This window comes from Sphingomonas sp. (assembly GCF_036387595.1).
GTDB lineage: Bacteria > Pseudomonadota > Alphaproteobacteria > Sphingomonadales > Sphingomonadaceae > Sphingomonas.
This window is the reverse complement of sequence record NZ_DASVTL010000030.1, coordinates 1-56745: the sequence shown is the minus strand read 5'-3', so window position 1 is coordinate 56745 and position 56745 is coordinate 1. Positions and strand designations below refer to the sequence as shown.

Annotated in this window: 53 protein-coding genes, 1 tRNA gene and 1 pseudogene (1 of these 55 only partly in view); 23 read left to right on the top strand and 32 right to left on the bottom strand. The window is 66.1% G+C overall.

All coding sequences use genetic code 11. The features are described from left to right. On the top strand, positions 1–2609 hold the 3' portion of the coding sequence (locus tag VF643_RS02510) for a valine--tRNA ligase (protein ID WP_331041786.1). The gene continues 328 nt to the left of window position 1, outside the view; the window shows 2609 of its 2937 coding nt (coding positions 329–2937); its start codon lies off the left edge, out of view; it ends in the stop codon at positions 2607–2609. A gap of 138 nt (positions 2610–2747) precedes the next feature. Continuing rightward, positions 2748–4181: an MATE family efflux transporter gene (locus tag VF643_RS02505; protein ID WP_331041785.1), complete on the top strand. Its 1434-nt coding sequence runs from the start codon at positions 2748–2750 to the stop codon at positions 4179–4181. Here the strand turns inward: VF643_RS02505 and VF643_RS02500 are convergent. Next, positions 4171–5052, bottom strand: coding sequence for a diacylglycerol/lipid kinase family protein (locus tag VF643_RS02500; protein ID WP_331041784.1), 882 nt, complete (start codon positions 5050–5052; stop codon positions 4171–4173). The genes VF643_RS02505 and VF643_RS02500 overlap by 11 nt on opposite strands. 67 nt (positions 5053–5119) lie before the next feature. Between VF643_RS02500 and hemB the strand changes: the two genes are divergently transcribed. From hemB to VF643_RS02485, 3 genes are all read left to right on the top strand, one after another. Beyond that, complete coding sequence (gene hemB, locus VF643_RS02495) at positions 5120–6112, top strand: porphobilinogen synthase (protein WP_331041783.1); 993 nt, start codon at positions 5120–5122, stop codon at positions 6110–6112. Further along, positions 6109–6645: a GNAT family N-acetyltransferase gene (locus VF643_RS02490; protein ID WP_331041782.1), complete on the top strand. Its 537-nt coding sequence runs from the start codon at positions 6109–6111 to the stop codon at positions 6643–6645. Before hemB ends, VF643_RS02490 begins: the two co-directional genes overlap by 4 nt. 397 nt (positions 6646–7042) lie before the next feature. Next, positions 7043–9220, top strand: a complete 2178-nt coding sequence (locus VF643_RS02485; RefSeq protein ID WP_331041781.1) for a fused MFS/spermidine synthase — start codon at positions 7043–7045, stop codon at positions 9218–9220. Here the strand turns inward: VF643_RS02485 and VF643_RS02480 are convergent. After that, positions 9217–9714 (bottom strand): hypothetical protein, encoded by a 498-nt coding sequence (locus VF643_RS02480; protein ID WP_331041780.1) that lies wholly within the window; start codon positions 9712–9714, stop codon positions 9217–9219. The two genes, VF643_RS02485 and VF643_RS02480, sit on opposite strands and share 4 nt — an antisense overlap. A 108-nt stretch (positions 9715–9822) precedes the next feature. Between VF643_RS02480 and VF643_RS02475 the strand changes: the two genes are divergently transcribed. After that, positions 9823–9899 (top strand) — tRNA-Arg (locus tag VF643_RS02475). A 43-nt stretch (positions 9900–9942) separates the two neighbouring features. On the opposite strand, the gene VF643_RS02470 is transcribed toward VF643_RS02475, so the two are convergent. The 4 genes from VF643_RS02470 to VF643_RS02455 are packed head-to-tail and all read right to left on the bottom strand — an operon-like array spanning position 9943 to position 13766. Beyond that, positions 9943–10680 (bottom strand): 3'(2'),5'-bisphosphate nucleotidase CysQ, encoded by a 738-nt coding sequence (locus tag VF643_RS02470; protein WP_331041779.1) that lies wholly within the window; start codon positions 10678–10680, stop codon positions 9943–9945. Further along, complete coding sequence (gene cysN, locus VF643_RS02465) at positions 10677–12590, bottom strand: sulfate adenylyltransferase subunit CysN (RefSeq protein ID WP_331041778.1); 1914 nt, start codon at positions 12588–12590, stop codon at positions 10677–10679. The genes VF643_RS02470 and cysN overlap by 4 nt, the downstream gene beginning before the upstream one ends. Beyond that, positions 12590–13489 (bottom strand): sulfate adenylyltransferase subunit CysD, encoded by a 900-nt coding sequence (gene cysD, locus VF643_RS02460; protein ID WP_331041777.1) that lies wholly within the window; start codon positions 13487–13489, stop codon positions 12590–12592. Before cysD ends, cysN begins: the two co-directional genes overlap by 1 nt. Before the next feature lie 49 nt (positions 13490–13538). After that, positions 13539–13766 (bottom strand): hypothetical protein, encoded by a 228-nt coding sequence (locus VF643_RS02455; RefSeq protein WP_331041776.1) that lies wholly within the window; start codon positions 13764–13766, stop codon positions 13539–13541. Between the two features lie 145 nt (positions 13767–13911). Here VF643_RS02455 and VF643_RS02450 point away from each other — a divergent pair, with 145 nt between their 5' ends. Continuing rightward, positions 13912–14253 carry a hypothetical protein gene (locus VF643_RS02450; protein WP_331041775.1) on the top strand — a complete coding sequence of 114 codons (342 nt, stop codon included), beginning with the start codon at positions 13912–13914 and terminating at the stop codon, positions 14251–14253. On the opposite strand, the gene VF643_RS02445 is transcribed toward VF643_RS02450, so the two are convergent. From VF643_RS02445 to VF643_RS02420, 6 genes are read right to left on the bottom strand one after another with little or no spacing between them, the layout of a single operon-like run. Continuing rightward, positions 14254–15504, bottom strand: coding sequence for an N-succinylarginine dihydrolase (locus tag VF643_RS02445; RefSeq protein ID WP_331041774.1), 1251 nt, complete (start codon positions 15502–15504; stop codon positions 14254–14256). Then, the gene (locus VF643_RS02440) at positions 15501–16523 is read right to left on the bottom strand and encodes an arginine N-succinyltransferase (protein ID WP_331041773.1); all 1023 of its coding nucleotides are present in this window, start codon (positions 16521–16523) and stop codon (positions 15501–15503) included. Before VF643_RS02440 ends, VF643_RS02445 begins: the two co-directional genes overlap by 4 nt. After that, positions 16520–17728, bottom strand: a complete 1209-nt coding sequence (locus VF643_RS02435; RefSeq protein WP_331041772.1) for a hydrolase — start codon at positions 17726–17728, stop codon at positions 16520–16522. The genes VF643_RS02440 and VF643_RS02435 overlap by 4 nt, the downstream gene beginning before the upstream one ends. A gap of 39 nt (positions 17729–17767) precedes the next feature. Next, positions 17768–18658, bottom strand: a complete 891-nt coding sequence (locus VF643_RS02430) for a DUF481 domain-containing protein (protein ID WP_331041771.1) — start codon at positions 18656–18658, stop codon at positions 17768–17770. Positions 18659–18698: 40 nt separating this feature from the next. After that, a complete protein-coding gene (locus tag VF643_RS02425; protein ID WP_331041770.1) occupies positions 18699–19184 on the bottom strand; it encodes an RNA pyrophosphohydrolase in 486 nt (161 codons plus the stop codon). Beyond that, positions 19181–20161 (bottom strand): alpha/beta hydrolase, encoded by a 981-nt coding sequence (locus tag VF643_RS02420; protein WP_331041769.1) that lies wholly within the window; start codon positions 20159–20161, stop codon positions 19181–19183. Before VF643_RS02420 ends, VF643_RS02425 begins: the two co-directional genes overlap by 4 nt. A gap of 45 nt (positions 20162–20206) precedes the next feature. Between VF643_RS02420 and VF643_RS02415 the strand changes: the two are divergent. The 3 genes and pseudogenes from VF643_RS02415 to VF643_RS02405 all read left to right on the top strand — a co-directional run bounded on the left by VF643_RS02415 (position 20207) and on the right by VF643_RS02405 (position 23778). After that, positions 20207–21108: pseudogene (locus VF643_RS02415) on the top strand (histone deacetylase). 37 nt (positions 21109–21145) lie between these two features. Continuing rightward, positions 21146–22510, top strand: coding sequence for a deoxyribodipyrimidine photo-lyase (locus VF643_RS02410; RefSeq protein WP_331041768.1), 1365 nt, complete (start codon positions 21146–21148; stop codon positions 22508–22510). A gap of 41 nt (positions 22511–22551) precedes the next feature. After that, the gene (locus tag VF643_RS02405) at positions 22552–23778 is read left to right on the top strand and encodes a class I SAM-dependent methyltransferase (RefSeq protein ID WP_414713775.1); all 1227 of its coding nucleotides are present in this window, start codon (positions 22552–22554) and stop codon (positions 23776–23778) included. Here VF643_RS02405 and VF643_RS02400 read toward each other — a convergent pair. The 3 genes from VF643_RS02400 to VF643_RS02390 form a co-directional block, all read right to left on the bottom strand. Next, positions 23775–24485 (bottom strand): SDR family NAD(P)-dependent oxidoreductase, encoded by a 711-nt coding sequence (locus VF643_RS02400; RefSeq protein ID WP_331041767.1) that lies wholly within the window; start codon positions 24483–24485, stop codon positions 23775–23777. The two genes, VF643_RS02405 and VF643_RS02400, sit on opposite strands and share 4 nt — an antisense overlap. Further along, positions 24485–25942, bottom strand: a complete 1458-nt coding sequence (gene purF / locus VF643_RS02395) for an amidophosphoribosyltransferase (RefSeq protein WP_331041799.1) — start codon at positions 25940–25942, stop codon at positions 24485–24487. The genes VF643_RS02400 and purF overlap by 1 nt, the downstream gene beginning before the upstream one ends. A gap of 153 nt (positions 25943–26095) precedes the next feature. Then, a complete protein-coding gene (locus tag VF643_RS02390; protein WP_331041766.1) occupies positions 26096–27262 on the bottom strand; it encodes an aspartyl/asparaginyl beta-hydroxylase domain-containing protein in 1167 nt (388 codons plus the stop codon). A gap of 74 nt (positions 27263–27336) precedes the next feature. Here VF643_RS02390 and hisI point away from each other — a divergent pair, with 74 nt between their 5' ends. From hisI to VF643_RS02370, 4 genes are all read left to right on the top strand, one after another. Beyond that, the gene (gene hisI / locus VF643_RS02385) at positions 27337–27696 is read left to right on the top strand and encodes a phosphoribosyl-AMP cyclohydrolase (RefSeq protein ID WP_331041765.1); all 360 of its coding nucleotides are present in this window, start codon (positions 27337–27339) and stop codon (positions 27694–27696) included. An 8-nt stretch (positions 27697–27704) separates the two neighbouring features. Then, positions 27705–28178, top strand: coding sequence for a hypothetical protein (locus tag VF643_RS02380; protein ID WP_331041764.1), 474 nt, complete (start codon positions 27705–27707; stop codon positions 28176–28178). Positions 28179–28320: 142 nt separating this feature from the next. Continuing rightward, positions 28321–28743, top strand: coding sequence for a MerR family DNA-binding transcriptional regulator (locus VF643_RS02375; RefSeq protein ID WP_331041763.1), 423 nt, complete (start codon positions 28321–28323; stop codon positions 28741–28743). A 3-nt stretch (positions 28744–28746) separates the two neighbouring features. After that, positions 28747–30549, top strand: coding sequence for an acyl-CoA dehydrogenase C-terminal domain-containing protein (locus VF643_RS02370; protein ID WP_331041762.1), 1803 nt, complete (start codon positions 28747–28749; stop codon positions 30547–30549). A gap of 1 nt (position 30550) precedes the next feature. Here VF643_RS02370 and VF643_RS02365 read toward each other — a convergent pair whose 3' ends face one another. From VF643_RS02365 to VF643_RS02355, 3 genes are all read right to left on the bottom strand, one after another. Further along, positions 30551–31858, bottom strand: a complete 1308-nt coding sequence (locus VF643_RS02365) for a cell wall hydrolase (protein WP_331041761.1) — start codon at positions 31856–31858, stop codon at positions 30551–30553. Positions 31859–31998: 140 nt separating this feature from the next. Next, positions 31999–32919, bottom strand: a complete 921-nt coding sequence (gene cysK, locus VF643_RS02360) for a cysteine synthase A (RefSeq protein WP_331041760.1) — start codon at positions 32917–32919, stop codon at positions 31999–32001. Further along, positions 32916–34187 (bottom strand): MFS transporter, encoded by a 1272-nt coding sequence (locus tag VF643_RS02355; protein WP_331041759.1) that lies wholly within the window; start codon positions 34185–34187, stop codon positions 32916–32918. The genes cysK and VF643_RS02355 overlap by 4 nt, the downstream gene beginning before the upstream one ends. A gap of 130 nt (positions 34188–34317) precedes the next feature. Between VF643_RS02355 and pdhA the strand changes: the two genes are divergently transcribed. Both pdhA and VF643_RS02345 read left to right on the top strand, forming a co-directional pair. Beyond that, positions 34318–35364, top strand: coding sequence for a pyruvate dehydrogenase (acetyl-transferring) E1 component subunit alpha (gene pdhA / locus VF643_RS02350; RefSeq protein WP_331041758.1), 1047 nt, complete (start codon positions 34318–34320; stop codon positions 35362–35364). Then, complete coding sequence (locus tag VF643_RS02345; protein WP_331041757.1) at positions 35364–36770, top strand: pyruvate dehydrogenase complex E1 component subunit beta; 1407 nt, start codon at positions 35364–35366, stop codon at positions 36768–36770. The genes pdhA and VF643_RS02345 overlap by 1 nt, the downstream gene beginning before the upstream one ends. A 134-nt stretch (positions 36771–36904) precedes the next feature. On the opposite strand, the gene VF643_RS02340 is transcribed toward VF643_RS02345, so the two are convergent. The 3 genes from VF643_RS02340 to VF643_RS02330 form a co-directional block, all read right to left on the bottom strand. Continuing rightward, positions 36905–38200: a hypothetical protein gene (locus VF643_RS02340; protein WP_331041798.1), complete on the bottom strand. Its 1296-nt coding sequence runs from the start codon at positions 38198–38200 to the stop codon at positions 36905–36907. A 98-nt stretch (positions 38201–38298) separates the two neighbouring features. Next, a complete protein-coding gene (locus VF643_RS02335; protein ID WP_331041756.1) occupies positions 38299–38823 on the bottom strand; it encodes a TadE/TadG family type IV pilus assembly protein in 525 nt (174 codons plus the stop codon). Continuing rightward, on the bottom strand, positions 38820–39386 hold the full coding sequence (locus tag VF643_RS02330; RefSeq protein ID WP_331041755.1) for a TadE/TadG family type IV pilus assembly protein: 567 nt from the start codon (positions 39384–39386) through the stop codon (positions 38820–38822). The genes VF643_RS02335 and VF643_RS02330 overlap by 4 nt, the downstream gene beginning before the upstream one ends. 119 nt (positions 39387–39505) lie before the next feature. On the opposite strand from VF643_RS02330, the gene VF643_RS02325 reads away from it, so the two are divergent. Continuing rightward, positions 39506–40138, top strand: a complete 633-nt coding sequence (locus tag VF643_RS02325) for a squalene/phytoene synthase family protein (protein WP_331041754.1) — start codon at positions 39506–39508, stop codon at positions 40136–40138. A 50-nt stretch (positions 40139–40188) separates the two neighbouring features. Continuing rightward, positions 40189–40644: an EF-hand domain-containing protein gene (locus VF643_RS02320; protein ID WP_331041753.1), complete on the top strand. Its 456-nt coding sequence runs from the start codon at positions 40189–40191 to the stop codon at positions 40642–40644. Here the strand turns inward: VF643_RS02320 and trmFO are convergent. The 4 genes from trmFO to VF643_RS02300 all read right to left on the bottom strand — a co-directional run bounded on the left by trmFO (position 40589) and on the right by VF643_RS02300 (position 43544). Continuing rightward, complete coding sequence (gene trmFO, locus VF643_RS02315) at positions 40589–41953, bottom strand: methylenetetrahydrofolate--tRNA-(uracil(54)-C(5))-methyltransferase (FADH(2)-oxidizing) TrmFO (RefSeq protein ID WP_331041752.1); 1365 nt, start codon at positions 41951–41953, stop codon at positions 40589–40591. The genes VF643_RS02320 and trmFO overlap by 56 nt on opposite strands. A 7-nt stretch (positions 41954–41960) precedes the next feature. Beyond that, complete coding sequence (locus VF643_RS02310; protein ID WP_331041751.1) at positions 41961–42491, bottom strand: hypothetical protein; 531 nt, start codon at positions 42489–42491, stop codon at positions 41961–41963. Positions 42492–42551: 60 nt separating this feature from the next. Further along, positions 42552–42929, bottom strand: a complete 378-nt coding sequence (locus tag VF643_RS02305) for a hypothetical protein (RefSeq protein WP_331041750.1) — start codon at positions 42927–42929, stop codon at positions 42552–42554. Between the two features lie 72 nt (positions 42930–43001). Next, positions 43002–43544 carry a GbsR/MarR family transcriptional regulator gene (locus VF643_RS02300; RefSeq protein WP_331041749.1) on the bottom strand — a complete coding sequence of 181 codons (543 nt, stop codon included), beginning with the start codon at positions 43542–43544 and terminating at the stop codon, positions 43002–43004. Positions 43545–43638: 94 nt separating this feature from the next. On the opposite strand from VF643_RS02300, the gene VF643_RS02295 reads away from it, so the two are divergent. Together VF643_RS02295 and VF643_RS02290 are read left to right on the top strand one after the other, a co-directional pair. Continuing rightward, positions 43639–44070: a DUF488 domain-containing protein gene (locus tag VF643_RS02295; RefSeq protein WP_331041748.1), complete on the top strand. Its 432-nt coding sequence runs from the start codon at positions 43639–43641 to the stop codon at positions 44068–44070. 55 nt (positions 44071–44125) lie between these two features. Beyond that, positions 44126–44431 carry a 5'-nucleotidase gene (locus tag VF643_RS02290; protein ID WP_331041747.1) on the top strand — a complete coding sequence of 102 codons (306 nt, stop codon included), beginning with the start codon at positions 44126–44128 and terminating at the stop codon, positions 44429–44431. Between the two features lie 84 nt (positions 44432–44515). On the opposite strand, the gene VF643_RS02285 is transcribed toward VF643_RS02290, so the two are convergent. The 5 genes from VF643_RS02285 to yaaA all read right to left on the bottom strand — a co-directional run bounded on the left by VF643_RS02285 (position 44516) and on the right by yaaA (position 49635). Continuing rightward, on the bottom strand, positions 44516–44800 hold the full coding sequence (locus VF643_RS02285; RefSeq protein ID WP_331041746.1) for a hypothetical protein: 285 nt from the start codon (positions 44798–44800) through the stop codon (positions 44516–44518). Between the two features lie 38 nt (positions 44801–44838). Next, complete coding sequence (locus VF643_RS02280) at positions 44839–45195, bottom strand: DUF952 domain-containing protein (protein WP_331041745.1); 357 nt, start codon at positions 45193–45195, stop codon at positions 44839–44841. Further along, the gene (gene gyrA, locus VF643_RS02275) at positions 45195–47999 is read right to left on the bottom strand and encodes a DNA gyrase subunit A (RefSeq protein WP_331041744.1); all 2805 of its coding nucleotides are present in this window, start codon (positions 47997–47999) and stop codon (positions 45195–45197) included. Before gyrA ends, VF643_RS02280 begins: the two co-directional genes overlap by 1 nt. A 203-nt stretch (positions 48000–48202) precedes the next feature. Further along, the gene (locus VF643_RS02270) at positions 48203–48889 is read right to left on the bottom strand and encodes an SDR family NAD(P)-dependent oxidoreductase (protein ID WP_331041743.1); all 687 of its coding nucleotides are present in this window, start codon (positions 48887–48889) and stop codon (positions 48203–48205) included. Next, positions 48886–49635: a peroxide stress protein YaaA gene (yaaA, locus tag VF643_RS02265; RefSeq protein WP_331041742.1), complete on the bottom strand. Its 750-nt coding sequence runs from the start codon at positions 49633–49635 to the stop codon at positions 48886–48888. The genes VF643_RS02270 and yaaA overlap by 4 nt, the downstream gene beginning before the upstream one ends. Before the next feature lie 157 nt (positions 49636–49792). Here yaaA and VF643_RS02260 point away from each other — a divergent pair, with 157 nt between their 5' ends. Continuing rightward, entirely contained in the window at positions 49793–51088 is a 1296-nt protein-coding gene (locus tag VF643_RS02260; RefSeq protein ID WP_331041741.1) for a hypothetical protein, read from the top strand. A 126-nt stretch (positions 51089–51214) separates the two neighbouring features. Here VF643_RS02260 and VF643_RS02255 read toward each other — a convergent pair whose 3' ends face one another. Then, positions 51215–51682 carry an Lrp/AsnC family transcriptional regulator gene (locus VF643_RS02255; protein ID WP_331041740.1) on the bottom strand — a complete coding sequence of 156 codons (468 nt, stop codon included), beginning with the start codon at positions 51680–51682 and terminating at the stop codon, positions 51215–51217. A 189-nt stretch (positions 51683–51871) separates the two neighbouring features. Between VF643_RS02255 and VF643_RS02250 the strand changes: the two genes are divergently transcribed. Beyond that, positions 51872–53587, top strand: a complete 1716-nt coding sequence (locus tag VF643_RS02250) for a sensor histidine kinase (RefSeq protein ID WP_331041739.1) — start codon at positions 51872–51874, stop codon at positions 53585–53587. Position 53588: 1 nt separating this feature from the next. Then, complete coding sequence (locus VF643_RS02245) at positions 53589–54587, top strand: polysaccharide deacetylase family protein (RefSeq protein WP_331041738.1); 999 nt, start codon at positions 53589–53591, stop codon at positions 54585–54587. Between the two features lie 4 nt (positions 54588–54591). Here VF643_RS02245 and VF643_RS02240 read toward each other — a convergent pair whose 3' ends face one another. Beyond that, complete coding sequence (locus VF643_RS02240) at positions 54592–56514, bottom strand: methyl-accepting chemotaxis protein (protein ID WP_331041737.1); 1923 nt, start codon at positions 56512–56514, stop codon at positions 54592–54594. Between the last annotated feature and the right edge of the window lie 231 nt (positions 56515–56745).

Here is a 56745-nt window from a genome sequence, read left to right as displayed (position 1 = left end):
CGTTCGTCGAGAAGGTGTGGGACTGGAAACACGAGAGCGGTGGCGAGATCACCCGCCAGCTGCGGCGGCTCGGCTGTTCGATGGACTGGGCCAACGAACAGTTCACGATGGACCCGCATTTCAGCCGCGCGGTGCTGAAAGTGTTCGTAGACCTGCACCGCGAGGGCCTGCTGTATCGCGACAAACGGCTGGTGAACTGGGATCCAGGCCTGGGCACCGCGATCAGCGACCTGGAGGTCGAGACGCGCGAGATCGCGGGCAAGTTCTGGCACCTGCGCTATCCGCTGGCCGACGGGTCAGGCCACATCTCGGTCGCGACGACCCGGCCGGAGACGATGCTGGCCGACATGGCGGTCGCGGTGAATCCGACGGACGAACGCTATACCGCGCTCGTCGGCAAGATGGTCCGCCTCCCGATCACTGGCCGCGAAATCCCGATCATCGCGGACGATCATGCCGATCCCGAACTTGGCAGCGGTGCGGTGAAGATCACGCCGGGCCACGATTTCAACGACTTCGAGGTAGGCCGCCGCGCGGGGATCGAGGCGCGCGACATGCTCAACATGCTCGATGCCAAGGCCCAGATCGTCGATTGCGGCGGCGTGCCGCAGGCGCTGGTCGGCCTCGACCGCTTCGCCGCGCGCACCGCGGTGATCGCGATGCTCGAGGCCGAAGGCGCACTGGAACGCGTCGAGGACCGCACGATCCAGACGCCTTATGGCGACCGCTCTGGCGTGGTGATCGAGCCGTGGCTGACCGACCAATGGTATGTCGACGCCAAGACGCTCGCCCAGCCCGCGATCGAGGCGGTGCGTTCAGGCGCGATCCGGATCGTGCCGAAGACGTGGGAGAAGACGTTCTTCAACTGGATGGAGAACATCCAGCCGTGGTGTGTCAGCCGGCAATTGTGGTGGGGGCATAGGATACCGGCTTGGTTTGGGCCGAACTTGGACGAACAAGGGGAAGGTCATCTTTCTTTAACGGGGAGACACGAGATTTTCGTGGCTGAAACCGAGGCAGAAGCACTGGCGCAAGCTCGGAAGCGGTATGACGAGGATGTTTTAGTCCTGGAGCATTTTGAGGATGCGATGGACGAACTACTCAATGCAGCGTCGGAAAAGCGACCGGCGCGCTTCTGCATTTGGCGCGATCCTGACGTCCTCGACACCTGGTTCTCCTCCGCGCTCTGGCCCTTTGCGACTTTGGGCTGGCCCGAGCAACAGGCACGCCCCTCCCCTTCAGGGGAGGGGATGGGGGTGGGGCGTGTCAGTCTCACCGAGACCGACGTGCCCGTGGACACCCCCCACCCCAACCCAGTTTCAGGTCGATCAGGCTCCCAGCCTGACCTGAACCGCGCGGGGCGCGGTTCACCTGAAACTCCTGAAGGGGAGGGGCTGAAGAATCTCCACGGCCGCTACCCCAACGACGTGCTCATCTCGGGCTTCGACATCCTGTTCTTCTGGAACGCGCGGATGATGATGCAGGGTTTGCACTTCATGGGAGATGTGCCCTTCAAGACATTGTATCTCCACGGCCTCGTCCGCGCGGCGGACGGCGCGAAGATGTCGAAGTCCAAGGGCAACACCGTCGATCCGCTCGGGTTGATCGACAAATACGGGGCCGATGCGCTGCGCTTCTTCATGGCGGCGATGGAGAGCCAGGGCCGCGACATCAAGATGGATGAGAAAAGGGTCGAGGGCTATCGCAACTTCGCGACCAAGCTGTGGAACGCGGCGCGCTTCGCGCAGGGCTATGGCATCGGCGGCAGCGATACGCTGGAGCCGCCCGCCGCGACGCTGGCGGTGAACAAGTGGATCGTCGCCGAGACGGTGGCGACCATCCAGGCGGTCGACCTGGCGCTGGCCGACTATCGCTTCGACGGTGCGGCGAACGCGATCTATCAATTCGTCTGGAGCCGCTTCTGCGACTGGTATCTCGAACTCATCAAGCCTCAGATGGTCGGCGACGAGCGAGGCGTACTTGACGACGAGACCAAGGCCGTCGCCGGCTGGGTGCTCGACCAGATCCTCGTCCTGCTCCACCCCTTCATGCCCTTCATCACCGAAGAACTCTGGCACGCGCTCAGCCCCCGCCAGCACGACCTGATCGTCGGCCGCTGGCCGATGGCGGACGCGCGCGCGATCGACCCGGAGGCGAGCCGCGAGATCGACTGGCTGATCCGGCTGGTGAGCGAAGTCCGCACCGCACGTACCGAACTTAACGTGCCGCCGAGCGCGCGGGTGCCGTTCGCGGTCGGCGATGCGTCGGAGACGACACACGCCCGCCTCCGCACCCATGCCGCGACGATCGCGCGTCTCGCCCGGATCGAGCAGAGTGCAGCCGTAGGCGGCGAAGCGCAGGTCGTCGTCGACGAAGCGACCTATGTCCTCGCGCTCGGCGACGTGATCGACCTCACCGCCGAACGCGCGCGCTTGGGCAAGGCGATAGCGGCCGCCGAAAAGGAACGCGACGCGCTCGCCGGTCGCCTCTCCAACGCCACCTTCGTCGAGCGTGCCAAGCCCGAGGCGGTTGAAAAGGCCAAGGCGGACCATGCGGACAAGGCAGCGGAGGCCGAACGCCTGTCGGCGGCGTTGGCGCGGCTGGGGTAGGGCTGTCCTCCACCGCGACCACCTGTCACAGGGCGCCTCGCTCGGTCTTGCCCGCACCGCGCGGCCGGGCCGGCCACGGGGAAAACACATGCCCCTATGCGCGACCTTGATGAAGTTTGCGAAGAACGGACGGTCGGTATGAAGCCCCAGCACGATCTCACCGCCGGGCCGATCGGGCAGACCCTGCTCGCCTTCGCGCTGCCGACGCTGGGATCGAACATCCTCCAGTCGCTCAACGGCTCGATCAATTCGATCTGGGTGGGGCGGTATCTGGGGGAGGGTGCGCTGGCAGCGACGTCGAACGCCAACATCATCATGTTCCTGATGTTCGGCGCGGTGTTCGGCTTCGGCATGGCGGCGACGATCCTGGTCGGGCAGAACTTCGGGCGGCGCGACGTCGATGCGGCGCGGCGCGCGTTTGGCTCCGCGGTCGGGCTGGTGCTCGGCGTTGCGACGGTGATCGCGGCGCTGGGCTGGGTATTCGCGCCGCAGATCCTGCAGCTGCTCGCAACGCCGGGTGACGCGCTGCCGCTGGCGCTATCGTACCTGCGCGTCATCTTCCTGGGCCTGCCGGCGTCGATGCTGATGGTGCTGATGATGATGGGCCTGCGCGGCACCGGCGATTCGATGACGCCGCTCTGGTTCATGGCGATGAGCGTCGTGCTCGACAGCGGGCTGAACCCGCTGCTGATCGCCGGCATCGGGCCGTTCCCGCGCATGGGGATCGCCGGATCGGCCACCGCGACGCTGATCGCCAATCACGTCTCGCTGCTCGGCCTCGTCCTCTACGTCCATGTCAAGGATCTGCCGATCCGACTGAAGGGCGCCGAAATCCGCTACATCCTGCCCACCCGCGCGCTCAGCGGCACGATCGTGCGCAAGGGCCTGCCGATGGGCGCGCAGATGCTGGTGATGTCCACCGCCGCGCTGGCGATGATCGGGCTGGTCAACCGCGAGGGCGTCGATACCGCGGCCGCCTATGCCGTGTCGCAGCAATTATGGACCTATATTCAGATGCCCGCGCTGGCGATCGGCGCGGCGGTCAGCTCGATGGCGGCGCAGAACATCGGCGCCGGCCGCTGGGACCGGGTGGGCGCGATCACCGGCTATGGGCTGCTTTTCAACCTGGTGCTGACGGGCGTCATGGTGGCCGTCGTGATCCTGTTCGATCGCCCGGTTATGACCCTGTTTGTGCCGGAGAACAGCGCCGCGCTGCCGATCGCACGGCATATTCAGCTCATCGCGAGCTGGAACTTCATCGTCTTCGGCGCGACGATGGTGTTATTCTCGACGGTGCGCGCGAACGGCGCGGTGCTGGCGCCGCTGATCGCGCTGTTGATCTCGCTCTATCCGGTGCGGATCGGCTTCGCGCTGCTGGCGCGGCCGTGGCTGGGTGCGGATGCCTTGTGGTGGAGTTTTCCCCTCGGGTCGTGCGTCACTCTGGCGATGGCGGCGCTCTACTACCGCTTCGGCAACTGGCGCAGCGGATCGCTGGACGTGCCGCAGGACGAAGCGGGCGAGCAGGCGCATGCGATGACCGAACCCGGCGGTCGTTCTCAGCCTACGGGATAGGTGCCATCACCCGGATGATCCCGGCGGCCACCCGCGCGGTGACGGGCGTGTGTGCCAGCACCTCGCCGTCGATCGAGATCGGCAGCGAGGGGATGGTGTCGACCCGCATCGCCTTGCCGCGGAACTCGCGGACCTCCTCGTGCCGGGTCTCGTGCTTTATGGCGTTCGATACCCAATTGCGGATCAGCCGCCGCTTCACATGGCCGCACACCGCCTGGACGACGATCTCGCCCGAATCGACCTCCGCCGATTCGATCAGTTCGACGCCGCCGTGATAGGGGCCGTTGGAGATGCGCACCTCGACCACCCGCATCCGCTGGCGGTTTTCGCCCTCGCCGACGATCAGCGTGAACGGGCGGAACCGGAGGAACTGATACCCCGCCCAGCCGAGATAGCCGGCGCGCCCGAACACCTTCTTCAGGCCGTGCGGCACCGTCTCGGCGATCTTGGGGCTCAGGCCCATCGCCGCGCAATTGGCGAAATAATCGCCGTCGATCATCCCCAGGTCGATCCGCCGCGGCGCCCCCGTCCGCAGCACCTCGACCGCCCCTGCGATGTCGAGGGGAATACCCAGCGTGCGCGCAAAGCTGTTCGCGGTGCCCAGCGGCAGCACCCCAAGGATGACGTCATGGCCCACCATCAGGTCGACCAGCCCGCTGACCGTGCCGTCGCCGCCGCCCAGGATCAGCAGGTCGGGCTTTTTTGCCAGCGCCCGGCGGACGGTCGCCTCCAGATCCTCCGGGTTCTCCACCGCATGCGCATCGACCGGATAGGGGAGGGCGTCCATCGCCGAACACGCCTGTTCGAACAGCCGCCTCCCTTTGCGCGACATGGCGTTGACGACCAGCGCCGCGGACGTGATTTCGGTCATGGACACTCCATTCGGTTCGTGGGCGTAACGCTTGCCGACGCGCGTCCGATCCCGCAAAGCGCAGGCCATGACCGCCCGCTACCCCGCGCTCCGTCTTCGCCGCACCCGCGCGAGCGGTTGGAGCCGCCGCCTCCACGCCGAGACGGTGCTGACCCCCGCCGACCTGATCTGGCCGATGTTCATCGCGCAAGGGCAGGGGGTGGAGGAGCCGATCGCCGCGCTGCCCGGCGTGTCGCGCTGGTCGGTCGACGGCATCGTCGCGCGGGGGCGCGAAGCACGCGATCTCGGCATCCCCTGCGTGGCGCTGTTCCCCAACACACCCGCGCATCTGCGCTCCGACGATGGCGCGGAGGCGCAGAACCCGGACAATCTCATGTGCCGGGCGATCCGCGCGCTGAAGGATGCGGCGCCCGAAATCGGCGTGCTGACCGACGTGGCGCTCGATCCCTATACCACGCACGGCCATGACGGGCTGGTCGATGATGCGGGCTATGTCATCAACGACGCCACCGCCGATGCGCTCGTCCGCCAGGCGCTGACCCAGGCAGAGGCGGGCGCCGACATCATCGCACCCAGCGACATGATGGACGGCCGCATCGGCATGATCCGCGATGCGCTCGAGGCGGGCGGGCACCACAATGTCCAGATCATGAGCTATGCCGCCAAATACGCCTCGGCCTTTTACGGCCCGTTCCGCGCTGCGGTCGGCAGCCGCGGGCTGCTGAAGGGCGACAAGAAGACCTATCAGATGGACTCCGCCAATGCCGAGGAAGCGCTGCGCGAGGTCGCGCTCGATCTGGCCGAGGGCGCGGACAGCGTGATGGTGAAGCCGGGCCTGCCCTATCTCGACATCGTCGCCAGCGTGAAACAGCGGTTCGAGGTGCCGGTGTTCGCATACCAGGTGTCCGGCGAATATGCGATGATCGAGGCGGCGGTCGCGGCGGGGGCGGGGGATCGCGACGCACTGGTGCTGGAGACGCTGATGGCGTTCAAGCGCGCGGGCTGTTCGGGGGTGCTCACCTATCACGCGGCGCACGCTGCCCGGCTGCTGGGCGCATGATCGAAACCGCGCGGCTGATCCTGCGGGGGTGGCGCGAGGAGGATGTCGCGCCGTTCGAAGCGATGGGCCGCGATCCGCGCGTCATGGCACATTTCCCCGCGCTGCTCATGCCCGGAGAGGCGCGGGCGATGATCGGGCGGCAGGAGGCGATCCGCGCCGCGCTGGGCCACTGCTTCTGGGCGATCGAGCGCCGCAGCGACCGCGCGTTCCTCGGCTTCTGCGGTGTCAAACCGGGGCCAGAGGGGACGCCCATCGACGGCGAGCTGGAGATCGGCTGGCGTCTCGCCCGCAACCATTGGAGCCAGGGCTATGCGCGCGAGGCAGCGGCGGCCACGCTGGACTGGACCTGGGCCAACACCGACCGGGCGAAGGTCTGCGCGATCACCGTTCACGCCAATGAAGCGAGTTGGGGATTGATGATCCGGTTGGGCATGACGCGGGTCGAAGACGGCGACTTCGATCACCCCGCGCTGCCGCCGGGCCATCGGCTTCGTCGGCACGTCTTCTACGCGATCGGTCGCCCGGCGGGTTGAAGTCTCGAGCGTGACGCCTTGCGTTGAAACCGTTCGTCCCGAGACGCTGGCCCGAATGTATTCCGTTCGTCCTGAGGAGCCGCTGAGCGAAGTCGAAGCGGCGTCTTGAAGGACAGGTGAGACCCACTGCCCTCCGAGACCGGCCTTTCGCCTGCGTTTGAGGCTCGTCAAGACTAAGGGAAGTAAATCATCCAACGTCACCATGCCTAGATCGGCCGATCGGGCGACAAGCGGCTGTCCTACCGCGTCGCGCATGGCTAACGTCGGCGGCGATGACCATTTGCACCTGCATCACGCCTCTCCGTTCCGGCTGCACGAAAACCGCGTTGGGGAAAGCATTTTGCGCGGGACGTAGTGGCCGGTGTGTCCGGTTCCGCGCCCAATTTCCGAGTCGCGCATGATCGCCCGAAACGCCGGCCGCGCGCTGTTCGTCGCGACGATTCTCTGTGGATCGTTTCTGCTTTTCCTCGTCCAGCCGATGATCGCGCGCATGGCGCTGCCGCGGCTCGGCGGCGCGCCGGCGGTGTGGAACTCCGCCATGCTGGTGTATCAGGCGCTTCTGCTCGGCGGCTATGCCTATGCGCATTGGCTCGGCCGGGTGCGCCCGCGCACGCAGGCGGCGATCCACGTCGCGGTGCTGGCGCTTGCCGCCTTGTGGCTGCCGATCGGCCTGGCGGCGACCGATCCTCCCGCCGATGCCTCGCCCGCCTTCTGGGTGCCGTGGTTGCTCGGGCTGTCGATCGGGCCGCTCTTCTTCGCGGTGTCGGCACAGGCGCCGCTCATCCAGCGCTGGTTCGCGGTGGCCAGTGGCGGGCGCGATCCCTATGCGCTCTACGCCGCCTCCAATCTGGGCAGTTTCGCCGGGCTGATCGCCTATCCGCTGATCGTCGAGCCGACGATGGCGCTGCACGCCCAAAGCCTGCTCTGGAGCGGCGGCTATGTCGTCCTCGCCGCGTTGGTGATCGCGTGCGCAACCCTGTTGCCGGCGGCCGCCAAGGCCGAACATGTCGTCTATACCAGCGCGCCTGCGGCGCGGCGCAGGATTGTCCACTGGATCGCGCTGGCGCTGGTGCCGTCGGGGCTGATGCTCGCGACCTCGACCTATCTGACGACGGACATCGTCGCGATGCCGCTGCTCTGGGTGCTGCCGCTGGGCATCTACCTGCTCAGTTTCTCGATCGCCTTTGCGCAGAACCGCGCCGCCGCCGATCTCATCACCCGCATCGCGCCGGTCACGATCCTGCTTTTCGGCGGCGTCATGATCGGCGGCTATCAGGAGGTGCCATATTTCAACGCAGGCATCGCGCTGGTGCTGCTGTTCATGGCCGCGACTGCGCTGCACACCGCGCTGTACCGGATCAGGCCGGAGCCGGACCGGCTGACCGGCTTCTACCTTGCGATGTCGTTCGGCGGCGTGCTCGGCGGCATCTTCGCCGGGCTGATCGCGCCGGTGGTGTTCGACTGGACCTACGAATTTCCGCTGCTGATCCTGGCCGCGGGCGTGCTGGTGCCGCAGGTCTTCCTAACCCGTGCGGTTCGCGATTCCTGGTTCACGTCGCGGACGATCGCATTCGCCACCGTGATCTTCGCGATCGCCTTGCTCTTTGTGTTGCGCGCCTTCGGCCCCGCCGATCTGTTCGGCGATCAGCACATGGGACTGTCGTTCGTCATCATCGCGGTCGTCGGTGTCGCCACGATCGGCGCGCGCCTGCCCTATGTCGTGCTGCTGACGAGTACGTTGATATTGTTCGGCGGCTACCGTGCGCTGGCGCTGTCGTACGAAGGCGATGCGCGGACCCGCAGCTATTTCGGCGTGTACACGATCCGCGGCGATGCTCGGGTGCGTGAGCTGGACCACGGCACCACTGTTCACGGCATCCAGCTGAAAGGATCGGAACGGCGTGAGCGCACGCCGACGACCTATTATGCGCCGCGATCGGGCGTCGGGCGCGCGATGCTGCGCCTTTCCGCGCAGGCGCGGGTCGGCGTCGTCGGCTTGGGGACGGGGACGCTCGCCTGCTATGCGCGTCCAGGCCAGCAATGGCGTTTCTACGAGATCGACCCCGCGGTGGTGCGGATCGCACGCGACTCCGGGCACTTCACCTATCTGGCGCGCTGCCTGCCTCAGCCGGCCATCCGCCTGGGCGATGCGCGGCTGCGGCTGGCGCAGGAGGCGCCGGCCAGTCTGGATATGCTCGCGCTCGACGCCTTCTCGTCCGATGCGGTGCCGATGCACCTGATGACGCGGGAGGCATTTGCCACCTATGCGCGCGTGCTGGCGCCGGACGGCGTGCTGATGGTGCACATATCCAATCGCTTCCTCGATCTCGAACCCGTCGTCGATGCCGCGGCGCGCGGCGGCGGCTGGCAGGCACGGCGGCTCGATTACCGCCCGTCCTTGCTTGACCGGGGCAGGCCCTCGGCTTCCCTCTGGATCGCCCTCACGCGCGATCCCGCCGTCATGGCGAAACTGACGCGCGGCGATCCGGATTGGGAGCCGTTGCGGGCGCGCGACGGCTTCACCGGCTGGACCGACGATTATTCAACCATACTGCCCTTGTTGAAGGGGTTCTAGGCCGGTGCGAGCATCGCCTGGAGCCGCGCGATCGTCTCCCCCTGCCGGGCCGTTTCCGCCTCCGCGCGCGCGCCGAGCGCCGTCAGCGCCGGATAGGCGGGCGCCAGCGTCGCACCGCGCTCGATCGCGATCTGCTCTATATCGGTGGCAACGGCCGATGCCTGTGCCCGCCAGTCGTCCAGCGTCGCCAGTGCGCTCTGCGCGCTCAGCCATGCCTCGCTGCCTGCGCGCGCACTCCGGGCGGCCGACGCAGCACGCTGCGCCGTCGCCGCATCGCGTGCGAACCCGGCGGCAACGGTGTCGAGCCGCGCCGCAAGCGGCGTCAACCGCGCGTCGAGCACGGGATCCGGCGCGGCGGTCGCCACCACGGTTTCCGGCTCGGCAAAGCCCTGCTTCTCGATGCCGCGGGGTGCAAGCGAGGGATAACCCCCACCGTCCGAAGTGCAGCCGACAAGCGCAAGCAGAAGGGCGGCGGCGGGGGCTTTGCGGAACATGGGGGCGATCATCGCGCCGGGTCTAGGTCGGCTGGGCAGGGCACGCAACAAATTGCCGATAGCCTCTTGCACCATCCGGCTCGCCTGCTAATAGCGCCCCTCCGATGTGCGCCCGTAGCTCAGCTGGATAGAGCATCAGACTACGAATCTGAGGGCCGGGCGTTCGAATCGCTCCGGGCGCACCAACACACCCCCGCCGAAGTCTCTGACTCGGCGGGGGTTTGTGTTTCAGACGGACCGCGCTTCGGCGATCGCGGCGAGCATGGCGGCGGCGATCTCGCGGCGACAGATCAGCAGGTCGGGCAGCAGCGGGTTCTCGCAATTGTAAATGAGCGGACTGCCGTCGATCCGCGATGCGTGAAGCCCGGCCGCCAGCGCCACCGCGGCGGGGGCACAATTGTCCCACTCATATTGGCCGCCATCGTGAAGATAGGCGTCGGCGCGGCCCTCCACGACGGCCATCGCCTTGGCACCCGCCGATCCCATCGCCAGCATCGCCGCGCCCATCGCTTGTGCGGTGAGCCTGGCGATCTCCGGCGCCCTGGTCCGGCTGACCGCGATGGTTAGCGGCGCACAAGGGCGGCGGGGAAGAGCCGCGTCATCGGTCGCATAGACCTTGCCGGCAGCGGGCACCGCCACCGCGCCGATCGACGGACGACCGCCGATCGCCAGGCCGATGTGGACCGCCCAATCGTCCAGCCCCTCGGCATATTCGCGGGTGCCGTCCAGCGGATCGACGATCCATACCCGGCTGGCCGCACAGCGCGCACGGTCATCCACCGATTCCTCGGAAAGGATGAAGTCGCCGGGGCGGGCAGCGCGTAGACGATCCAGGATGAGCGCATTGGCCTGCGCATCCCCCCGGTCCCCGAGTGCCCGCCCATTGCAATCGCCCCGCCGACGAATGGCGAGCAGCAACGCGCCCGCTTCCTCGGCGACGGCACGCGCCAATTCGGTGTCGTTCACAGGTCGGGGCTCCAGATACCGACGACATGTTCGACGACACGCTCAGCGGCGGCTTCGGGGGTTTCGCGGCGGGTGTCGATCCTCAGTTCCGGGGCAAGCGGCGGTTCGTATGGGCTGTCGATCCCCGTGAAATTGGCGAGCTGTCCGGCACGCGCCTTGCCATACAGCCCCTTGACGTCGCGGGCCTCGGCATCGGCGAGGGGCGTGTCGACGAAGATCTCGACGAACTCGCCCTCGGGCAACAGGCTGCGCACCATGTCGCGTTCGGCGCGAAAGGGGGAGATGAAAGCGGTCAGCACGATCAGCCCGGCATCGGTCATCAGCTTGGCGACCTCGCCGACGCGGCGGATGTTCTCGACGCGGTCGGCTTCGGTGAAGCCCAGGTCGCGGTTCAGCCCGTGACGGACGTTGTCGCCGTCCAGCAGGAAACTGTGGCGCCCGAGGGCGTGCAGCTTCTTCTCCACCAGATTGGCGATGGTCGATTTGCCGGCGCCCGACAATCCGGTGAACCACAGGACGCGCGGACGCTGGCCCTTTTGGGCGGCATGGGCGTCGCGAGTGATGTCGATCGCCTGCCAGTGGACGTTCTGCGCCCGACGAAGGGCAAAGCGGACCATGCCCGCCGCGACCGTGGCGTTGGTCGCCCGGTCGATCAGGATGAAACCGCCCAGGTCGGCGCCGTCCTCATACGGTTCGAAGACGATCGCACGGTCGGTATAGACTTCCGCGACACCGATGTCGTTCAACTCCAGCGTCTTGGCAGACAGTTCGGCCTGGGTATTCACGTCGATGACATGGCCCGGGGGCTGGACGGTGGCGCCGACGCTCTGGGTGCCGAGTTTCAGCTGATAGGTCCGGCCGGGAACCAGGGCGGTGTCCGACAGCCATACGAGCGTGGCCGAGAACTGGTCGGCCGCCTGGGGCGGCGCATCGGCGGCCGCGATCACGTCGCCACGCGAGCAATCCACCTCGTCGGCGAGCACCAGGGTGACCGACTCGCCAGGCTGCGCCTCCCTGCGGTCGCCGCCGAGCGTGACGATCCGCTTGACCGTGGTCGTTCGTCCGGAGGGTATGATCCGCACCCGGTCGCCAACGCCTACGGCGCCGCTCGCGATCATCCCGGCAAAGCCGCGGAAGTCCAGATCGGGACGATTGACCCATTGGACCGGCAGCCGGAACGGCCGGGTAGCTGCGCGATCGACATCGACCGAGACCGATTCCAGATGACCGAGCAGCGTCGAACCTGCGTACCAAGGCATCTGGGGCGCTGCGTCCGCGACGTTGGCACCGGTCAGCCCCGAAAGCGGAATGGCGATGAAGCGCGTGATCCCGATCGACGTTGCAAACCGGCGATAATCCGCAACGATCGTGTCGAAGACTGCCTGATCGTGGTCGACCAGGTCCATCTTGTTCACCGCCAGCACAATCTCGCGAATGCCGACGAGGTGGGCGAGATAGCTGTGGCGCCGCGTCTGGGTCAGTACGCCCTTGCGTGCATCGACCAGGATCACCGCCAAATCCGCGGTCGATGCGCCGGTGACCATGTTGCGGGTATATTGCTCGTGGCCCGGTGTGTCGGCGACGATGAACTTGCGCTTTTCGGTAGCGAAGAAGCGATAGGCGACGTCGATCGTGATCCCCTGCTCGCGCTCGGCGGCGAGGCCATCGACCAGCAGCGCGAAGTCGATATTCTGCCCCTGCGTTCCGAGCCGTTTCGAATCGGATTCCAGCGCGGAAAGCTGGTCTTCGAAGATCTGCTTCGAATCGTAAAGCAGCCGCCCGATCAGCGTCGACTTACCATCGTCCACCGACCCGCAGGTGATGAAGCGCAGCATCGACTTTCGTGCGTGGGACTCCAGATAGGCGTCGATATCGGCGGCGATGAGCGCCTCGGGCGTGTAGGCGTTCATCAGAAATATCCCTCGCGCTTCTTCTTCTCCATGCTTGCGGCCTGATCGTGGTCGATCGCGCGGCCCTGACGTTCGCTGGTGGTGGTCAGCAGCATTTCCTGGATGATCGCCGGCAGCGTGGCGGCCCCACTCTCCACTGCGCCGGTCAGCGGATAACAGCCCAACGTCCGGAAACGGATCGACCGTTCCACGGGCATTTCGCCGGGCCGGAGCCGGAAGCGGTCGTCGTCGATCATCAACAGCAGCCCATCGCGTTCGACGGTGGGGCGCGGCGCGGCAAAATAGAGCGGCACGATCTCGATCCCCTCGGCCATGATGTACTGCCAGATGTCGAGTTCGGTCCAGTTCGACAAAGGGAAGACGCGTATGCTCTCCCCCTTGTGGATGCGCGTATTGTACAGGCGCCAAAGCTCCGGGCGCTGTGCCTTGGGATCCCATCCATGCGCGGCGGAGCGGAAGGAGAAGATGCGCTCCTTGGCGCGGCTCTTCTCCTCGTCGCGGCGGGCACCGCCGAACGCCGCGTCATAGCCGCCTGCGCTCAGCGCCTGCTTCAGGCCTTCGGTCTTCCACATATCGGTGTGGCGCGATCCGTGATCGAACGGGTTGATCCCCGCAGCCTCGGCCTCCGGGTTGCGATGGACAATCAACGCCATGCCGGCGTCCGCCGCCGCCCTCTCCCGCAGGTCGTACATCGCCCGGAATTTCCAGGTCGTATCGACGTGGAGCAGCGGGAAGGGGGGACGAGCCGGATAGAACGCCTTCTTGGCCAGATGAAGCATCACCGCGGAATCCTTGCCCACGGAATACAGCATCACCGGCGCCTCGGCCTCGGCAACGACTTCGCGCAGGATGTGGATGCTTTCGGCTTCCAGCCGCTGGAGGTGCGTAAGGGCTTGCATGTCCATGCCAGATAGACCGCGACGCCGTCGGCGCGACCAAATAATCCTGTCAGGGGATGAAGTCGCGGCGCTCGCGCTCGATCGAGTCGAGGATGCGTGCTCCGGCCATGAACACCGCAACCGGGCATGCGAGGAACAGCAGGCGCCCGCCCCATCCGGGGTATTGCTGGAGATAATGGATGCCGCGCTCCACCGCCCCGGTGCCCAGCCCATAAATGACGAGAAACGCCTCGAACTTGGTCTTGATGACGAACAGGCGGCGGATGCTTCTGAACATGCGTGTGTCTTAGCAAAAGGCGGGCCAATCCCCGAATACCGTGCCCGGCGTACGGAGCGGCATGGTTACCCGTCAATTAATCCGACAGTCGAAGAACTGTTAATCCCTTGGCTCTAGGGTGTTCTGCCAAGGATCGGGAGAGACGATGATGCCGGCGGGAACGATGAGTGTCGATGCGTTGATCCACAGCGCGTCGAGCGCGACGACGGTGCTGAAGCAGGTGACGTCTGGCAAGGCCGCCGAGGATCACGCAGAGACAAACGTCAGGACGCTCCAGCAGCTTACCGAAATTCTTGAGCGGATGACGGGCGAACTGACGAGCCGCCGCGCGAGTGACCGTTTCCAGACCGCGTTGGACCGCATTGCGCATCTGAAAGTGCGCAGCGCGAGCGAGCTGATTGAGCAGGGCAAGTGGAAGAAACTGGCCGACGAACTGCAGGCCATTGCCCAGAGCGCGCTCAACCCCGATGGGGCCGTCGGGCGGTAGCTAGAGTAACACGGCCAAATCGAGGGCTTCCAACAAAGCGGTGCGCGCTATCCGAGCAGCCGGCCAGTCGCCCAGGGTGGCATGATCCCCAGCATTCACGTGCTCGGGCCAGTATGTTTCGATGATCGCGGCTATGCGGGCCAGCTTCGCTTCATCAACCAGGAAGCGCGCGTCTACGGTTGCAGGATCGCACACGACCCGTAGGCGCAGGCAAGCGGGACCACCGCCGTTCGCCATCGACTCGCGCACATCGACAGGGACAAGTCGGCGTATCGGGCCGTTGCCGGCAACCAACGCTTCGAGCCACGCCCACACGCGCACATTGGCCTGCGCTTCGGTGGGCAGGATAAATGCCATACCGCCCGTTGGCAGAGTAACCAGCTGCGCATTGAAGAGGTAGCTTGCGATTGCGTCTCGCAGCGATACCGCCTCGGACGGTACCTCGATTATCTCAACCTGCGGCATGCGGTCGCGCAGCATAGCGTAGAAGCGGTCGCGATCGACGAAGGCTTGCTCATGCGCGAACAGCACCGTTTCGTTCGCGACCGCGACGACATCGTTATGAAACGCGCCTGCCGCGATCGCTTCCGGGGATTGCTGGACGAATAGCGCTCGTTCGGGATCAAGCCCGTGGCGGCGGGCGACGCTTTCGCTTGCGATGCGGTGTTGGCGTGCCGGGAAGCGTCCACCCAGTTCGCCGTAAACGAAGACCTCGACGCCGGGCGCACCGTGCGCAGTCGCGAGCCGCATATGATTGGCCGCGCCCTCGTCGCCGTAAGGAGCAGGGATCGGGGCATGGACCGCGAAGGCGCGGGTGTCCGCAAAGGCGAGTTCGAGCTGCGCCAAAGTCTCAGGCCACTCGTGCGCGCGGTGCGGCATGGTAATCAGATTGGCGACGCTGAGGTGACAGCGCCCGTCGTGGGTGTCGGGCGCGGGGGAGACGGTCGCGGCATTGGCGGCCCACATCGCGGAGGCCGAGGTCGCTGGCGCCCACAAGGCACCGGCCCGCGTCGCATCGGTGCCCATTGCCGTGAGCCAGCGCGTGTCGGGCCGATCGTGAGGGAGCAAAATACCCTGTACCAAGCCGAGCGCCAGGTTTGCCCGCATCTTCGCCACGCCCTGCAACGCGGCGGCGCGGGGGTGGGACGTGGCGCCGGCGTTGCCGGTCGCGGCCAAATTGCCGGGGCTTAGCCCAGCGTAATTGTGGGTGGGGCCGACGATCCCATCGAAGTTTATCTCGATCGACGTCACACGCGCGGCACCCAGGTAACGCGGTCGTCGGCGGACAGTCCCAGCGCGTCCGCGCCGTCGGGTGACATAACGATGCCATCGTCCGCCGGCCGCACGCGCGCATAGGCGGCGCGGAAATCAGCCAGACGCCCGGTGGAGACGATCGCTTCTTCGCCACCCTCGCGGTCGATCGCAACGACTGCGGCGTCCTTGGCGTCGCGCACTGTCCGGACGCGATCGGTTCGCGCCATCATCGTCGGGCCGCCGTCAAAAATGTCTACGTAATTCTCGAACGCGAACCCTTCGTTCTCCAGCATCCGCATTGCCGCCCGACCCGACGGATGCGGCAGGCCGATCGCGGCGCGGGCGTGTTCGGGGAGCATCGCGATATAAATGGGGTGCTTGGGCATCAGATCGGCAATGAACTGGTGCCCCTGAACCGCATTGAAGCGATCGGCATCCTGAAAGTTCATCCCGAAGAACCGCCCCGCCAGGCCATCCCAGAACGGCGATCCGCCCGCCTCGTCGATGACGCCGCGCAACTCGGCGAGGACACGATCGGCAAAACGCGCGCGGTGTGCGCGGATGAAGAGATACCGACTCCGCGCCAGCAGCAGCCCCAGTCCCCCCGCGCGCTCGCCGGGATGCAGGAACAGCCCGCCAACCTCGCTGGATCCTTCGAGATCGGTCGCGAGCGACAGCATCTCGGCGCGGAAGGTTCGCCCGAGTTGGCGACTGTGCTGGGTCAGCGTGCCAAGCCGATAGCTGTAGAAGGGATGTTGCTGTCCGACGTGCGTGAAGATCTGGCACGTGCCACGCACCTCGCCGGTCTTGATGTTCTCTAGGATCAAAACGAACAATTCGTCCGCGATCTCGCCGCCATCGTCGTCCCGCGCGAACGCGGCTTCGCTGCGTTCCAGCTTTGCCGTCAGCGCGGCGCGATCGGCGGGCAGGTTGGTGAAGCCGCCACCGGTCAGCTTTGCCATCTCGTACAGATGCTGGAGGTCGTCGGCGCCTGCGGCACGGATACGGAAGGTCATGCGCGGCCGTCCCGCGCTATCCGCAGGATCGTAACCGCCGACAAGGCAGCGCGTTCGGGGAGGCTTTCGGGGATCATATATTCGTCCACGGAATGAATAGCGCCGCCGCGAACGCCCATCGTATCGACGACGGGCACGCCTGCGGCAGCGATGGTATTGCCGTCGCAGACACCGCCCGTAGGCGCCCAGGCGATCGGAATGCCCAGGTCGAGGCCGACGGAGCGGATACGTTCGAAGAGAGCTTGTGCGCCGTCGTCGACGGGCTTTGGCGGGCGGTTGAAGCTGCCGTGCACCGAAATCGCGACATCATGCTCCGCGGCCGACATCACGACCGCCGCGTCGATATGTGCCTGTGCGCGCGCGATGTCTTCCTGAGTCCGAGGGCGGAAATTGACCCGCAGAACGGCGAGGTCGGGCACCACGTTGTTCGGGCCGCCGCCGTCGATCCGCGCTGGGTTCACCGCCAGTCCGCGCCCCGCCGCCTTCGACAGCCGCAACGCGACGTCGGCGGCGGCGACTATCGCGTTGCGGCCTTCCTCGGGATTGCGTCCTGCATGGGCGCTGCGGCCTCGCACCACGACCGAGAAGTTACCCGTTCCGCCCCGTGCGCCTGCCAATGTTCCATCGGCCAGCGCGGGTTCGTAGGTTAAAGCGGCGACCTTGCCGCGGGCAGCATCGGTGAGCAGGGCGGCGGAGGAAAAGGATCCGGTCTCCTCATCCGAATTGATGACGACATCATACCCCATATGCGCGGCATGCGGCGAAGCCTCGACTGCGGCAAGCGCCGCGAGCATCACCGCAAGCCCGCCCTTCATGTCGGCCACGCCGGGGCCGCCAAGCCGGTCGTCGCCCAGCCACCTGCACGTCTGAAAGGCGTGATCGACCGGATAGACGGTGTCCATGTGACCGGTGAACAACATCTGCACCGGCGCGTTGGGCCGGACGCGCAGATGGAGATGCTGGCCGTGGTCGAGCATTCGCACGATGCCGTCGGCGCCGACCTGTTCAGCGGGCGCCGGGTCCACCAGCCGCAGGTCGCCCGGCAGCATGCAAAAGGCATCGGCCAGTATCGCGGCCATCGTCGCGAGTCCGCCCGTGTTGCGCGTGCCGCTGTTCACCGACGCCCAGCGCTCTACCTGCGCCAGCATCGGCGCTGCTTGTGCGTGCGCGATCGCGTCGCGCTCGATACGAGTAAGCCCCTCCATCTCGCGACCCCTAGCCGGGTTGGCGGGCATGGGGAACCGTCAGAAGCTATAGACCAATGCCGCACGGCTGATCGTGTCGGTCGTCTTACGGTCGGCGGGCGGCATGCTCTCGAACTGCACCGAATAGGACAGCTGCGCCGACAGGGGGCCGAGCAGCTTGGCCTCCAGCGCGGATTTGCTGCTGACGGTCGAGTTGTAGCGCTGAACATAGGCAGAGGCGGTCTGGGTCAGCCCCAGCCCCGGCAAGATGCGAACGCGAAAATCCAGCGAACCGCGTCCCGCAACGCTCGACTGGATCGTCCCGTCCGTAAACCCGGTGTGGCGAAACGCGGGGCCAAGTTCGAGATCAAGCTGCAGGTTCGACGATTTTAAGACACTGTATCCCGCCCCGCTCGAGAGCGAAATGCGGTCGTCATAGCCCAGGAACCGATCGCTCTCATATTGGGCTGCGCCATAGACATAGGCGCGGTCGTCGATCTTGTAATTGGGTTCGTAGGAGGCAAGATAATGTTCGCGCGTAGTGATGCCCAGGCTCTGCTGGAAGTCCGCTTGGGCACGAAATCGGTGGCGCCAGCGCAGCCCTTCGCGGGTTGCATCCAGCACCGCGCTGCCCCCCGCCGTCTCCGAATTGCCCGTCGTTACGAAGCCGCCGAGTTCGCCGCGGCCTGTCCAAAGGTTCAAAAAGCTCGCTTGGCGGATCACGCGTTCGCGGGCCGCGGCGCGATCGGCACGCCATTTGTCCGCAATCGCGAGAACCGCATCGCCGCTCAACGGATCGGCCGCGCGCGCATATTTAACGATGGTCCCCACCTCGCCGTCGTTACCTGACGCCAGTGCGGCATCAAGCATCGCGCGGATATTCTCGGGTATCATCGCACCGGCGGCGGTCTGCACGGGCGCCGCGTCAATGAGGAGGATCAGGGCAAGCACGCCCTGTTCCGTAACGGCGTGGGACGCGTCTGCAAACTGTTCAGCCGTCGCCTCGCGCGCCGAGATGTGGTCTAAACGCGGCGAGCACCGCTTCGTAGAGCGCACGTTTGAAGGGAACCACCGCGGAGCAAAGGTCGTCCGGGTCCATCCAGCGCCATGCGCGAAATTCGGGATGGGCGGTTGCGATGTGGACATCGCCATCGGTGCCCAGGAAGCGATAGAGGAACCAGCGCTGTCGCTGCCCTCGCCACTTTCCCTTCCACACTTTGCCGATCATCTCGGGCGGCAGGTCGTAATAGAGTTCTTCGGGCGCCACCGCGATCAGTTTGACCAAGCCTGTATCGATGCCCGTTTCTTCTCCCAATTCGCGGATCGCGGCATCCCGTGCATCTTCGCCGGGGTCGATGCCTCCTTGGGGCATCTGCCAGGCTTCGAGCGTCGAATCGATCCGCTGGCCGGTGAACACCTGTCCTTCGCGGTTGACCAGCATGATGCCGGCGCAGGGGCGATAGGGTAGTTCGTTCATGCGCCGGCGGCCTGCCGCATGACCCGCGTCGCTTCGGCCTCCATAATCGCGGCGCGCAGCGCGATGAGATACCCTGCGACGTCGCTTTGCGCCGAGGGGATCGCCTGGCGAAGCGTAATGAAGCCGTGAATATTGCCCACTGCCTCGCGATAGATCACCTGCACGCCCGCCGCGATAAGCGCCGCCGCATAGGCGCGGCCTTGGTCGCGGATGGGATCGAGGCTTGCAGTGATGATGACGGCTGGGGGCATTCCGGCCAGGTCGCCCCTAATCGGCGCGCCGCGGATGTGATCGCGATCGGCGCGATAGCAATCGTCGAACCAGCCCATCGATTCGCGGGTGAGGAGATATCCGTCGCCGAATTCCGCGAAGGAAGGGTAATCGCTACGCGCGTCGGCCGCGGGATAAATCGGCGCCTGAACGATCACCGGCACGGCCGCAGGCGCATCGCGGAGCGCCATCGCGGTGGTAATCGTGAGAGTACCGCCCGCGCTGTCGCCGCAGACTACCAGGCTGGTCGCGGTTCGCCCCAACTCGCTCGGGTTGCTTGCCACCCAGCGTGCGGCAGCCTCGCAATCGTCCGGAGCGGCGGGCCAGCGATGCTCGGGCGCTAGCCGGTAATCGACCGCGACGACGGGCATGTTCAACATGCGCGACGCCTCGGCGCAGAACCCTGCGTGCGTATTCAGGTCGCCGATGACGAAACCGCCGCCGTGGAAGAACACCATAACGGGCCCGGGTTCGCGGCGTTCGGCAGCGTCGAACACCCGCGCCGGGATCGGACCTGCCGGCCCTGGGATCGTCAGGTCGGTGATGGTCGGCAGCTCGCCCAAGGGCAGATCTGCGACATCCTTGCTCGCGACGTACATCGCGCGCGCGGCGGCGGGTTCCAGCTCGTGCATCTTTGGGCCGGGAAGGCTGTTGAGATAGGCCAGGAACATGCGCACGTCGGGCCGGACGAACGGGGTGTCGGTCATACGTCTCTCCTTGGGCGACAAGGCCTTTGCGCCTACCTACGCACCGTGATCCCTGTCGTCCATCATCCGGCTTATATCGCCCCGGGACCCGGCCGGTCGACTTATCGGTGGAACAAGAATGGCCTGATCCGCGACCTATTGCAGGACGAGGGTGCGCGGATTGCCTGGCATGTTCCCGATGTCATGCCGCCGTCTTGGCTGGAGGCGTTCATGACGCGGACTATGTGGCCGAGGTGCTCGAGGCGCGCGTGCCCGCCGATAAGGTGCGTCGCATCGGCTTCGCCGTAACGCCGTCGGTGGCGGCGCGCGCCGCGATCGTGCCCGGTGGCACGTGGCTTGCCGCATGCCTCGCGCTGAGTCACGGGTTCGCGGCGAACACCGCCGGCGGCAGTCATCATGCGCTCGCTGCCACCGGTGCGGGCTATTGCGTCTTCAACGATCTGGCGATCGCGGCGGTACGGCTGATTCAGGAGGGTAAGGTGTCCCGCCTGCTGGTCGTCGATGTGGACGTCCACCAGGGCGATGGCACAGCGGCGCTGCTCGCTGGCCGAGCGGGGGTCGCAACCTATTCGATCCACGCCGAAAAGAACTTTCCGGTGCGGAAAGCGCGCTCCACGCTGGACGTGCCGCTTGGCGATGGCGTGGACGACGACGCCTATATCGCGATCCTCGAAGAGACCCTGACGCCGCTGCTCGACACGATGGCACCGGAGATCGTGCTGTATCAGGCGGGGGTTGATCCTTTCGTCGAAGACCGGCTGGGGCGCCTGGCGCTGACTCGCGATGGCCTCGTGCGGCGCGAGCGGCTGATCGCCGGGATGATGCGCGCCCGTGGCATCCCGCTGGCAAGCACAATTGGCGGCGGTTATGGTGACGATGCGCTGGAGATAGCGCGCCGCCATGTCACCGCGATCCTGACTCTCGGCGAAGCCTTCGGCTTGGCATGAAGGAACCGCATGGACGAGGCAGGCGTACCGCCCCGTGATGACCAAACCCGTTCTGCTCTGGCTCCGCCAGGATCTGCGCCTTCACGATCAACCCGCACTTCTCGCCGCCGCGCATGCGGGTGCGGTAATCCCGGTTTATATTCTTGATGACGATGCCCCCGGTGATTGGCGGATGGGCGGCGCGCAACGCTGGTATCTGCATGCGGCGTTGAAGGCTTTTGCGGTTTCGTTGGAGGGCATCGGCACGCGCCTGATCCTGCGTCGCGGCGAATCGGTCGCCATCTTGCGGAATCTCTTGGCGGAAATCGGCGCAACGACCATTCATGCGGTTCGCCACTACGAACCCTGGTGGCGCAAGGCCGAGGCGGCGCTTGATGACGTCCTCTGCCTGCATAACGGCAACCATCTAACGCGGATAGAGGATGTGAAGACCGGTGCGGGTACGCCGTTTCGTGTCTACTCGGGGTTCTGGAAAGCCTTGGCGCCACGCATGCCCCCGCCAGAGCCGCTGCCTGCGCCCGCGACCATCCGGGCGCCTGAGGTTTGGCCGGAAAGCGAGAGGCTCGATGCGTGGGGGCTGCGGCCGACGCTTGATTGGGCGGACAGCTTTCCCGACACCTGGACGGCAGGTGAGGATGCTGCCCTGGCCGCGCTCGCCAGGTTCTCGGACCATGTCGAGGCCTATGAAACCGCCCGCAACCTGCCCTCGATCGAAGGCAGCGCGCGTCTGTCCGCACACCTGCACTTCGGCGAGATCACGCCTCGGCAGGTGTGGCATGCGCTTCCCGGCCGCGGGGAAGGCGTCGAAACCTTTCGCAAGGAGATCGCTTGGCGCGACTTCACCAGCGGCGTGGTCATGGCAATGCCCGACTATGCGCGACGGCACGGCCGCCCCCAGTTCGACAAGCTGCCCTATCGAACCGGTCCCGCCGCGAACCGCGACCTGAAAGCCTGGCAGCAGGGGCGCACCGGCTATCCGATCGTCGATGCCGGGATGCGACAGCTATGGACGACGGGGTGGATGCACAACCGCGTGAGGATGATCGTCGCCAGCTTCCTGACCAAGCACCTGCTGCTCGACTGGCGGCATGGTGAGCGCTGGTTCTGGGACTGCCTGGTGGACGCCGACTACGGCAACAACGCGGTGAACTGGCAATGGGTGGCGGGTACGGGGATCGATTCCAACATGTTTGGCCGGATCATGGCGCCGCTGTCGCAATCCGAGAAGTTCGGTGCAGGCGACTATATCCGGCGGTGGGTGCCGGAATTGGCGGGGCTGGGTGACGCGGTGATCCATGATCCCGACGAGGCCGGCTCCCGGCCGCGCAACTATCCCGCCAAGATCATCGGCCACCGCGAAGCGCGCGAGCGGGCGCTGGCCGCAGGCGCAATGGCACGCTGACCCCTTTTCGCAGCGCGTGCGCGCTGGCATGGACGCAGGCGATGAACGACCCGAGCGCCGTTGTTGCCGATTCCGGCGTACCCCGCGCTTCGGCGATCGCACGGGCGGTTGCGCCGGTGTTCCACCATATGCTCGATGGGATCGACCGGGCGCTTGACATGGGCGCGATCGACGCGACCTTGCCCGATGGAACGCATCGGCTGCTCGGGGGGCGAGCGGAGGGTCCGGTGGCGGTCGTGAACCTGCGGCGCTGGCGGGCACTCGTGCGGCTGGCGACCGGCGGATCGGTGGGTTGGTACGAGGCCTGGGTCGCAGGCGATTGGAGCAGCCCCGATGCGGTGCCGTTGTTCGCGTTATTCATGGCGAACCGCGTAGCGCTGGGCGGGTCTGCCCGTTCGGCGGGGATAGCCAAGCTAGCTGCACGGGCGTGGCACCGGTTGCGGCGCAACGATCGCTCCGGCGCGCGGCGCAACATCGCGGCGCATTACGATCTGGGCAACGACTTTTACGCGGCCTGGCTGGATCCGGGCATGACCTATTCGAGCGCGATCTTCGAAGATCCAAGCGAGACGCTGGAGGCGGCACAGGACCGAAAACTGGCGGCGATCCTCTCACGTACCGCGACTCGACCGGGAGATACGATCCTCGAGATAGGTTGCGGTTGGGGGTCGTTCGCCGAACGAGCGTCGCGCGACGGGGTCAAGGTTCATGCAATCACCTTGTCGGCCGAGCAGAGGGCGGTGGTCGAGGTGCGCGGGCTGTCCGGCATTACCGTTTCGATGACCGACTATCGCGATGTGACTGGCGCCTATGACGCCGTCGCCAGCATCGAAATGGTGGAAGCGGTGGGGGAGGCCTATTGGCCCGCCTATCTCGACGCGGTCGCACGGGCGCTGAAGCCGGGCGGTCGCGCCGCGATCCAATATATCGCCATCGCCGACGACGTGTTCCCCGCCTACGCGCGCGGCGTGGATTTCATCCAGCGCTACGTCTTTCCCGGCGGCATGCTGCTGTCTGAATCGCGCTTTCGTGCGCTTGCCGAGGCACGGGGGCTGGACTGGAAAGACATCCATCATTTCGGCAGCGACTATGCGGATACGCTCTTGCGGTGGCGCACAGCCTTTGAAGCGGCCAGGAGCGAGGGCAGACTACCCGTGCGCTTCGACGCGCGCTTCGTCGCTCTTTGGCGCTACTATCTGATGTATTGCGAAGGTGGTTTTCGTGGCGGAGGCATCGACGTTGCCCAGGTCACGCTAATCAAGTCCTAGGCGCTCACCCGCTCGAAATGGCCTGCCGCGAATCCCTGGACTGCCAGTTCTGCAATTCTGTCCGCCACGACCGTCGGCTCTTTCACCGATCGGGGGTCTTCCCCAGGATAGGCCCGAGCGCGCATCATCGTGCGCGTTGCGCCGGGATCAAGGATTGCCGTTCGAATGGCACTGATCTCCGCGACCTCGTCACCATAAGCGCCGACAAGCGTCTCGAATGCCGCCTTGGACGCGCCGTAAGCGCCCCAATAGGCGCGGGGATTGCGTGCCACCGAAGATGTCACTGCGATCACCCGCGCGCCCGTCGAACGGCGCAGCATGGGATCGAACGCGGCGATCAGCGCGGCTTGCGCACTGACGTTCAACGTCAGCACGGCCGCGAGTTCCTTGGGGTCGATCGCGGGCACCGCGGCAAGGCTGCCGAGCGTGGCTGCGTTGAGCACCAGGACGTCGAGCGCCTGCCAGCGTTCTCTCACTGCTGCGGCCAGTCGCGCGATCGCGTCGGTTTCGGTCAGATCGAGCGGCGCGATCGTCGCCGATCCGCCCGCGTCGAAGATCGCTTGCTCGACTGTCTCGAGACCTTGTGCCGTGCGCGCGGTAAGAACGACATGGGCGCCGCGGGATGCGAGCGCCAAGGCGGTGGCGGCACCGATCCCCCGGCTGGCGCCGGTGACGACGGCCAGCTTGTCAGCGAGCGGAAGCGTCATCAGATCATGCGCTCTTCGAGCATCGCGAACTGGTCGACTTCGGCGACCTCGTCATAATCGGTCAGCATCGTCGGATAATCGCCGGTGAAGCAGGCGTCGCAATATTTGGGACGGACTTCGGCGCGCTTGGCTTCGCCCAGCGCCTTGTAGAGGCCGTCGATTGAGACGAACGCCAGACTGTCGGCGTGGATAAAGTCAGTCATCTCGCCAACGTCGTGCGTGGCGGCGAGCAGCTTGGCGCGCTCGGGCGTATCGACGCCGTAGAAGCAACTGTGCCGTGTCGGTGGGCTGGCGATGCGCATGTGCACCTCGGCGGCACCGGCTTCCCGCATCATCTGGACGATCTTCAGCGATGTCGTGCCGCGAACGATCGAATCGTCGACTAGGATGACGCGCTTGCCCTTGATGAGCGCGCGGTTGGCGTTGTGCTTCAGCTTGACGCCGAGATGGCGGACCTTGTCGCCGGGCTGAATGAAGGTGCGGCCGACGTAGTGCGACCGGATGATGCCGAGTTCGAAAGGAATGCCGCTGGCCTGTGCGTAGCCGATCGCGGCGGGGACGCCCGAATCGGGCACCGGGATGACGAGATCGGCCTCGACCGGCGATTCCTGCGCCAATTGCGCGCCGATGCCCTTGCGCACCGAATAGATGGAGTGGTCCTCCACGATCGAATCAGGTCGGGAGAAATAGACCCATTCGAAGATGCATGGCCGCGGGGCCATTGGTGCGAAGGGACGAATGGAGCGAACTTCCGACCCTTGCACGATCACCAATTCACCCGGCTCGACCGAGCGTTCGAAGGTCGCCCCGACCACGTCCAACGCCACCGTTTCGCTGGCGAAGATCACCGCGTCGTCCAGGCGCCCCATGACGAGCGGCCGGATGCCGAGCGGGTCGCGGCAGGCGATCATCCCCTCAGGCGTCATGACGATCAGCGAATAGGCTCCCTCGACCTGCTTCAGCGCGTCGATGAACCGATCGAGCAGGGTGCGATAGCTGGAGGTCGCGACGAGATGGATGATAGTCTCGGTATCACTGGTCGATTGAAAAATCGAACCGCGGCGGACGAGTTCCTTGCGCAGCTTCAGCGCGTTGGAGATATTGCCGTTGTGGGCGACCGCGAATCCGCCGGTCTGGAGTTCTGCGTAAAGCGGCTGGACGTTGCGTAGCGCGGTCTCACCGCTGGTCGAGTAGCGGACGTGCCCGCACGCGACGGTGCCGGGCAGGGAGCGAATGACGTCGTCGCGATCGAAATTACCCGCGACATGGCCCATTGCTCGGTGCGTGTGGAAAGCGCGGCCGTCCCACGTGGTGATCCCGGCCGCCTCCTGTCCGCGGTGCTGGAGCGCGTGCAGCCCCAGTGCGACGAGAGCGGCTGCACCCGCCATCTCGGACACCCCGAAGATGCCGCACTCCTCGCGGAGTTTATCGTCGTCATAAGGATTCGTGGTCAGCATGTCGGCCCGCCGGGTGTCGCCTAGGGCGCCATATAGGGCGGAACTTGCCATCTGTCGCCCCCAAGGCGGAACGACGCCTTAGGTCGTCCTCCAACCGGCCGCCAAGATCCATCTTCCTGGGGGCGGCGATAGCAAATACCGGTAGGGGAGCGGCTAATGATCGGACCCGGACGGGGGTGGGAAGCCGCCATACGCGTCGATCGCCTCGAACAGACGAGTAAGCGCGATCCGTTCATCGAGGGTGACCTCCGGTCGCCAGATCTCGAAAAGCAGAACGGTTCGCGTGCCGTCGCCGCGATTCCAGGCCTCATGCTCGATGCTGTCGTCGAAGATCGTCAGTTCCCCTTCGCGCCACGGCCTGGTTTCGTCGCCGACCCGCATCGCGCAGCCTTCAGGCACGACGAGCGGCAGGTGACAGATCAGGCGGGTGTTGAGCATGCCGTGGTGCGGTCGGATGTGGGTGCCCGGACGCAGACGCGAGAACATGGCGGATGGAGAGCGCCCCTGGACGCGCGGGATGGGCAGGTTTGCAAGCGCCCGAACCGTGCTGGGCGTGCGCGCCGCCTGCGCTGTCAGTACGCCCGACTGCCAGATGTGGAACGCGCTCCAGCTCGGGTCGTCCAGCAGCGGGTTGGCGACGGGACGGGGACGGTTCGGGTCGCCCGTGATATACGGCGAGAAGCCGTCTGCGTCCGTCAGCCCCGCCAATTCGGCGCGAATCATGGGAGTCATAGCCTCGAGGTCGGCGGCCCACGAAAATTCTTGGCGATCGTAGAATTGACGCTGTGGCAGACCTGGAAAGTAGAACATCGACGGCTGCTGAAGGTGCAGTTCGCGGCGCCCGAGCATCAGATCGACGGAACGGCGGAACCGGCTAGGTGTCTCGTCCTCAGCCTCGGATAGATCGAGCGCGGCCAGAAGGTGCCGCTCGTACCGCACGTTGTTTTCAGTGACAAACGCTTGGGCGCGCTGGAGCAGCGGGGTAAGTTGCGGCGGAGTCTGGGTGGCCCCCGCTTGCCGAAGCGCCGCGGTCAGAAAGGACGCGGCGGCTCTGTCGTCTCGATCATCTCGCTTGCGTTCACCCATCGCGAGAAGCGCCAGGAGGTTGCGGGGTTCTTCCGCAAGCATCTCTTCGAGCGCCTTCGTCTCCGCGGCGGTATCGCCGATCTTGCGGCATGCCTGAGCAAGTGCGAGCCACGGGCGCAGGCCGAGCGGCGCGGCCCTGGTCGCGCGGGAGAGATGCTCGCGCGCGGCAATGCCGTCGCCCCGACGAAGGCAATCGAGTCCTGTTCGGGTGGAATGATCGTGATCGGGCTGCATGGTCACCTCCGGCAGGCGGAGCGATGCTCCCCGTAGGACGTTTCGTTTATGTGTTGGGTCTCGTAAAGCGAACTATGACCGATCGTGAAGAAGGCCGTCGCTTCGATCCCAAGTTCGACTCCGCCGGGCTAGTAACCGCGGTGGTGACAACGCGCGAGAACGCGCTGCTGATGGTGGCCCATATGAACTCCGAAGCCTTAGCGGCGACGCAGGCAAGCGGAGAAGCGACGTTCTTCTCGCGCAGCCGGGCGCGCTTGTGGCGCAAGGGAGAGACCTCGGGCAACATTCTACGGGTCGTCGAGATGCGGGTGGATTGCGACCAGGATGCCATCCTGATGATCGTCGATCCGACCGGGCCAGCATGTCATACCGGTCGAAAGAGTTGCTTTTACAGGCGGATCGAGGCGGACGGATCGCTGACGTTTCTTGCATGAGGGTGTTGGTGCTCGCTCTCGTCCTTTCGGCCTGCGGGCCGCAGCAGCGGTCCTCGGCGTCGAACGATGCCGGAGCCGGACTGGAGGCCGCGGCGTCCGCGGCGGGGCTGATCGCCGATCCTGGTGGTTCGCTGGTCGGCGCCTGGGCACGCGATTCCGACCGGGTGTGCATCGTACCACGCGCAGACGGCACCACGCGAATCGGGGTGGTGGTCGATTATGGCGACGGGCAGGCATGTGCGGCATCGGGCATTGTGCAGCGATCAGGCGATAAGCTGCGGGTGCAACTCGAGGATTGCCGGTTCGAGGCGCGGTTCGATGGCGAGCGGCTGATCTTTCCGGCCGAATTGCCCATCGCGTGCGAGCGGCTATGCCGCGGTCGGGCTTCGCTGGCGGCGCTGGCTGTGGAGCGGCAGGGTGCGTCGTCCTCGGAAGCGGCAACGCTGCGGGGGCCGGGGGGGCGAGCGCTGTGTGGATCCTGATCGAGGTGGCCATCTTCACCGACGATTGAAAATGCAAATGCTCGCCGCACTTCGCCTGGTGGCTGCTCCTAATCGGGACGATGCGGTCATGCTGAATGCGATCGGCTTGACGTTGACGTAAACGTGAGATAGCCGCTTGGAAATGCCGAGTGGGTCAACCTACGCCGTCGTCCCACCGCGCCCCGATCGCGATGATTTCGCGATTTCGGACCTGTCGATCGAGTTCGGGATCACGGCGCGCGCGCTGCGCTTCTACGAGGACGAGGGGCTGATCGCGCCGGTCCGTCGTGGCACCCAGCGCATCTACTCGCATCGCGACCGGGCGCGGATCGCGTGGATCCTGCGGGGCAAGCGCGTCGGCTTTTCCCTCGCCGAAATCCGCGAAATGATCGACCTTTACGACGTCGGCGAAGGTCGCGAGGTCCAGCGACAGGTGGCGCTGGAACGCTGCCGAGAGCGTGTGAACCTGCTCCAGCGGCAGAAGGCAGACATCGACGCCGCTATTACCGAACTGACCGAATTCGTCGCCGTGCTCGATCACGGCCAGACCTCCGAACAAGGATAAGACATGCCGCAATACACCTCGCCCGTGCGCGATACGCGCTTCGTTCTCGAACATGTCGTCGGGCTCGATCGCTATGCCAACGTCCCCGGCTTTGCCGCGGCGACTCCCGACACCGTCGATGCGGTGCTGGAGGAGGGCGGGCGCTTCGTGGCGGAGGTTTTGTTTCCGTTGAACCTGTCGGGCGACCAGGAGGGCTGTACCCGCCATGCAGACGGATCGGTAACGACCCCCGCCGGGTTCAAGGATGCCTATACCAAGTTCGTTGACTCGGGTTGGGGCACGTTGAGCGCGCCTGAGGCCTTCGGCGGTCAGGGCATGCCGCATGTCGTGTCGACCGCGTTTCAGGAATATATGATCTCATCCAACATGGCCTTTGCGATGTACCCCGGCCTGGCGCACGGCGCGATCGCCGCTTTGGTCGTCAAGGGCAGCCCCGAGCAGCAGGCCAAGTATCTGCCCCGGATGGTATCGGGCGAATGGGGCGGCACGATGAACCTGACGGAGCCGCAATGCGGGACCGATTTGGGGCTGATCCGCACGCGCGCCGAGCCGCAGGGTGACGGCAGCTACAGCATCACCGGCACCAAGATCTTCATCTCGGCGGGCGAGCACGACCTGACCGACAACATCATCCATCTGGTTCTGGCGAAAACGCCTGGCGCGCCGGAAAGCTCGAAGGGCATCTCGCTCTTCGTGGTGCCCAAGGTGATGGTCGAGGACGACGGGTCGCTAGGCACACGCAATGCAGTCAGCTGCGGGTCGATCGAGCACAAGATGGGCATCCACGGCAATTCGACCTGTGTAATGAACTACGACGGGGCGAAGGGATGGCTGGTCGGCGAGGAGATGAAGGGGCTGGCGGCGATGTTCATCATGATGAACGCCGCGCGTCTTGGCGTTGGTCTGCAGGGGCTCGGGCTCGCCGAAGTCGCGTATCAGAATGCGGTGCAATATGCGCACGACCGGCGGCAGGGACGCGCGCTGACCGGCCCTGCCGAGCCGGGCGAAAAGGCGGACACGTTGTTCGTGCATCCAGATGTTCGTCGCATGCTGATGGAAGGCAAGGCGTGGACCGAGGGGTTGCGGGCGCTTTGTCTCTGGGGAGCACTCCAGGTGGACCTTGAACATCGGGCGGTCAGCGATGAGGACCGCCAGATGGCGGCCGACCTGATCGGTCTGCTCACCCCCGTCATCAAGGGGGTCGGCACCGACAAGGGCTATGAGATCGCAACGACCTCGCAGCAGGTTTACGGCGGGCACGGCTACATCGCCGAATGGGGGATGGAGCAATATGTCCGCGATGCGCGGATCGCGCAGATCTATGAGGGCACGAACGGCGTTCAGGCGATGGACCTGGTGGGGCGCAAGTTGGCCAGCAACGGCGGGCGTGCGGTGCAGGCGCTTTTCCGCATCGTGGCCGAGGAGATCGCCGCAGCCAAGCAGGTCGAGGCGACCGCGCCGTTCGCAAGCGGGCTGGAGCGGGCCACGTCCGAGCTTCAGGCAGCGACGATGTGGTTCATGGCGAACGGGATGAAAAACCCGAACAACGTCGGCGCGGGTGCGGTGTCGTACATGCACCTGATGGGGATCGTCGCAGTCGGGCTGATGTGGCTGCGCATGGCCGCGGCGGCGGCGCGGCTGAAGGAGGCGGGCGAGGGCGATGCCGCGTTCATGGATGCCAAGCTCGTTACCGCGCGCTTTTTTGCCGAGCGGGTGATGCCCGAGGCTGGTGCGCTCAGGCGTAAGATCGAGGGCGGGGCGGAGGCGATCATGGCCTTGCCGCCCGAGATGTTCATGGCGGCCTGAGTCACGGGGACAGGGTTGGAAGTCTGATCGCCGACGTAGGTCTGCCGGTCGGCCTTGCATCGGGCGCAGGTTCCGGGCTTCCGCCTCTCCGGCGAACGCTGGGCAAGACATCTACCGCAGCCGGTCTAGGCGTCGGCGCGGGCGTCGGCGCTCCGCCCGGCCATTCCGCACGGGCGGCGGACCGGCGCATGCATTCGCGCGGATTGTTGCGCTTGAACGTGGCGCAATTCCACAGCGCACGCTCGAAGTTGAAGCTGCGATCGCGCAGGTAGCTGAAGTCCATCGCATCCATCTGCTCGGGCGTGGGCGAGGCGCTGGTCGCCACATCCTTCGCATTGGTCCATCCGAGCAGCTTGCAGTTCGTGCGTTCGCCACACGCCGCCACCGCCACCGCGCGATAGCTGTCCGGCGGCTGACGCGTGTCGAGAAGGAGAACAAAGGTGTTGGAATCGGTCGGCAGCGGCTGAACCACATCGGACACGGTCCCGACGGGCGGGACGCCCGTAGCTTCGGTGCCGGCCAGCGCGGTTGCGGACCGATGTGCAGGCGAGATCGCCCCGAGCGCCGCAACGGCGGGCTCGTTTCCGGAAACCTGGCGGTTGAAGGCCCCCGGCGTGCCCCACCAGCCGGTCCAACGAAAGAACAGGTGGGTGCCAACGCGCGCGACCTTGTCGAGGCTCGATTGCCAATAAGGAACAACCCAATCGGTATGATAATGGGTCGAATGGCCGACCGGGCGGTACACCGAGCCGGACAGCGCCATAGCGGCAATCTCGCGAGCGCGTCGCCACCCGGCTTCGGACGGCTTCCATTTGGTCATCGCACCGTCGCAGGTGAACGTGAATTGGCAGCCGGTGCGGCGCTCGGACCCTTCGAACACCACGCCGCACACCGTTTTGGGGAAGGCGGGATGGCGCAGCCGGTTGAGCACGACCTGCGCAACCGCGCGCTCGCCGACCGCATCGTCGCCCGCTTCGTAGAGGACGCCAGCGGCGAGGCAGTCGGTTGCGCGTTCGCGGTCTTCGGTCGATCCGGCAAATCGGAAGGGGCGGGCCGCGGGGTTAGGGCCGCGGGAGATGGGAACGGTCTCGTTGAACGCGCGCGCATCCTGAGGGGCCAGGTCGACGAACTTTACCGGCTCGACCGGGGGGAGTTCGGCCTGAGGCACGACGCGGCGGGGCGGGAGCTTGGCCAGCTTAGTCGCCAGCCTGGGCATAGCCGGCGGGTGGGTGACGACCCAAGTGGGCACGGCGACCGCGAGCGCCGCTACCGCGACGAGCGCTGCATTGAGATAGCCTCGATCGTGCAACGCTACACCGTCACCCCGGCCCTGAGCCGGGGTTCCGCTTCTACCAGCGAAGTCGAGAAGAAGAAGCGGAGCCCCGGGCCGAGGCTCCCCTGAGCTTCGCCGCAGGATTCAGGGTGACGCGTGGCGTGAAGCGGCACGCCTCAGCTCTCCGGCAGAAAGTCGGGGACCGACAGATAGCGCTCGCCGGTGTCGTAGTTGAAGCCAAGGACGCGGACATCGTCGGGCAGGTCGGGCAGCTTCTGGAGGATCGCGGCCAGCGTCGCGCCGGAGGAGATGCCGACCAGCATGCCCTCCTCACGCGCCGCGCGCCGTGCCATGTCCTTGGCGACCGCGGCATCGACCTCGATCACGCCGTCGAGCGCGGCAGTGTGCAGATTCGCCGGGATGAAGCCGGCGCCGATCCCCTGAATCGGGTGCGGCCCCGGCTGACCGCCGGCGATGACAGGCGAGGCGGCCGGCTCGACCGCGAACACCTTGAGCAACGGCCAGTTCTTCTTGAGGGTCTCTGCAACCCCGGTGATGTGACCACCGGTGCCGACGCCGGTGATGAGCACGTCGATCGGGGCGGCGGCGAAATCTTCAAGGATTTCCTGCGCGGTAGTGCGGACGTGGACGTCTATGTTCGCCGGATTCTCGAACTGCTGCGGCATCCAGCTGTTGGGGGTCTCGTCGACGAGTTGCAGCGCGCGCTCGATCGCCCCCTTCATCCCCTTCTCACGCGGAGTTAGGTCGAAGGTCGCGCCGTAAGCCAGCATCAGCCGACGGCGTTCGAGCGACATCGATTCGGGCATGACGAGCACGAGCTTGTAGCCCTTGACCGCGGCGACCATCGCCAGCCCGACGCCGGTGTTACCGCTGGTCGGCTCGATGATCGTGCCGCCGGGCTGGAGCCGTCCGTCGGCCTCGGCGGCTTCGATCATCGCCAGTGCGATGCGGTCCTTGATCGAGCCACCGGGGTTGGAGCGTTCGGACTTGATCCACACCTCGGAACTCGGGAACAGCCGCTGCATGCGGATGTGCGGCGTCCGGCCGATCGTCTCGAGGATCGTGTTGGCCTTCATGGCTTGGTCGCTCCATGTTGTGGTTCGGGGAGGATTTCGGGCGGATCGAACGTCTTTGCAAGCCTGAGTTCGGGAAACAGCCTGGCCCAGAGCAGCGTCACCGCGATCGCCCCGACCCCGCCGAAGACGACGGCGCCGACGGGGCCGAGCAGCGAAGCGAGCAGCCCGCTCTCCGCCTCGCCCAGTTCGTTGGAGGCCGAGATGGTCAGCTGAGACACCGCGCTCACGCGGCCGCGCATCTCGTCAGGGGTATGGAGCTGGATCAGCGAGGAGCGCACATAGACCGACACCATGTCCGCGCTGCCGGCGATCACCAGCGCGCCCATGCTCAGCGCGAAGCTGGTCGAGACGCCGAACACCAGGATCGCGAGGCCGAAGACGACTACCGATACCAGCATCTTGACGCCGACATTCTCGGTCATCGGCCGAAACGAGAACCAGATCGCGGTGGTTGCGGCACCGATGCCCATGCCCGCGGCGAGCAGACCCAGCCCGCTCGCGCCGACGTGGAGGATGTCGCGGGCATAGATCGGCAGCAGCGCAGTGGCTCCCGCCAGCAGCACGGCAAACAGGTCTAGCGTGATTGTCGCCAAGACCAGACGGTTGCGGCGCACGTAGTGGAACCCTTCCAGGATGCGGGTCAGCGGATGGCGATCGGTCTGGGCCGGCGGTTGCGGCACCGGGCCGATGAAGAAGATGGCGGCGAGTGCGACCGCGAGTAGCCCGGTGATCGTCGCATAGGCCGCGTCCGGGTGGATCGCGTAGAGCAATCCGCCCAAGCTGGGCCCCGCGATCGTGCCGACCTGCCATGCGATCGAACTGATCGCGATCGCGGTCGGCAGGCTTTCGCGCGGCACCAGATTGGGCGCGAGCGAGGAATAGGCCGGGCCGGAAAAGGCGCGGGCGATACCGACGAACACCGCCGCGCCGAACAATGCGGGCAGGCCGAGCATCCCGAGCCAGGTCAGCACGCCCAAAGTCGCGGCGACCAGCATCAGCAGGGCGGTGGTGGCGCGGACGATCCAGCGGCGGTCGACGCTGTCCGCCACCAGCCCGACGATCGGGGTGAGCACGAACAGCGGCACGAACTGCGCCGCGCCGATCATGCCGAGCAGGAATGCTGCCTCGCGAATGTCCATCGTCTCGCGCGCCAGGCCGTACACCTGCCAGCCAATGACGATCCCCTGCGCGCTGGTGGCGACGGTGCCGGTAAGCCGGGAGAGCCAGTAGGCACGGAAGTTCGGGATGCGGAAGGGGTGGATGGCCATATCTGCGGCGGCTTTAGGCGGTGGCGCAGGGCGAGGGCAACCAAGGAAGGCTTTGCGGGTGATTGAAGTCCGTGGGGGTAGCGGCCTATAGGCGGCCTTCGTCCCTCCCCGGATACGAGGTATTCAACACGTGGCCAAAGCCCCCGCGCCCGCGCCTGCCGAGCCCCCGAAGTCCAATCGCGAACGCCCCGCCGAGCCGCAACCGTTCGCGGCAGACAAGGCGCAGCTGCTCGAATTCTACCGGCAGATGCTGCTGATCCGCCGTTTCGAGGAGAAAGCGGGGCAACTTTATGGACTGGGGTTCATCGGCGGCTTCTGCCACCTGTACATCGGCCAGGAAGCGGTCGCGGTCGGGCTGCAATCCGCGCTGAATGGCGATACGGATTCGGTCATTACGGGCTACCGCGACCACGGCCACATGCTCGCCTATGGCATCGACCCCAAGGTCATCATGGCCGAGCTTACGGGGCGCGCCGCGGGCATATCCAAGGGCAAGGGCGGGTCGATGCACATGTTCTCGACCGAGCATAAGTTCTATGGCGGCCACGGCATCGTCGGCGCGCAGGTGTCGCTGGGCACGGGACTCGCCTTCGGGCACAAGTACAAGGGCGACGGCGGCGTCTGCCTGGCCTATTTCGGCGATGGCGCGGCCAACCAGGGCCAGGTGTACGAGAGCTTCAACATGGCCGAGCTGTGGAAGCTGCCGATCATCTTCGTGATCGAGAACAACCAATATGCGATGGGCACCAGCGTGAACCGCGCGAGCGCCGAGGATCAGCTGTACCGCCGCGGCGAGAGTTTCCGCATCCCCGGTATCCAGGTGGACGGCATGGACGTCCTCGCCTGCCGCGGCGCCGCCGAGACCGCGCTCGCATGGGTGCGTGCGGGCAAGGGACCGGTCATCCTGGAGATGAAGACCTATCGTTACCGCGGGCATTCGATGAGCGACCCGGCCAAATACCGCAGCCGCGACGAGGTGCAGGCGGTGCGCGACAAGTCCGACCCGATCGAGCACGTCAAGAAGCTGCTGGAGGAGCAGGGCGTCTCGCCTGAGGAGTTCAAGGCGGCCGAACAGGCGATCCGCAAACAAGTCAACGAAGCCGCGGACTTCGCCGAACAGACTCCCGAACCCGAGGCGGGCGAACTCTATACCGACGTGCTGGTGGAGCGTTACTGATGGCGATCGAAATCAAGATGCCGGCATTGTCGCCGACGATGGAAGAGGGCACGCTCGCCAAATGGCTCGTGCACGAGGGCGACAGCGTCAAGTCCGGCGACATCATGGCCGAGATCGAGACCGACAAGGCGACGATGGAATTCGAGGCGGTCGATGAAGGCGTCATCGGCAAGATCCTGATCGCCGAGGGCACCGACAATGTAAAGGTCGGCACCGTCATCGCGACGCTGACCAGCGACGACGACCAGTCCGAAGCACCCGCTGCCGCCCCGGCCGCGGAGAGCGCGGCGCCGACGCCGTCCGACCAGCAGACCGAGGTCCATGCCGATTCGCCCAGGACGCAGGAGACCGGCACGACGCAACTCGTGGCCGCGGTCGAGCGCACCGCGGTGGCCGGTCCCGAGGTTCCCGAAGGCACCGAGATGGTCAAGACGACCGTCCGCGAGGCGTTGCGCGACGCGATGGCCGAGGAGATGCGCGCCGACGACCGCATCTTCGTGATGGGCGAGGAGGTGGCGCAATATCAGGGCGCATATAAGGTCACCCAGGGGCTGCTCGACGAATTCGGCGAGCGCCGGGTGATCGACACGCCGATCACCGAATATGGCTTTGCCGGCGTCGGCACCGGCGCGGCGATGGGGGGTCTCAAGCCGATCATCGAATTCATGACCTTCAACTTCGCGATGCAGGCGATCGACCACATCATCAATTCGGCGGCCAAGACCAATTACATGTCGGGCGGGCAGATGCGCTGCCCGATCGTCTTCCGCGGCCCCAACGGCGCGGCGAGCCGGGTCGGCGCGCAGCATTCGCAGAATTACGCGCCCTGGTATGCCAGTGTCCCCGGCCTGATCGTGATAGCGCCTTATGACGCGGCCGATGCCAAGGGGCTGCTGAAGGCCGCGATCCGCAGCGAAGACCCGGTCGTGTTCCTGGAAAACGAGCTGATGTACGGGCGCAGCTTCGACGTGCCCAAGCTCGACGATTGGGTGCTGCCGATCGGCAAGGCGCGGATCGTGCGGACGGGCAAGGACGTGACGATCGTCACCTATTCGATCGGCGTCGGCGTCAGCCTGGAAGCCGCCGAGACGCTGGCGGGCGAGGGGATCGACGCCGAGGTGATCGACCTGCGCACGCTGCGCCCGCTCGATACGGCGACGGTGCTGGCAAGTCTGGCGAAGACCAACCGGATGGTCGTTGTCGAGGAAGGCTGGGCGACCTGCTCGATCGCGTCCGAAATCGTGTCGGTAGTGATGGAACACAGTTTCGATGATCTCGACGCGCCCGTTCTGCGGGTCGCGAACGAGGACGTGCCGCTGCCTTATGCGGCGAACCTGGAAAAGCTGGCGCTGATCGACGCGGCCAAGGTCGTGAGCGCGGTCAAGAGGGTCTGCTACCGAGCTTGATCCACCCCGCCCTGGGACAGGGCCGGATATGTTGCGATACGCCGCTTCACCTCCCGACCGCAGATAGCGGTACGTGGTGAGCAGCGTCCGGGTATTAAGATCGGGCGGCGGATATCGAAACCGCCGCCCGGCGGTCATTGCGTAATGCGTGCGGTCGCGATGGCCTTGTCGAACAGCGCGCTCATGCCGGCCGATATGCTGCTGTCGGTCTTCACCTCGAAGAACAGGTCGGGCGATGCGCAAGCCTTTAGCGCCCGGGCGACGTCGGGCAGCCGCCACGCGACGTTCCGCTGCGACCAATCGTCGCCTGCGATCGAAGCGGGGTCGTAGGTCGTGTAGAGGACGGCGATACGCGTGTTGGGGCGGGCCTTGATCGCGGTACATTGGTCCAGCAGAATCTGACCCAGTTGCTGGCCCGATCGTTCTTCGTTGCGCATGCCGTCGGTAACGAGGAACAGCATTGATTGGGGGCTGTCGTTTGATCTTTTGGTTCCGGTGCCTGATAGCGCGGGAATCAAGGCTGCGACCTTCACCATCGAGTCGGCGTGTTCGGTCTGGCGGTCCCAGTAGCTGCTGCCCTTCGTCACCGCGACGGCCTGGGCCGTGCCGGTTTGCGTTTTCGCCGTCATCAACGCGCTGGTCAACGGCGCCACATTGACGAAATCCGAAGCGCGGCTGAATGTGGACACCGACATACGGTAAATGGCGTCGTTGCGAACCATCGACGATTGGGCCTTGTCGATCATGTCCTGGATTGCGGTCTTACCGCTATCAACTCGCAGGACGATGCCGGCGTTGTGCGCAGCAGTATAGAAATCGATCCGCCGGCCGGATTTGTCGTATTGCGGGGTGCCGTCGGACTTGTCGGGATTGGTCTGATGGCAGGCAAAGGCGCACCCTCCCGTCATCGTCTTCATCTGCGCAATGCCGGCGGATGTAACGGGCAGTGCCATCGACGACGACACGTCGAGCATGACATAGAAGTCGATGTTCGGGGCGATTTTGGCAGTCGTCGCGGACGTGCCGGAGATGGCAAGAGTCCGCATCCCGAGGATGTTGCCGAATTTGTTGGCCGATTCCGCTTTGTAGCTGACGACCGCAGTGCGATCGAGCCCGGAAGCGTCGGTTTGCGTGATGACGACCTTGAGCGCGCCGTAATCATAGGTGGTGTTGGTCGTCGTGATGGTCACGGCAGGGCCGGTGAGCGTGTAGCGCAGCCCGTTCAGGTTTTCGGCCTGGGCCTTGAACATGTTGAGCGCGGCGACGGCCGCCTCGTCCTTGGTGCGGAGCATCATCGGCTGCGTCACTGCCATGAGAGCCGACGCATCGGTGATGGCGTTCACCTTGGCCTGCAACCGCGCGGCCCGCGAATAGTCGATCACCATGCCGGTCGAGAAGGTCAGCGGCACCAGCGCGAAGCCGACGATCATCAACACGTTGCCGCCGCGATCGGCGGCGAGGCGCCGATACAGGTTCGTGACACGCATGCGTATTGCGCCTTTCGTGGCGGAATGGATCGGCCGCACCTTCATTGCTTCACGACTGTTGCCGACGCGCGCGGGCTCATGATGATCGTCTCGGAAAGCGGGATCTGGCCGATCATTGATGCTGCGATGCCCGGGATGTACTGATAGTCTATCCGGGCCACTATCAGCGACGTGTTCGCCTGTTTTATGCTGTCCGGGACCGCGAATTCCGATCCCGCGGCGAGTTTGGCGGTGTTCTTGCCGCGGCTCCATCCGACCTTGCTTCTCCTGGTCGCGTCGATGTCGATCTGCGAAACCGTCATCCGCGCGTTGGTTTGTGCATAGGGCGCCATCACCTGTTCGCTCGCGTTCAGGATGGTGTCGAGGTCGCTGTCGGTCACCGTCGTATATTGCGAGGTGAGGTCGGCGATCGTGCGCGCAGCCGCCGTGATCTTGCGCTGTGCCGCCACGGCATCGCTGATCTGATAGCCGCCGACGAACAGCATCATCAACACGGGCAGCACCATCGCGAACTCGACCAGTGCCACGCCCCGCCCGTCACGGATCAGACGATCGCGATCGATCACGAATAGCTCTCCGTCTTGAACACAGACGTGGCGCGTAGTAGCCGTTTGCCGCGCGACATGGTCGCCAGGTCGAAACCAAGCGGTCCCTTTTGAACGTCCCAGACATACATGATCTGGACGATCGTGATGGCGCCGGCCCCACCGGGAGCAAAGCTCCAGCTGTTGTTGGGATTGCCATTGGAGTCGTAGGTGATCGTCGGCGCGGCGGTGTTCGCGGACGAAAACGTCGTCGCGGTGCGGACGTCCACCATGACGTTCTGGCATTTCATGAATGCCGGAAGCCCGGCGCAGACCAGCGACTTGAATTGCTCCCGCGTCATTCCCGAGGTTTGCGCGACGCCCGTCATCAGCTTTCGTACCGCGCGTTCGCTGGCGGTCTCCAGATTCTGCTGGGCGAAGAAGGTGAGGGTGACCTGTAGGATCGCGATGATTATCGCCATCAGCGGCGTTGCGACGAAACCGAATTCGATCGCGGTCACGCCCCGGACGTCACGGCGAAGGCGCGTGCGTCCGCCGGGCTTGGAGAGCGTGCGCCGCATTGCCGTGACCAAATTGGCTATCATCGCTGCTATATCGCTCCGCAAGCATGGCGTTTTGCGCATGCAAGTCTTAAGAAATGCTTGCCTCATCGCCGGGCTGTCGCGGTGCGGCCGAGGTGGCGGCACGGGAAAAGGGGGGCGGGATGCCTCGGGATCATGCCGACCGGTTGCTGGCGATCGGCTATGCGCCGGCGGACGCGCGGGCCGCCCTGACCGCGCTCTTCGAACTCGACGCGGCGCTGGGTGCTATCCTGCGTACCACACGCGAGCCGTTGTTGGGGCAGATGCGGCTGACGTGGTGGCATGAGGCGCTGGTCGCGCTCGATGGGGGCGCCGCGCCTGCGCACCCGGTGCTGCGCGATCTGGGAAGAGACGTCGTGCCGCGGGTTTCGGGGGCTATGCTCGCGGCAATGGTCGACGGGTGGGAAGCGCTCCTCGACGATCCCCTGGATGCGGGCGCCATGGAGCGGTTCGCGGCAATGCGGGGGGGCGGGATGTTCGTGGCGGCAGGGGCGGTGCTGGGGATCGAGCGAGAGGGGTTGCAGGAGGCAGGAGCGGGATGGGCGCTGGCCGATCTCGCGGGCAACCTCGGCGATCCCGCAAGCGGCACGCTCGCGCGGACGCTCGCGCTGCCCAGGCTGGCGGCCGCCATGCGGACGGCTTGGCCGCACCGGGGACGTGCGCTCGGAGCGCTCGTTCTGCTGGCGCGGGACGGCCGGTCGGGATCACCTGCCTTGGCCGCGCGGCTGATGTGGCATCGGGCCACGGGCCTATAGCCGCGGTGCGGTCGGCGCGTTAGCCTGCGCACGGAGCAAAGGGAGCAGGGATGATGTGGCGCTATCTGATCAGAGCGGTGGCGGCGTTGATGCTGGCGGGGGCCGGCATGCTGATCTTCGGCGCGCGGGCGTCGACCGAGGCGGTGCTGCCTGCGCTCCCTGCCGAGCCTGCGGCGCAAGACGACGCGGCATTGCCAGCCGCCATGCCTGAGGCGAGTCCCAGAACCCGCGAGGAGAAAAGGTTCGGCCGGTACGACAAGGACCGCGACGGCAAGGTGACGCGCGAGGAATATGTGGCGTCGCGGCGCAAGGCCTATGCGCGGTTGGACACCGACCGCGACGGCAAGCTGTCGTTCGAGGAATGGTCGGGCAAGACGCTTGCCAAGTTCGTCACCGCCGACCGCGACAAGTCCGGCGCGATGTCGGCCACCGAGTTCGCCACCACCGCGATCAAGCGCAAGGCGCGGGTGCAGGCGAAATGTCCGCCGACGGAGGCGGATAGCTAGGCGCCATCCATCCGCTCAGCGCGGTGCGGGCGCGATCGGTGTACATCTTCTTGCGATCAGCCTTTTTCGTGCGGCCGGGGATCGGCGGAAACAGGCCGAAATTAACGTTCATCGGCTGATACGTCTCGGCCTCCGCGGCGCCGGTGATGTGGTGGAGCAAGGCGCCGAGTGCGGTTTCGACCGGGGGCGGCGCCAGCGATGCGCCGCCGAGTTCGGCCGCGGCGAAGCGGCCCGCGAGCAGGCCGATCGCGGCGCTTTCGACATAGCCTTCGCAGCCGGTGATCTGGCCGGCGAAGCGGATGTTGGGGCGCGATTTCAGCCTGAGCACCGAATCAAGCAATTCGGGCGATCGGATGAAGGTGTTGCGGTGCAGCCCGCCCAGCCGCGCGAACTCGGCATGTTCGAGTCCCGGAATTGTGCGGAAGATGCGGACCTGTTCGGCGTGTTTCAGCTTCGTCTGAAAACCGACGATGTTCCACAACGTGCCCAAAGCATTGTCCTGACGAAGCTGGACCACGGCGTGCGGCCAGCGGCCGGTCTTGGGATTGTCCAGCCCGACGGGTTTCATAGGACCGTAGCGCAAGGTGTCGAAGCCGCGCTCGGCCATCACCTCCACGGGCATGCAGCCGTCGAAATAGGGGACATTCTCCCATTCGCGGAACTCGGTCTTCTCACCGTCGATCAGCGCCTGGTGGAAGGCGGCATATTGATCGGCCGTCATCGGGCAGTTGATATAATCCTTGCCACCCTTGTCCCAGCGTGCGGCGAACCAGCATGTCTCCATGTCGATGCTGTCGAAATGGACGATGGGTGCGATGGCATCGAAGAAGGCCAGCGCATCGGCCCCCGTGGCGGCGCCGATGCCGGTCGCGAGCGCAGGCGCGGTGAGGGGGCCGGTGGCGACGATCGCCGGGCCATCCGGGAGCGTGTCGATCCGCTCGCGGACGAGGGCGATGTTGGGATGCGCTTCGATCGCGGCGGTGACAGCGGCGGAAAAGCCCTCGCGATCGACCGCCAGCGCGGAACCGGCGGGAACGCGGTGACGATCGGCCTGCCGCAGGATCAGCGAACCGAGGCCGCGCATCTCCTGATGCAGCAGGCCGACCGCGTTGCTGTCCGCATCGTCCGAGCGGAAGCTGTTCGAGCAGACGAGTTCGGCGCAGTCGGTGGTGTGGTGCGCGGGGGTGGCGTCCCCTGAGCCGCGCATTTCCGACAGGCGGACCTTGTACCCCGCCTCGGCCAGCTGCCAGGCGGCCTCAGACCCGGCGAGGCCGGCGCCGATGATGTGGATGTCGGGTTGAAAGGTCACTGGAAAGTCACATCCTACAGAGGTTCACGCGGTGTTCGAACCTGGCCGGTGTCCTGGCCGCGGGCCTCGGCCCGGTGTTGGGCAATCGTCGCTCGTGGCCCAGTAAAGGAGTACAGCAGTGTAGGACAGCCTTTGAGTCGAGCCAGCGCGTGCCCGAGCGGCACGCGAGGGCGCAGACGACGCCGGTGGCGGCAAAGGTCGCGATCATCGTCACGTCTGCGGCCAACGCAGCCGAGATCGTTCCCGCAGCGAACCCGCCCGCCACAGCCCAGGCGGCCGGCAGGCGCAACCCTGCATTGCCGCAGCCGATACGCGCGAGGATCAAGGTGCCGAGCAGCGAGGGAACGATCGCCAGCAACGCACCGGCGAGCAGGACAGGCGGCGACAGCACGACTAGCATCAGCCACCCGGCGCTTCCGACGGGCACCGGGTCCGGCGAGGCGATCGTGGAAAACAGGCCAAGCGACGCCAGGAATATGGGGCCGGCGGCAAGGCAGGCGGCACCGATGCCGCGAGCGTAAGTGACGGTGTAATACATGCGGTCCTCCCCTATGGGGTGACGGCAAGCGGCGCAGGTCCGCCGCCTGCCGCCCTTGGCTCAAGCCGCCGGCTGCGTCTGGCCCTGTTCGACCAGCCATCCGTTCACCCTTCGGCCGAATTGCGCGATGGCGCCCATGTTGAAGAAGTGCATGGCGCCGAGCACGATCACGGCCAGTCCGACCTTGCTGGACAGGAAGCGGATCGCCTGCGGGATCGTGGTCGGTTCGGTGCCCAGGCTGAGCGTCAGCGTGATGAAGCCGATGTTCACCAGGTAGAAGCCGACGACGAGCAGATGGTTGGTGGAGCGTGCCAGCTCCCCATTCTGTCCGAAGCACTGCTCCAGGAAGACGATGCCGTTGGTGGACAAGGTGCGTGCGACCCAGATGGTGATGCCCAGCGTGATCGCGAGGTAGAGGGTGTACGCCAGTTCGATCATCGTCCTGCTCCTTCTGTTTCTTCGGTAAATACTGAAATCGTGGGATGTGCCGCCGTGAGACGTGGCGGGCGTTCAGCTTCTGGGCGCGCCGGGCAGAAAGCGGGCGACCTTGCCGCCCAGTTTCATCAGCGTGACCAGCGTGGGCTTCGGCAGGACGCGGACCTGATCGTACCAGGTGCCCAGCGTCTGCATGAAATCGTGCATCCTGAGGATGCGCCAGCGCAAGTGCGATGGCGCGCTCTTGTCGTGGGCGAGACGCTCCGCCAGTTCGCTCAGCAGCGCGATCGTGGGGTCGATTTCGCGGCGTTTTCGCTCGGCGGCGATGCGCATGAGCATTTCCCACAGATCGCCCTCCGCGACGAAATGGTCGCGACGATCGCCGTCGACGTGGACGCGGCGGACGATGCCATAAGCCTGCAACTCCTTAATCGCGGTGGAGACGTTGGAGCGCGCGAGGCCGAGTATCTCGACGATCCGTTCGGCATGGAGCGGGGTGTCGGAGAGATAGAGGAGCGCGTGGATCTGCGACACCGAGCGGTTCACGCCCCAATGCGTGCCCATTTCCCCCCAGTGGAGGATGAAGGCTTTCGCGTCTGGATGATCGAGCAGCGACATCGGTTCTTTCATTTCCGTAATTACAGAAATGTCTGAAGCAGGTGGATCTGTCAAGCGGGTTGTCGCGGGCGGCAGGCATCGCCACCTGCGACGCATGAAGATCTACACCATCGGGTATGAAGGGACGACCGGCGACGCCTTCGTCGCGACGCTGGCCGCAGCGGGGGTGGCGCGGGTGATCGACGTGCGCGCGCTGCCGCTATCGCGACGGCCGGGCTTTTCCAAGACGCCGCTGTCGGGCGCGTTGAAGGCGGCGGGGATCGACTATGTCCATCTGAAGGCACTGGGCACGCCGAAACGCGGGCGCGATGCGGCCAAGAAGGGCGACGTCGCGACCCTGCGCGCGGTGTATGACGGCCAGCTCGACCTGCCAGAGGCGCAAGCGGCGGCGGCGCGGATGCTCGACCTGGCTGCCGAAAAGCCCAGCGCGCTGCTGTGCTACGAGCGCGACCCCTGCCATTGTCACCGGACGCTGCTGCTGGCGGCGGTGGGGCAGGGGGTGGAGGTGGTCGATCTGTATGCGTGACCGCCACGGGGGTGCCATAAAGCGCGGCCATGGCTAGGCGCGAGGGAGCGCGCGGATGTGGTGGACGATGGTGCTTGCGGTACAAAGCGTCGCCGGGCCGCCCGATGTTCGCCCGCCTCGCCCCTCATTTCCCGCGCGCTGCGACGAAGGGGAAGCCGGTGAGGTCGTTGTGTGCGGCTCTGCCGATCAGGACGGCTTTCGATTGAAGCCGCTGGCGGACCGCTATGCGACCACGGATGCGCTGCCGCAGGCGGAAACGACGATTGTCGGCGATCTGAAGGTGAGCGCCGAATCCGAAGCTGGGCAGGCGATCGGCCACGCGCCGCCGCGTGCGATGGTCAGGTTGAAGCTGCCGTTTTGAGGGTTTGCGGGGGCGTGGCGCATTCGCGGCTGGCGCTGGCGTCGGGGCGAGTCCCCTCCCCGCAGAGCGGGGAGGATTTGCGGGTCAGGCGTCGGCGCGGGTTGGGGATTTGCGCTTCTTGGCGGGTTTGCGCTTCGGCTTGGGCTTGCTGCCGCTGAGCGCATAGAAAAGGCCGCCGGCGATCGCGGCCAGGCCGATGCCGGCCGCAATGCCCATCGCAGTGGGGACGGATATCGTCGCCGCCGCGTCCGGCGTGCGTGCGACGCGGGGGTCGCCCGGTGGCGGCGCGTCCTTCGTAGCGGCATGGGGCGCGGGGTGAAGTGGGTAGGGCGACTGGTTCCCGGCTGGGATCGGTGGTGTGTGGGTCATGCCCCGCCTAACGGGCCACCCGCCGATAGGTTTCCGCCTCACCCCGTGACCGGCAGCTTCACCTTGCCGTCGTCGTCGCGGGTCAGCGGGCTGTAGGCGATCACGGTCTCCAGCAGCAGCGGCGTGTAGAGATGCGGGAAGAGTTCGCCCGCGCGCGCTTCCTCCCATTTCAGCGAAGGGCCGAACGCGGCGAGATCGACCGCGACGACGTGTAGGTCGCTCTGCGCGGCAAAGTGCTTCTCCACCGTGGCGGTCAGTTGCGCCGCGGTGGAGAGGTGGATGTAGCCATCCGCCAGGTCCACCGGCGCACCCGTGAAGGTGCCGTCGCGTTCCAGCGCCGCCATCTGTTCGCCGGTCAGCACCTTGTAGGCGGTGGTGTCGGGAACGTCGGGCATCAATCGTCCTCCGGATCTTCGTCGACCCGCTCGTCCAGCGTCTGCGGGCCGGTGCCGTCGCCGACGATCAGTTCGTCGCCGGTCGCGGGCGCGGCGCCGAGATCGTCTGCGATCATCGCCTCCGCCTCGTTCTCCGGGGCTTCCTCCTCGTCCAGGCGGGCCGCGGAGACGACGTGCTCGTTCTCCGACACGTCGAACAGCCGCACGCCCAGCGTGTTGCGTCCGGTGACGCGGGTGTCGCCGATGGACATGCGGATGAGCTTGGCCTGATCGGTGACCAGCATCAGTTGCTGCCCGGAATGCGCGGCGAAGCTGGCGACGACCGCGCCGTTGCGCCCCGACGAGACGATGTTCGTGATGCCCTGACCACCGCGATTGGTGCGGCGATATTCGAAGGCGGACGTGCGCTTGCCATAGCCGTTCGCGGTAACGGTGAGGATGAACTCCTCCGCCGCTTCGAATTCGGCCATGCGATCGGCCGCCAGCGTCACGTCGCGTTCGCCTTCCTTCCAGGGGGCGGCGCGCAGATAGGCCTCGCGTTCCTCGGTGGTGGTCGCGAAGCCGCCGAGGATCGACAGCGAGATGACGGCATCGTCCTTGGCCAGGCTGATGCCGCGCACGCCGGTCGAGGTGCGGCTCTGGAATTCGCGGACGTCGGTGGCGGCGAAGCGGATCGCCTTGCCGGCGCGGGTGGCGAGCAGGACGTCGTCCGCCTCGGTCAGCAGCGCGACGCCGATCAGACGGTCGCTGGTCTCTTCCCCTTCGCCCTCCTCTTCGGTGCCGAAGCGCATTGCGATCTTGCCCGCGCGCGGGATGTTCGTGAACGCATCCATGCTGTTGCGCCGCACCGTGCCGTTCGCGGTGGCGAACATCACGTGCAGGTCGCCCCAGCGGCTCTCGTCCTCGGGCAGCGGCAGGACGGTGGAGATCGTCTCGCCGGGGCCAAGGGGGAGCAGGTTGACCATCGGCCGGCCGCGGGTGGCGGGGCCGCCCTCGGGCAGCCGCCACACCTTCATGCGATAGACCTTGCCGTGGGTCGAGAAGAAGAGGACCGGGGTGTGCGTCGAGGTGACGAACAGGCTGGTGACCGCATCCTCGTCCTTGGTCGCCATGCCCGACCGCCCCTTGCCGCCGCGGCGCTGCGCGCGGAAGGCGTCGAGCGGGGTGCGCTTGATGTAGCCCTGCACCGTCACGGTGACGACCATGTCCTCACGCTCGATCAGGTCTTCGTCGTCGATGCCGTCGGCGGCCGCTGCGATCTCCGAGCGGCGCGGGGTGGCGAAGGCGTCGCGCACCGCGATCAGCTCGCCGCGCATCACCTCGTAAAGCTTGGCGCGGTTGGCGAGGATTTCGAGCAGCTCGGCGATCGAATCGGCCAGCCCCTTCAGCTCGTCGCCGATCTCGTCGCGGCCGAGTGCGGTCAGGCGGTGGAGGCGCAGGTCGAGGATCGCACGGACCTGGACCTCGGACAGGCGATAGACGTCGCCGGTGACCTCGACCTCGACCGCCTCGACCAGGCGGATATAGGCGGCGATCTCCGCGATCGGCCATTCGCGCGCGATCAGCCTGGCGCGCGCCTCCGCCGGGCTGGACGATCCGCGGATGATGCGGACGACCTCGTCCAGATTGGTGACCGCGATGACCAGGCCGAGCAATATGTGCGCGCGGTCGCGCGCCTTCGCCAGTTCGAACTTCGATCGCCGGGTGATGACGATCTCGCGGAACTGGACGAACGCCTGGATGATGTCGCGCAGGTTGAGCAGTTCGGGGCGGCCGCCGCGGATCGCCAGCATGTTGGCGGGGAAGCTCGATTGCGCGGGCGTGTGGCGCCACAATTGGTTCAGCACGACCTCGACGGTCGCGTCGCGCTTCAGCTCGATGACGATGCGCACGCCCTGGCGGTTCGATTCGTCGCGGATGTCGGAAATGCCCTCGATCCGCTTGTCCTTGGCGGCCTCGGCGATCTTTTCGACCAGCGCGTTCTTGCCCTGCTGGAACGGGATTTCGGTCAGGATGATCGACTGTTTGTCGCCGCGCGCGGTCTCGACGACGTGGCGCGAGCGGACGATGATCGAGCCGCGCCCGGTCTCATAGGCCGAACGCGCACCGGCACGGCCCAGGATGATGCCGCCGTTGGGGAAATCGGGACCGGGGACGATCTCGAACAATTCGGCGACGGTGATCGCGCCATTGTCCATGTACGCGAGGCAGGCGTTGACGACCTCGCCGAGATTGTGCGGCGGGATGTTGGTCGCCATGCCGACCGCGATGCCGCCGGCGCCGTTGACCAGCAGGTTCGGGAATTGCGCCGGCAAGACGGTCGGCTCGCGTTCGGAGCCGTCGTAATTGGGGGCGAAATCGACGGTATCCTTGTCGAGATCGTCGAGCAGGCTGTTGGCGACCTTTGCCAGGCGTGCCTCGGTATAGCGCATCGCGGCGGGCGGATCGGGGTCCATCGAGCCGAAATTGCCCTGGCCGTCGATCAGCGGCACCCGCATCGACCAGTCCTGCGCCATCCGCGCCAAAGCGTCATAGATCGCGCTGTCGCCGTGGGGGTGGTATTTACCCATCACGTCGCCGACGATGCGCGCGGATTTGCGATAGGGGCGCCCGGCGACGAAGCCGCTCTCCGCGGCCGAATAGAGGATGCGGCGGTGGACGGGCTTCAGGCCGTCGCGGACGTCGGGCAGAGCGCGCGAGACGATGACCGACATCGCGTAATCGAGGTAGCTCGCCTTCATCTCGTCGACGATCGAGATGGTCGATATCGGGGAAGGGTCGGCGAGGAGGGTCTCGTCGGTCAAGTCGCGGTGCTTTCGGGTTCGTTACGGTTCGCAGCGTCTAGGCGATCGACGCGCCAAAGTCACGCTTTCGGTCCCTCTCCCGATGGGAGAGGGAGGGTCTCGCGCCGAAGGCGTGGGAGGGTGAGGGCGACCCCCGGCACGCGACCGCCCTCACCCTTCCGCAGCCTGCGGCTGCTCCCTCCCTCTCCCGAGGGGAGAGGGAATTAAGGGGCGACTTCGGCGCCGTCCCAGGCGAAGATGCGGCCGCTCTGCGGCGGCTTCAGCGCGTCGAGCACGTCGAGCAGCTGCACCGCGGCGCGGCCCGCGTCGAACAGGCCGCCGGGCTGGACATTGCCCTGGAACGGCTTCGACAGCGCGGTGTCGACGGTGCCGGGATGGAGCGCGACGACGATGCCGCGATCGTTGCGGCGCTTGTCCTCGATCGCGATCGTGCGGACGAACTGGTTGAGTGCCGCCTTGGACGCGCGATAGCCGTACCAGCCGCCCTGCCGATTGTCGGCGATGCTGCCGACGCGCGCGGACAAAGCGGCGAAGACGATGCGGTCCTTGCGCGGCATCAGCGGCAGCACATGCCTGGCGACGAGCGCAGGCCCGATCGCGTTGACCGCGAAGTTGCGCGCGAGCCACGCGGGGTCGAGTTCGCGCAGCGCCCTCTCGGGGCCGCGTTCGCCGTCATGGAGCAGCCCGGTGGCAACGATCACCAGGGTCGGCGGCGGACCAGCGGCAATGTGCGCCGCGGCGGCGGCGATCGTGGCTTCGTCCTCCAGGTCGATGTGGAATTCGCCCGCGAAGGATCGCGCAAATCCGATTACAGGTGTACCTTCGTCGGCGATTGCGGTGGCCAGTGCCGCGCCGATGCCGCCGGATGCCCCGATCACCACTGCGGTCATGCGCGCACGAACCGCCAGCGGTCGGCGTCGCTCGCGTCCGCATCGAAGGCGTAGCCGTCGCTGTCGAAGCCGCGCAGAGCGTCGATTTGGTCGACGCGGTGCTCCACCATCCAGCGTGCCATCATGCCGCGCGCCTTCTTGGCGTGGAAGCTGACGAAGCGTTGTTGCGCGCCTTCACGGAAGTCGACCGCGATCACCTGCAACGCCGCGGGCAGGCGCCCGTCAACCGCCGCCCAATATTCCTGGCTCGCCAGATTGAGGATCGTGCCCGATCCTTCGGCTTCAACGTCGTTCGCGAGCAGTTCGGCTATCCGGCCGCCCCACCAATCGGTCAACTTCGTGCGCCGCGGCGCCCAGCGGGTGCCCATCTCCAGCCGGTACGGACGCATGGCATCGAGCGGACGAAGCAGGCCGTAGAGGCCCGACAGCATGCGGACGTGATCCTGCGCATAATCGATCGCCTCGGGCGTCAGCGTATAGGCGTGCAGCCCGGTATAGACGTCCCCCGCGAACGCGAACATCGCGGCGCGCGCCTGCGCATCTGCGAAGTCGCGGAAGCGATCCGCGTTCAGCTTGGCAAGCGCAGGGCTGATCGTCATCAGCGCGGAAAGTTTCTTCTGGGTCAGATTTGCCGCCGCGGCGGCCAGTGTCGCCGCTTCGTCGGCGAAGCGAGGCGTCGTCGGGGTCAATTCGGGAAGGACGCTCTCGTAATCGAGCGTCTTGGCGGGGGAAAGGACGGCGATCATCGCGACCGGCGTTAGCCGCGCAACCTTGCGCGTTCAATCGACGTTCAGTGCGCGAGCGTCATGGCGCGTCCCTTGAAGGCGGCGTCCACCGCCGGTAGATGGTCACGGATTCAGGGCGTGCGCCCTGCACGAGGAGAATTTCCGCATGAAAACCAGCATGAAAACGCTATCCCGGCTGGCGTTTGCTGCCGTTCTCGCCAGCGGGCTCGGGACCACCGCGCTCGTCGCCCCCGCCGTTGCGCAGAAGAAGGGCAAGGCACCCGCCGGCCCGACGCTGACGCCCGCGGTCCAGAAGGCCGCTGCCGAAGCGCAGAAGGCGATGCAGGCGGGCGACATGGCGACCGCGGAGACGCAACTCGTCGCGACGGAAGCCGCGGCCGCACCGTCGACCAACGAATATGACAAGTACGTAGCGGCGGCGCTGCGCTACGATTTCGAGACGTCCAAGATGCGCACGGCGCTGACCGCCAACCCCAATGCGCCGATCGACCAGACCGTGCTGATGAAGCCGCTGGAGGTGCTGATCGCCAATCCGCTGACCCCCGCCGAGGCGCGCCCGCAATATCTTTTCCGGCGCGGCACGCTGGCGTTCAACGCGCGTCAGTTCCCGCAGGCTGTGCAATATTACGAGCAGGCGCGCACCGCGGGCTACAAGGATCCCGAACTCGACCTGCAGATCGCCAAGGCCAAGCTGGAGGGGCCTGACGTCAAGGGCGGGCTGGCCGATCTGAATGGCGCGATCGAGCGGCAGGTCGCTGCCGGGCAGAAGCCGCCCGAATCCTTCTACCGCTATGGCATCCAACGCGCCAACGCCGCCAAGATGGGGCCGGAAACGCTGGTGTGGCTCAAGAAGTGGATTGCGGCCTATCCTACGGCCAAGAACTGGCGTGACGTGATCTTCGTCTATGGTCTCCAGCCAGGTTCGATCGCCAAGCTCGACAACCAGCAGCAGATCGACCTCTTTCGCCTGCTGCGCGCGTCGAAGTCGCTGGCGGATCAGTATGACTATCGCGAATATGCGCAGAAGGTTTACGACCGCGGTCTTCCCGCCGAGGCACAGACCGTGCTGGCGGAGGGTTTCGCCTCGGGCAAGCTGACCGGCAATGGCGATGCCAAGAGCCTGCAGACGGCGGCAGCCAATGCGCAGCGCAACGAATCGCCGCTGGGCACGCTGGCGACGCAGGCCAAGGCGTCCGCCAACGGCAAGCTCGCCTCGCAGACCGGCGACGCCTATCTGGGGCAGGACAAATATGCCGAGGCAGCGGCGCTGTACCGCGTCGCCTTGCAGAAGGGCGGGGTGAATGCCGACGAGGTGAACACCCGCCTGGGCATCGCGCTGGCGCGATCGGGCGACAAGGCTGGCGCGCAGGCTGCCTTCGGTGCAGTGTCCGCAGGGCCGCGCGCCGACATCGCGGCGCTCTGGACGACATGGCTGACGACGCCTAGCGCCTGAGGCTTATTGGTCGACACGGGTACGAGGAGGGGGCGGCAGCGATGCCGCCCTTTTTCGTCGAGGCGGCCGCATCGTACATGGGCTGCCATTACGCGGCCCGAAGGCGGCATTTCCTCGGAACCGTCCTCAGGAATCGCTCACAGGTATCCCGGATATCGCCTTGGCGGTGCGGATCGTCAGCGACGTCTTCACGCTCGCGACGTTCGGTGCCGGCGTAAGATGCGTGGTAAGAATGTCCTGGAACCCCTTGAGATCACTTGCGACGATCTTGAGGATGAAGTCGATTTCACCATTGAGCATGTGACATTCGCGAACCTCAGGGATTGCCGCGACATAAGTTTCGAATGCGGACAGATCGTGTTCGGCCTGGCTCTTGAGGCTGACCATCGCGAAGACGGTGATGGGAAACCCCAGCGTGGCCGCGTCCAGTTCTGCGTGATAGCCGCGGATCGCGCCCAATTCCTCCAACGCGCGGACGCGCCGAAGACACGGCGGTGCGGTCAGGCCGACGCGTTCTGCCAGGTCGACGTTGGTCATGCGGCCATCGTCCTGGAGAAGCGACAGGATCTGGCGGTCTATGCGGTCGAGGGCCACGGGACTTCCCTTGCAGACTTTGCGATACGATTATTCGGATTGCGACTGACGATAAGATAATTGCGGGCAAACGCAATTGTCCCACAATGCGACGTGCCGTTTTCGATGGTTCCGCAGCGGACTCGGCTGGGTTAAGGATTCCTTACTACGCAGCACGGTGCGGCGCGACGAACGAGACGAGGAACCAGCGTGCGCTTCGACGACAGCCTGAAGACAGTGCTATCGGGAGAAACCGCATCGGGCGTCGGCGCGCAATCGGCGTGGCGTCAGCTGGTCGATCTGATCGGGCGGGGCCGCGTTCCGGCTGAGGAACCCGCGATCGCGCGTCTGCGGATATTGCGCCAGGCAGTGCCCGATGCGGTTCGCGCCGCAACCGCGCGCGCGCTCGCCTTCGCCTCGCCACCCGCCGCGCTGGTCGGTCTGTTCGGCGAGGATGCGCTGGAGATCGCTGCACCGGTGCTACGCACGGCGACGCTGGATGGGGACGAATGGGCGGCGATACTGCCCCGACTGTCGCCTGCGGGCCGATCGGTTCTGCGCCATCGCCGTGACCTTCCCGACACTGCCAAGCGCGCTCTTGAGGCGTTCGGTGCGACGGATTTCGTGCTGGATCATGCGACGCCCGCGGTGGACGATGCTGTGCCGGCCGAGCCGGTTGTCTCGATCGCGCCGCCGGCGACGCCGTTGGGCGAAACACCGTTCGTGACGCTGGGCAAGGTTGCACTGGGCCTCCCGGTGGTCGCCGAAGCGCTGCGCCGGGTTGAGGTGCCGGCCAACGATCCGCCGCGGTTCGAGATCTCCGATCTCGTGGCGCGGATCGACGCGTTCAATCGGGAGCGCGAGCGTCCCCAGGCTGCCCCATCGTATGCGCCGCCGCCCAACGTGGAGGACGGCTTTCGCTTCGAAACCGACGGGGCCGGCATCATTGGCTGGGTCGATGGGGTCGTGGGGACTCCGCTCGTCGGATTGTGCCTGGCCCATGCCGCGTTGCAGGGGGAGGCGCAGGTCGATGGCGTGGTCGCCGGCGCCTATCGCCGCCGGTCGCCCTTCCGCGATGCACGCCTCGTGGTGGGTGGCACGTCGGACGCATCGGGCGCCTGGCGGCTTTCGGGCATGCCCGCCTTCGACCCAGCCAGCGGCCGCTTTCTCGGCTACCGTGGCACGGCACGGCGTCCGCGCGCCGATGAAAGCGCGACGCCGCGGCGGTCGCACGAAGCCGCGGACTCGTTGCGCCAATTGGTCCACGAACTACGTACCCCCACGAATGCGATCGCCGGCTTCGCCGAACTGATCGAAACCGAACTGCTGGGCGCCGTCCGTGACCCCTACCGCGGGTATGCCGCAGCGATTCGCGGCCAGGCGACGGCGCTGATCCAGGCGATCGACGACCTCGACACCGCGGCGCGGATCGAGGGCGGCGCACTCGACCTGCGCCCCAGCATCGTTCCCTTGCGCGATCTGGTGAGCGGCGTGGTAGCCGATCTGCAACCGCTTGCGGCGCTGCGCGGGGCCGTTCTGATGCTTCATCCCGACGGCGCGTCGCCCGACGTCGATGCCGACGACCGTGCGCTGGAGCGACTGGCGGCGCGCCTGCTGGCCGCGCTGGTCGGGGTCGCGGGGCGGGGGGAGATCGTGGGCGTCGCCATTCATGCAGGCGAGGGAGCGGGGTTGGTCATCGACCGTCCGGTCGCGCTTGCCGGGAGGGGCGACGAGGCTCTGCTGTCGATCGACGCCGATCGCGAGGCCGACGATGGCGAGCCGCTGCTCGGCACAGGCTTCGCGCTTCGCCTTGCGAGCAATCTGGCGGTCGAACTCGGCGGCAGCCTGACCATTGAGCCGGCATGCTTGACTTTGCGACTGCGAGCGGCGGTAGATCGGGACATGGGGCAGGCCTCGATCAACTGACGTGACCTTAAGCGTACATCCGTATCGCGTCGCGGCGGCGCGCGACGACGAGCGCGTCGCCTGGCCTGCGTCGTTCGGCACGCGCTTCATTGTTTTCGTCGATGTCGAGGAGGAGTTCGACTGGCAGCGCCCGCGCGCGCGCGAGAACCGTGCGACGACCGCGATGGCGGCCTTCGCGGACGCGCATCTCCGCTTTGCCAACGAAGGCGTGGGCTTGGCCTGCATGGTCGACCACCCGGTCGCCACCGATCCGCGGTCGATCGACATCCTGCGCCGTGTCGTCGAAGATGACCGGTCCGAGATCGGCGCCCAGCTCCATGCCTGGGTCACGCCACCGTTCGATGAGGCACTCAGCGCGGTCAACAGCTATCCGGGCAACCTGCCGCCGGTGTTGGAAGCCGCCAAGATCGCCACCCTGACGGCGGCGCTCACCCAGGCGTTCGAGCGCGCGCCGCGTGCCTATCGCGCCGGGCGCTATGGCATCGGCCCGGCAACGCTCTCGCTGCTCGCCGAACGCGGCTATCTGATGGATACGTCGATACGCGCGCGCTACGATTATAGCGCGGATGGCGGCCCGGATTTTCGTGGGGTGGGCAATGCACCCTTCCGCCGGGACGGCATGATCGAACTGCCTCTGACGACGGTGTACACCGGTGCGATGCGGCGAGCGGGTGCCGGCTTATATGCCGCCGCGGGGGTGGTGCCGCATGCGCGCGGTGTTCTGGCGCGCAGCGGACTGCTATCGCGTGTGGCACTGACGCCCGAGGATATGCCGATCACCGATGCGCGCGAGGCGGTAACGGTCGCAGCGGGAGAGGGCGAGCGCTTGCTCGTCTTCTCATTCCATTCGCCGTCGCTGGCGCCAGGACACACGCCTTACGTCCGCGATGCCGCCGACCTGGCGATTTTCCACAACTGGTGGCGGGCGATGTTCGCGCATCTGCGCGGTTTGGGCATTACGTCGGTGTCGCTCGAGGAAATACTCGCCGCAGCGGGCTGATCGGTCAGAACGAGTTCCAGTCGTCGTCGGGGCGCGAAAGTGCGCTGACGGCGGCAGCCGGGAGCGGCTTGATCGGTGCATTGTAGCTGTTCACGTCTCCGGCCGCGAACTGGCGACTGCCACCGCGCGACGCCGGCCGCGACGCTCGCAACGTAGCGGCACGCTTCGGGCGAGCGTTGCCGTGGCCGCCTTGGTCGACGGTGAACCGTCCGGCCTGATCGGCAAGCGCGTCGACTTCGCTCGACAGGTTGCGGGCAGCCGCCGAGGTTTCCTCGACCATCGCCGCATTCTGTTGCGTCGATTGGTCCATCGTGCCGATCGCGATCGAGATTTCGGTGATCGCCGATGCCTGGGCCTGGTAATCGGTGGCCATCGTCGCCAGCAGCTCGTGCACCTGCCCGACGTCGCCCGAGATATCGGCGAGTGCGGTGTCCACCTTCTGCACCGACTGAACGGCGATCACGACCTCGCTCTGGGTGACGGTCAGCTGATCGCGCGCGCGCTTGGCTTCTTCCTCAGCGCGCATCGCTAGGGCCGAGACGAGATCGGCGACGACGGCGAAGCCGCGTCCAGCTTCACCCGCCCGGCCAGCCTCGACCGCGGCGTTCATCGCGAGTACGCGTGTCTGGAACGCGATCTTGTCGAGACCCTCGATAACGGTGTCGATGCCCTTAGCGCTCTCAGACACCCGACCCATCGCCTGCACCGCCTCGTCGACGACCGCGCGGCCACCGCCGACGGTCGCAATCGCCTGGTCGGCACGCTCGACGGTGCGCGTGGCTGCCACCGCGCTCGCCTTGAGGCGGCCGTCCATCTGCGTGACCGACGCGGCGGTCTCCTCCAGCGAAGCAGCGTTGCTCTCGGTGCGGCGTGCCAGGTCTTCGGAAGCCTGGGCGATCTCGCCCGAGCCGGTGCGGATGCTGGCCGCGCTTTCGCGGACGGACGCGATCAGTTCGCGCAACTTGCACAACGCCTCGTTGAAATTGGTCTTCAGCGAGGCGTACTCGCCGGTGAAATCGGCTTCGATCTGTGTCGTCAGATTGCCTTCCGCCAGCTCCGACAGATGGGTCGCCACGGTGGAGACGACCATCTGCTGATCGGCATCGGCCTTGGCCTTGGCCGCATCGGCGGCCTGCTTGGCGACGCCGTTCTCCCGGAACACCAGCACCGCTTTGGCCATCGCGCCGATTTCGTCGCGGCGCTGGAGACCGGGGATTTCGGCTTCGAACCGGTTGCCCGCGATCTCGGCCATGCAGTTGCGCATGCTGACCAGCGGGCGGCAGATCAGCCGCACTGCAAAGATGCTCGCCAGGACGCCCAATACCGTCATGATGGCGGTGACGATGAGCATGCGCCGCTCGATTGCGGCATTCTGCGCGAACATGTCGCTTGCCGGAATGCCGACGAAAAGCACGCCGACGACTTTGCCCGCGCTGTTCTTGATCGGGTCGTAAGCGGTGAAATACGGCTTGCCCAGGATATCGGCATTGCCCCGGAACGGCATCCCCTTGCCAAGGACTGTGTCGTACGCCTCGCCCGCCTTCAGTGGCGTGCCGACCGCGCGCGCGCCGCTTTCGGTCGTGACGTTGGTAGCGACGCGCATATCGCCCCGGAAGATCGTTGCCGCACCGCCCACCAGCGCCTTGATCTTGTCGACCATGGCCTCGTTGCCGTTCAACAGCATGTTGCCCGCGTACATTCGATCGCCATCGACGCGAAAGTCGGTGCCAGCCGCGCGGAGCACGTGCCAGGCGACGCGGATATTGGTTTCCTGCATCTCCTGCCCGTGCTTGGCGGTGTTGGCCTCAAGCAGGCTGCGCGTGCTGACAAAGGTTGCGGCCGAAAGCGTGAAAAGCAGGACCGCCACCATGATGGCGATCATGGCGGAAAGGCCGATCCGGTCCTGCCACTTCATCTTTCCCTGCATCGCCCGTTCCTTGGTCACACCTGCTGTCGGCGGACGTTCTGCGTATTATAGGACGATTGGCCTCCGGTCGGACCGGTTAACATAAGATAGTCTTAGTGTCTGTTCCAAAAAGAGGTGAGTGATTTCAGCGGGTTGTGATTCTGTCGAATTGCTGAAGTTCGATGTAGGATCACCTGTGACCTGGACCGAAACCACTCGTCGCCGATATGAGCGTCGTTGTCCGCGTTACGC

Excerpts from the sequence above, each read along its gene's own strand:
- VF643_RS02505 (WP_331041785.1), top strand. The coding sequence starts at position 2,748 with ATGAAGCCCCAGCACGATCTCACCGCCGGGCCGATCGGGCAGACCCTG.
- VF643_RS02500 (WP_331041784.1), bottom strand. The coding sequence starts at position 5,052 with ATGACCGAAATCACGTCCGCGGCGCTGGTCGTCAACGCCATGTCGCGC.
- hemB (WP_331041783.1), top strand. The coding sequence starts at position 5,120 with ATGACCGCCCGCTACCCCGCGCTCCGTCTTCGCCGCACCCGCGCGAGC.
- VF643_RS02490 (WP_331041782.1), top strand. The coding sequence starts at position 6,109 with ATGATCGAAACCGCGCGGCTGATCCTGCGGGGGTGGCGCGAGGAGGAT.
- VF643_RS02485 (WP_331041781.1), top strand. The coding sequence starts at position 7,043 with ATGATCGCCCGAAACGCCGGCCGCGCGCTGTTCGTCGCGACGATTCTC.
- VF643_RS02480 (WP_331041780.1), bottom strand. The coding sequence starts at position 9,714 with ATGTTCCGCAAAGCCCCCGCCGCCGCCCTTCTGCTTGCGCTTGTCGGC.
- cysN (WP_331041778.1), bottom strand. The coding sequence starts at position 12,590 with ATGAACGCCTACACGCCCGAGGCGCTCATCGCCGCCGATATCGACGCC.
- cysD (WP_331041777.1), bottom strand. The coding sequence starts at position 13,489 with ATGCAAGCCCTTACGCACCTCCAGCGGCTGGAAGCCGAAAGCATCCAC.
- VF643_RS02455 (WP_331041776.1), bottom strand. The coding sequence starts at position 13,766 with ATGTTCAGAAGCATCCGCCGCCTGTTCGTCATCAAGACCAAGTTCGAG.
- VF643_RS02450 (WP_331041775.1), top strand. The coding sequence starts at position 13,912 with ATGATGCCGGCGGGAACGATGAGTGTCGATGCGTTGATCCACAGCGCG.
- VF643_RS02440 (WP_331041773.1), bottom strand. The coding sequence starts at position 16,523 with ATGACCTTCCGTATCCGTGCCGCAGGCGCCGACGACCTCCAGCATCTG.
- VF643_RS02435 (WP_331041772.1), bottom strand. The coding sequence starts at position 17,728 with ATGGAGGGGCTTACTCGTATCGAGCGCGACGCGATCGCGCACGCACAA.
- VF643_RS02425 (WP_331041770.1), bottom strand. The coding sequence starts at position 19,184 with ATGAACGAACTACCCTATCGCCCCTGCGCCGGCATCATGCTGGTCAAC.
- VF643_RS02420 (WP_331041769.1), bottom strand. The coding sequence starts at position 20,161 with ATGACCGACACCCCGTTCGTCCGGCCCGACGTGCGCATGTTCCTGGCC.
- VF643_RS02410 (WP_331041768.1), top strand. The coding sequence starts at position 21,146 with ATGACCAAACCCGTTCTGCTCTGGCTCCGCCAGGATCTGCGCCTTCAC.
- VF643_RS02405 (WP_414713775.1), top strand. The coding sequence starts at position 22,552 with ATGAACGACCCGAGCGCCGTTGTTGCCGATTCCGGCGTACCCCGCGCT.
- VF643_RS02400 (WP_331041767.1), bottom strand. The coding sequence starts at position 24,485 with ATGACGCTTCCGCTCGCTGACAAGCTGGCCGTCGTCACCGGCGCCAGC.
- purF (WP_331041799.1), bottom strand. The coding sequence starts at position 25,942 with ATGCTGACCACGAATCCTTATGACGACGATAAACTCCGCGAGGAGTGC.
- VF643_RS02390 (WP_331041766.1), bottom strand. The coding sequence starts at position 27,262 with ATGCAGCCCGATCACGATCATTCCACCCGAACAGGACTCGATTGCCTT.
- hisI (WP_331041765.1), top strand. The coding sequence starts at position 27,337 with ATGACCGATCGTGAAGAAGGCCGTCGCTTCGATCCCAAGTTCGACTCC.
- VF643_RS02375 (WP_331041763.1), top strand. The coding sequence starts at position 28,321 with ATGCCGAGTGGGTCAACCTACGCCGTCGTCCCACCGCGCCCCGATCGC.
- VF643_RS02370 (WP_331041762.1), top strand. The coding sequence starts at position 28,747 with ATGCCGCAATACACCTCGCCCGTGCGCGATACGCGCTTCGTTCTCGAA.
- cysK (WP_331041760.1), bottom strand. The coding sequence starts at position 32,919 with ATGAAGGCCAACACGATCCTCGAGACGATCGGCCGGACGCCGCACATC.
- VF643_RS02355 (WP_331041759.1), bottom strand. The coding sequence starts at position 34,187 with ATGGCCATCCACCCCTTCCGCATCCCGAACTTCCGTGCCTACTGGCTC.
- VF643_RS02345 (WP_331041757.1), top strand. The coding sequence starts at position 35,364 with ATGGCGATCGAAATCAAGATGCCGGCATTGTCGCCGACGATGGAAGAG.
- VF643_RS02340 (WP_331041798.1), bottom strand. The coding sequence starts at position 38,200 with ATGATCGTCGGCTTCGCGCTGGTGCCGCTGACCTTCTCGACCGGCATG.
- VF643_RS02330 (WP_331041755.1), bottom strand. The coding sequence starts at position 39,386 with ATGATAGCCAATTTGGTCACGGCAATGCGGCGCACGCTCTCCAAGCCC.
- VF643_RS02325 (WP_331041754.1), top strand. The coding sequence starts at position 39,506 with ATGCCTCGGGATCATGCCGACCGGTTGCTGGCGATCGGCTATGCGCCG.
- VF643_RS02320 (WP_331041753.1), top strand. The coding sequence starts at position 40,189 with ATGATGTGGCGCTATCTGATCAGAGCGGTGGCGGCGTTGATGCTGGCG.
- VF643_RS02310 (WP_331041751.1), bottom strand. The coding sequence starts at position 42,491 with ATGTATTACACCGTCACTTACGCTCGCGGCATCGGTGCCGCCTGCCTT.
- VF643_RS02305 (WP_331041750.1), bottom strand. The coding sequence starts at position 42,929 with ATGATCGAACTGGCGTACACCCTCTACCTCGCGATCACGCTGGGCATC.
- VF643_RS02300 (WP_331041749.1), bottom strand. The coding sequence starts at position 43,544 with ATGTCGCTGCTCGATCATCCAGACGCGAAAGCCTTCATCCTCCACTGG.
- VF643_RS02295 (WP_331041748.1), top strand. The coding sequence starts at position 43,639 with ATGAAGATCTACACCATCGGGTATGAAGGGACGACCGGCGACGCCTTC.
- VF643_RS02290 (WP_331041747.1), top strand. The coding sequence starts at position 44,126 with ATGTGGTGGACGATGGTGCTTGCGGTACAAAGCGTCGCCGGGCCGCCC.
- VF643_RS02285 (WP_331041746.1), bottom strand. The coding sequence starts at position 44,800 with ATGACCCACACACCACCGATCCCAGCCGGGAACCAGTCGCCCTACCCA.
- VF643_RS02280 (WP_331041745.1), bottom strand. The coding sequence starts at position 45,195 with ATGCCCGACGTTCCCGACACCACCGCCTACAAGGTGCTGACCGGCGAA.
- VF643_RS02270 (WP_331041743.1), bottom strand. The coding sequence starts at position 48,889 with ATGACCGCAGTGGTGATCGGGGCATCCGGCGGCATCGGCGCGGCACTG.
- yaaA (WP_331041742.1), bottom strand. The coding sequence starts at position 49,635 with ATGATCGCCGTCCTTTCCCCCGCCAAGACGCTCGATTACGAGAGCGTC.
- VF643_RS02260 (WP_331041741.1), top strand. The coding sequence starts at position 49,793 with ATGAAAACGCTATCCCGGCTGGCGTTTGCTGCCGTTCTCGCCAGCGGG.
- VF643_RS02240 (WP_331041737.1), bottom strand. The coding sequence starts at position 56,514 with ATGCAGGGAAAGATGAAGTGGCAGGACCGGATCGGCCTTTCCGCCATG.